Raw genomic sequence first — 55,792 nt, forward strand, 5'->3', positions numbered from 1 at the left:
AATCTGTATCCCAGCCGAAATCAAACGGTGACACCACACCACCACCCACAAAAAGGTGATCGTGTGTCTTGTATCCATCCATCAAACATCAGCCAGAACAACACCAACCCACACAGGGCCAGCAAAAAATTGTTGTTTGGCGATGATCACATCGGCACGCTGTTGAGTTCTCAAAACACCATCACACACCGTCAGGGTTTGAGGTGGAACCCCTCACCCGTCTGGGGTAACTCGTCTATCCTAGCACTTCCTCGGCTTAGCACCAACCTGGCCACTTCGAACTACATCGCTGTAATTCGTTGTGCCTGTAGGCAATCCGAGAGTGTCAGGTGCGGCTCGCGGCGGGCCTTCGGCCCTCCGCTGCTCGCGGCGACTCGGAAGACACTACACGCTTCTCACCCTGGGCACAAACGCGGAGACGTGCCAGGGCGTTCGGTGCGGGAGAGGTGCCTCGAGAGCCCCTCCCCTGCACCGGACGTCGGGTCACCCGGCCCGACGTGCCGCGGCCTGGAACTTGCGGCCGCGCTTGAGGATTGCCACCTCGCCGTGGAGGAAGTCGTCCGCCGTCAGGGCGTACTCGGCGTCGTTCATCTTCACGTTGTTCAGCGAAACCCCGCCGTCACCGATGAGGCGCCGGGCCGCGTTTCGTGAGTCCGCGATGCCGACCGCGACCACGGCGTCCGTCAGGCTGGTGCCCTCGGCGACGTCGGCTCCCGGCAGTTCCTGCGCTGCGTCACGGAGCGTGGACGCGTCAAGCGCCGTCACGTCTCCCTTGCCGAAGAGAGCCTCACTCGCGGCCACGGCGCCGGCCGTCGCAGCCTCGCCGTGGACGAGCGTCGTGACGTCGGCGGCCAACGTCCGCTGCGCCTCACGGCGGAAGGGTGCCTCGGCGACGGCCTTCTCCAGCTCGGCGATCTCCTCCGGCGTCCTGTCGGTCATGAACTTGAGGAGTTTGATGACCTCGGAGTCCTCGACGTTGAGGAAGTACTGGTAGAAGGCGTAGGGGCTCGTCATCGTCGCGTCGAGCCAGATGGCGTTGCCTTCCGACTTGCCGTACTTCTGCCCGCTCGCGTCGGTCAGCAGCGGCGAAGTGAGCACGTGAACGCTCTTGCCCTCGACCGAACGGATGAGGTCAACCCCGGCAATGAGGTTGCCCCACTGGTCCGAACCACCGGTCTGCAAGGTGCAGCCGTACTCGCGGTACAGGTGGAGGTAGTCGAGCGCCTGAAGGATCTGGTAGCTGAACTCCGTGTAGCTGATGCCCTCCTCGGAGTTCAGGCGAGCCGCTACGGCGTCCTTCTTCATCATCGCGTTGACGCGGAAGTACTTGCCGACGTCGCGCAGGAAGTCGAGAGCCGAAATCTGTGAGGTCCAGTCGAGGTTGTTCACCACGCGCGCCGGGTTCTCACCCTCGAAGTCGAGGAAGGGGCGCACCTGCGAGCGGATCTTGTCGACCCACTCCGCCGTCTGGTCCTTCGTCTTGAGCACTCGCTCCGAACTCGGACGGGGGTCGCCGATGAGTCCCGTCGAGCCGCCGACGAGGGCGATCACTCGGTGGCCGGCCCTCTGCAGGCGACGTAGCTGGATGAGCTGAACGAGGTTGCCGAAGTGCAACGACGGGGCAGTCGGGTCGAAACCGCAATACACCGTGATAGGTCCGTTCGCGAGTGCTTCATGCAGCTCGGCTTCAGCGGTGGTCTGTGCCACCGCTCCGCGCCACTGCAGCTCGTCGAGGATGTTGGTCACGATGTGCCTTTCGTCGTCATGGCCGGTGTCTGGCTCCGGCGCCGTTCCAAGGGTGCCCCATCGGGTGCGCCCGCGTCACTTCGGTTGGTGTGGGTTCGTCGCGGCTCGTCGGCGCGCCACGGCGGGCCGGTAGGCGGAGACCGTCGGGTCGTCGGGCAGCCAGAAGCGCCACGGGTACAGCGTGCTGTCGCCGCCGGGGCCGCTCACCCCGACCCGTGGGCCGCTGCGGTATTCGAGCCGGGTACACCCGTCCGGCACGGTGAGTCGCACCTGCGCGTCCCTTCCGGTGACCGGCGTTCCGTTGAGGTCGAGATCAACGCCGAGCGCCTGCCCGAGGTTTCCCGGCCCCCGCGCCAGCAGCCGTGACGGAACGTCGCGCCGATCTCCACCCCGGCGCCGCCGAGCGATCTCCTCCCCCTCGACGACCTCACCGGCGCGCACGAGCACTCCGCCGGATTCTCCGTCGGGGCCACAGACCAGGTTGAAGGCTCGATGGATGCCGTAACTGATGTAGACGTACACGGTGCCGGGAGGTCCGAAGAGCGCCGCGTTGCGCGGCGTGCGTCCACGGAAGCCGTGCGACCCCGGGTCGCGCTCCCCCGCGTACGCCTCCACCTCGCTGATCCGCACACCGACACCGTCGTGGTGCACGACCAGGCCGAGCAGCCGCGGAGCCACCACCTCGGGTGCTGCGGCGAAGAGATCTGGATCGACGGGGTGCACGCCGTCATTGTGCCAACGCTGCCGATGAGTTCCGCCGTCGCGGTCCCGCACCCCTCGGTTCCTGAGGATCGGGGACATTCGTCCCTGCCCTCGAGCCAGGCCCGCGCCGTAGCGTCACGACGGCCGCAACGGGACCGTCTACGGCAACCTGACGACGTCACCCTGGAGGACGCATGCTGCACGCCGACAACGCCGAGATCGTCAAGGCGACTGCCGGACCGGTCATCGAGAACATCACGCAGATCACCAAGGTCTTCTACCCCAAGATGTTCGAGCGCAACCCGGACCTGCTCAACGTGTTCAACCAGGCGAACCAGGCCATCGGCGAGCAGCCGATCGCGCTGGCGTCGAGCATCGTCGCGTATGCCCACCACCTGCTGGGCGACTCCGACATCGACTTCGACCACGTCCTGTCGCGCATCGCGAACAAGCACGTTGCCCTCGCCATCAAGCCCGGTGACTACACCATCGTTGGCCGCAACCTCATGGAGGCCATCGGCGAGGTGCTCGGCGACGCCGTCACGCCCGAGGTGGCACGCGCCTGGGAAGAGGTGTACTGGCTGTTCGCCATGGACCTCGTGAGCGCCGAGGCGAAGCTGTACCAGCAGATCGACCGCACGCCGGACTCCCTCATGCAGGACCACCGCATCACGCGCATCGAGGACGCCGGCGGCAACGCCCGCACGTTCACCCTCGGGCCCGTCGACGGTTCGGCGATTCCCGACTACGTTCCGGGCCAGTACGTCTCCGTCATCGCTCAGCTCGAGGACGACTACCGCCAGCCCCGCCAGTACACGATCTCGGGCGCGCCCGGTGACGCCGCCCTCCAGATCACGGTCAAGAAGGTGGCGGGTGCGAACGGCACCCCCGACGGTGCCGTCTCGGGATATCTGTTCGAGCGCTCCGAGGGCGACATCCTGCCCGTCAGCGCACCGGTGGGCGACATCGAGGTGGCGAAGGGCGACCACACTCGCCCGCTCGTCATGTTCTCCGCCGGCATCGGCATCACGCCGATGGCCTCGATCCTCGACGCCGCCGCTCACGGCCGCACGAACGGTCGTGAACTCGTCCTCGTCCACGCCGACGTCGACGTAGACACCCACCCGCTGCGCGAGCAAGTCGCCCGCACCGCAGCCGACACCGGCGCCACCGCCATCACGTACTACGAGAAGGGCGGCGACGATGCGCGCGAAGGTCTCGTCGCCGTGAACGAGCTCGACCTGCCGGACAACGCCGAGTACTACCTCTGCGGCTCGGTGCCGTTCATGCAGCACGTGCGCTCGGGCCTGCTCGACCGCGGCGTGGACGCGGCCGACATCAGCTACGAGATCTTCGGGCCCGACCTGTGGCTCGATGGCTCGACCTCCAGCCAGGCCTCCCCCGAAGAGCTCGTCGCCGAGGAGCAGCTACTGGCCTGATCGGCGTCAGCCGTCAGCACGCATGACGACAGCGGCACCCGTTCTCGGGTGCCGCTGTCGTCATGAGACGGGGAGAGTGCTCCGGTCAGTGCAGCTCGATGCGCGAGTCGGCGAACTCGCGCAGCTCGCCCGCTCGAGCGGCGGCAGCTTCGAGCTGCTCACCGACTCGCTCCGGGGCGGTGCCGCCCGTGGCGTTGCGCGACGCGAGCGATCCCGGAACGCTGAGGACCTCACGCACGCCCGGGGTGAGGTGCTCGCTGATGTAGGCCAGGTCGTCGTCCGAGAGATCCCACAGCTCGATGTCGCGCTTCTCGCACTCCTGGACGCACGCTCCGGCGACCTCGTGAGCCACACGGAAGGGCACGCCCTCGCGCACGAGCCATTCCGCGATGTCCGTGGCGAGCGAGAAGCCCTGCGGGGCCAGCGACTCGAGGCGCTCCGGGTGGAACGTCAGCGTCGCGGTCATCCCGGCAAAGGCAGGCAGGAGCAGTTCGAGGGTGTCGACGGCGTCGAAGACCGGCTCCTTGTCCTCCTGCAGGTCACGGTTGTAAGCGAGGGGAAGCGCCTTGAGGGTCGTGAGCAGGCCGGCCAGGTCACCGACGAGACGGCCCGCCTTGCCTCGGGCGAGCTCGGCGACGTCGGGGTTCTTCTTCTGCGGCATGATGCTGGAACCGGTCGAGAAGGCGTCGTCGAGGGTGACGAAGCTGAACTCCTTCGTCGCCCAGAGGACGACCTCCTCGGCGATGCGCGAGATGTCGACCGCGGCCATCGCGGAGACGAAGGCGAACTCGGCGACGAAGTCACGCGAGGCGGTGCCGTCGATGCTGTTCTGCGTCGGGCGGCTGAAGCCGAGGTCCTCGGCCACCCGAGCCGGGTCCAGGCCGAGAGACGAGCCCGCGAGCGCCCCCGAGCCGTACGGCGAGGCATCCGCGCGCTTGTCCCAGTCGACGAAGCGCTCGGCGTCGCGCAACAGGGCCCAGGCGTGGGCGAGAAGGTGGTGGCTGAGGAGCACCGGCTGGGCATGCTGCAGGTGAGTGCGGCCAGGCATCGCGACGCCCATGTGGGTTCGGGCCTGAGCCACGAGAGCGTCGACGACGTCGAGCAGCAGCCCCGAGACGACCCGCGCGTGATCACGCAGGTACATGCGGAACAGGGTGGCCACCTGGTCGTTGCGCGAGCGCCCGGCGCGCAGGCGACCGCCCACGTCAGCGCCGGCACGTTCGATGAGGCCGCGCTCGAGCGCGGTGTGAACGTCCTCGTCGTCCTGGGCCGGGACGAAGACGCCCGATTCCACGTCACCGCGTAGCTTGTCGAGGGCCGCAAGCATGGCCCCGAGGTCGTCGGCGGCGAGGAGGCCCGCGCGGTGCAGAACGCGGGCGTGTGCCCGGGATCCGGCGATGTCGTACGGCGCGAGGCGCCAGTCGAAGTGGGTGGACTTGCTCAGGGCCGCGAGTGCGTCGGAGGGGCCGCCGACGAAGCGTCCGCCCCAGAGGCTGAGGCGCGAATCGGCCTGGGTCATGACAAACCTTTCATCGAGGAGTGGCCCGGCTCGAACGGGTCACCGAAGTGCAGGGGTAGCAGGGAAATCTCAGGGTGCTCGCGTGGATTCTCACGCGTCGTCGGCGTGAAGGTCCTCGTCGGCTCCGGCGTCGTCGGTACGCCCGGCGAGGTCGAGGAAGCGCTGCGCCAGAGCTGACGACTCGGCGTCCGCCTGGGCGATGACCAGGATCGTGTCGTCGCCGGCGATGGTGCCGAGCACCTCCTCGAACTCCGCGTGGTCGATCGCCGAGGCGAGGAAGTTCGCAGCGCCCGGAGGCGTGCGCAGCACGACGAGGTTGCCCGAGGACTCGGCCGTGACGAGCAGTTCGCCGGAGAGCCGGCGAAGGCGGTGCACGGCTTCGGTACGAGCGGCGCCGGCACGCGGCGTTCGATCGCCGCCCTCGCCAGGCACGGCGTAGACGAGTGTTCGCCCCTGGCGCACCTTGACCGCGCCCAGCTCGACGAGGTCACGCGACAGCGTCGCCTGGGTGACGTCGACGCCGTCCTCGAGCAGACGTTCGGCGAGATCGGTCTGCGAGCGGATGGGCTCCCGGCCGAGGATCTCGCGGATGCGCTGATGTCGCGCGCCCTTCGTCGGCGCGATCACGAGCGCTCCAGAAGGAAGGCGAGCAGAGCCTTCTGCGCGTGCAGACGGTTCTCCGCTTCGTCCCAGACGACCGACTGCGGCCCGTCGATGACATCGGCGGCGATCTCGTACCCCCGGTATGCGGGCAGGCAGTGCATGACGATGGCATCGGCCTTGGCGTGGGCCATGAGGTCCGCGGTCACGGCGAACGACCGGAACGGGTTCGTCTCGCCCTGGCGTTCGGCCTTCTCGCCCTCCTGCCCCATCGACACCCAGGTGTCGGTGATGACGACGTCCGCATCGCTGACCGCGACCACGGCGTCGGTGGAGGCCGTGGCGCTCCCACCCGTTTGCACCGCGATGCGCTGAGCGTCCTCGAGGATCTGGGGGTTCGGCTGGTAGCTCTCCGGTCCGGCGACGACGATGTTCGCCCCCGCAGTGGCGAAGCCGAGCAGGTAGCTGTGCGCCATGTTGTTGGCTGCGTCGCCGACGTAGGCGACCTTGAGCCCGGCCACGCTTCCCTTGTGCTCCGTGACAGTGAGGAGGTCGGCGAGGATCTGGCACGGGTGGAAGTCGTCGGTGAGCGCGTTGACGACCGGAACTCCCGAGTGCTCGGCCATCTCTGCGAGCGACTTCTGGGCGAACGTCCGCCAGACGATGGCGCTCACCTGGCGGCCCAACACCTTGGCCACGTCGTGGATCGACTCCCGAGTGCCCACCTGGGCGAGGTTGCCGTCGACGATCATCGGGTGGCCGCCGAGTTCGGCGATGCCCACCGAAAAACTGAGCTGGGTGCGCAGCGTCGGCTTGTCGAAGATGACGGCGACGCCGCGGGGCCCCTCGAGCGGGCGGACACAGTGTCGATCGGCCTTGAGGCGTGCGGCAAGGTCGAGCACCTCACGCTGCTCGGCGGGCGACAGGTCGTCGTCGCGCAGGAAGTGGCGGGTCACGATGTCTCCTTCTCTCCTGCTCGGTCGAGCAGGGCCGGCAGGGCGTCCACGAACGTGTCGAGCTCGGCGTCAGAGATGACGAGCGGGGGCGCGAGGCGAACGGCGTTCGGCGTCGGCGCGTTGACGACGAAGCCGGCCTCGCGCGCGGCGACGACGAGCTGCGTCGCCACGGCGTCCCGCAGGAGGACGGCGCGCAGCAGGCCACGGCCGCGTGATCCGGTGACGCGGGCGTCGCCGAGGGCGTCGATGCGAGCGGCGAGGTGCTCTCCCCGTCGTACGACGTGGGTGAGAAGCCCGTCCCCGGCGATCGTGTCGAGCACCGCGAGCGCAGCAGCGCAGGCCAGTGGGTTACCGCCGAACGTCGTGCCGTGCTGGCCCGCCGTGAGGAGGCCGGAGACTTCCGGCCCGAACGTGATGAGCCCGCCGACAGGAACGCCGCCACCGAGGCCCTTGGCCACCGTCACCGCGTCGGGCACGAGCCCCGGCGCGAGCGTCTGGAAACCGAACCACTCGCCGGTGCGCGCGATGCCCGTCTGGACCTCGTCGAGGATGAGCAGCGCACCGGCGTCACGCGTGATGCGGCGCGCCGCCTCGAGGTAGCCCTCACTCGGCACGACGACGCCGGCCTCACCCTGGATCGGCTCGACGAGGACAGCACCCACGGACTCGTCGACAGCGTCACGCAACGCCTCGACGTCGTCGTACGGCACTCGCCGGACGCCGGGCACGAGCGGCTCGAACGGAGCGCGGTAGGCCTCCTTCGACGTGAGCGAGATGGCCCCCATCGTGCGCCCGTGGAAGCCACCCTCGAGAACGACGACGTCGGGGCGACCGGTGCGCCGGGCGAGCTTGAACGCGGCCTCGTTCGCCTCACTGCCGGTGTTGCAGAGGAATACGCGTGATCCCTCCGGCGCTCCGGCGATCTCGAGCAACCGCTCACCGAGGGCCACCTGACCGGGCGTCGTGAACAGGTTCGAGGTGTGGATGAGGCGTGCAGCCTGCTCCTGTACCGCGGCGACGAGCACCGGGTGGCCGTGACCGAGAGAGTTGACGGCGATGCCACCGAGCAGATCGAGGTAACGCCGGCCGTCGGCGTCCGTGACGTAGCAGCCGTCACCCTCGGTGAGGACGAGGCCGGGCTCGCCGAAGACACCCATCATCGCCGTGCCGTACCGCTCGAGGTACGTCTGGCTCTCGTGCTGGGTACTCACCAGCGTCCTCCTGACGTGATCATCGTGCCGATGCCTTCGTCGGTGAAGATCTCGAGAAGGATCGAGTGCGGGCGGGTGCCGTTGACGACGTGTGTGTGCGGCACCCCTCCGCGCACCGCGCGAATGCAGGCCTCGAGCTTGGGCACCATGCCGGTCTCGACGGTCGCGAGCATCGCTTCGGCGTCCTCGGCGGGCAGGGTCGACAGCAGCGACTCCGGGTCGGGCCAGTTGGCGTAGACGCCCTCGACGTCGGTGAGCACGACGAGCTTGTGGGCACCGAGTGCCACGGCCAGCGCGCTCGCTGCCGTGTCGGCGTTGACGTTCAGGACCTGACCTTCGTTGTCGAGGTCGGGAGCCACCGACGAGATGACGGGGATGCGCCCCGAGTGCGTCAGGTCGCGCACGATCTGCGGATCGACCATCTCGACATCGCCGACGAGACCGATGTCGACAGCCTCCCCGTCAACGTACGCCGGCCGACGGCGGGCGCCGAACAGGCGGGCGTCCTCCCCCGACAGCCCGAAGGCCATCGGGCCGTGCTGGTTGATGAGGCCGACGAGTTCACGCGAGACCTGGCCAGTGAGCACCATGCGCACGACCTCCATCGTCTCGGGGGTCGTGACGCGCAGCCCACCGCGGAACTCGCTCTTGAGGCCCATGCGCTCCAGCATTGAGGCGATCTGAGGTCCGCCCCCGTGAACGACCACGGGGCGCAGCCCCGCGTAGCGCAGGAAGGCGATGTCCTCGGCGAAGGCCCTCTTCAGTGCCGGGTCGGTCATCGCGTTGCCGCCGTACTTCACGACGACGAGCGCGTCCTGGTAGCGCTCGAGCCACGGCAGCGCCTCGACGAGGGTGCCCGCCTTGAGTGCCGCAGAAGCGATCGAGCTCAGGTCACGGCGCTCGCCGGCCAGCCCGTGGTCGTGCTCGGAGGTGCTCATGTGCTGTAGGCCGAGTTCTCGTGAACGTAGTCGTGCGTGAGGTCGTTGGTGAAGATCGTGACGGAATGCTCGCCCGCCTTGAGGAAGACCTCGACCTTCACTTCACGGTTCGACAGGTCGACGCCGGATCGGTCGTCGCCGACACCGCCGTCGCGACAGACCATGACACCGTTGATCGCAACGTCGAGCGTGCGAGCGTCGAACGCCGCCTTGGTCGTGCCGACGGCCGCGAGGACGCGCCCCCAGTTGGGGTCTCCCCCGAACACCGCGCACTTGAAGAGGTTGTTCCGGGCGATCGCGCGTGCAACTTCAAGTCCATCGTTAATGTTTGCAGCTCCGTAGACGACGATCTCGATGTCGTGGGCAGCGCCCTCGGCGTCGGTGATGAGCTGCAGCGCAAGATCCTGGCAGACCTCCGTCAGGGTGCTCGTGAACTCCCCCATCTCGGGCGCGACGCCGGAGGCGCCGGACGCCATGAGGAGCACGGTGTCGTTCGTCGACTGACACCCGTCGGAGTCGATGCGGTCGAAGGTGAGGCGCGTAGCCGTGCGCAGGGCCTCGTCAGCCTGCTCCGGCGTGAGGACGGCATCTGTCGTCACGACGACCAGCATCGTGGCCAGTGAAGGTGCGAGCATGCCCGCTCCCTTCGCCATGCCACCGACGACGTACCCCGAGCCGATGCCTTCGCACTCCTTGGCCACGGTGTCGGTCGTCATGATGGCCTCGGCCGCGTCGGCGCCACCGTCGGCGCTCACGGCGCCGGACACCTGCGTCACACCATTCTCGATGCGGTCCATCGGCAGGAGTTCACCGATGAGCCCCGTGGAGCACACCACGACATCGCCCGCACTCACGCCGGCGGCCTCGGCCACGAGTTCGGCCGTGCGGTGAGTGTCGAGGAAGCCCTGGGCGCCCGTGCAGGCATTCGCACCACCCGAGTTGAGGACCACAGCATCGACGCGGCCGTCGGTGACGACCTGGCGTGACCACGTCACGGGGGCCGCCTCAACCCGGTTGCTCGTGAACACCGCGGCACCGACGTGCTCGGGGCCGTCGTTGACCACGAGCGCGAGATCGGGCTTTCCGCTGGGCTTGAGGCCGGCCGTGACACCGGCGGCCCGGAAGCCTGATGCGGCAGTGACGCTCATTCCTTCTCCTTGATGATGTGGCCGGCACGCTTCCACAGCGCGCGGGCGCGGTCGGACTCGAAGGTGGGAACCATGATCCAGTCGGTGTCGAACGTGGAAACGGTGAAAACCGTGAGCTCGGCCTCACCGAGCGGCGTCACGATCGCCGACAGGAGACCGGTGAGGGCGAAGTCGAGCGGACCGTCGACCTCGAAGACGTTGAACGGCCCCTGCTGGCGCACCACCGCGTCACGCGGGATGGCGGACGACAGACACAGCACCGAGGTCTCAGATGCGGTGGCGCTCACCGAGACGAGCGGGGCGTCCGTGAGGGCCCAGTCTGGCACCACCTCGTGCGGCCCGAGGCGCACGTACGACAGTTCCTCGGGGTGGGCGATGAGGGTGAACTGCGCTCCGAAGGCGACCATCAGGGAGCCACCCCCACCGCGGGCAGGCCCGCGGCTTCGTCGAAGCCCAACGCGAGGTTCATCGACTGCACGGCAGCTCCTGCCGTGCCCTTCGTGAGGTTGTCGACGGCGGAGACGACGACGACGCGGCCGGAGCTTGCATCGAGGGCGAACTGAACCGCGACGGCGTTGGACGCAACGACCATCCCCGTCGAGGGCCACGAGCCGTCCGGAAGCAGGTGGACGAACGTCTCGCCGCCGTAGGCCGCCTCAAAGGCCGCGCGAATCGCCGCGGCGTCCACGCCGTCACGCACGCGCGCGGTACACGTGGCCAGGATGCCGCGCGGCATCGGCGCGAGCGTGGGGGTGAACGACAGGGACACGTCGTCCGCTCCCTGCGTGGCGCGGCGGAGGTTCTGCACGATCTCAGGGGTGTGACGGTGGCCGCCGCCGACACCGTACGGGCTCATCGATCCCATGACCTCGGATCCGAGCAGGTGCGGCTTGAGGCCCTTGCCGGCCCCCGAGGTTCCGGAGGAGGCCACGACGACGACGTCATCGTGCTCCACGAGGTCGTGGGCAAACAGGGGCGCGAGGGCGAGCGAGACCGCGGTCGGATAGCAGCCCGGGACGGCAATGCGGCGCTCCCCGGCCAGGTTGTCCCGCTGCTTGGCTGCGGTCCCGAGGGTCAGTTCGGGCATACCGTAGGCCCACGAACCTGCGTACGGGGTGTCGTAGAACGCAGTCCAGTCGTTCTCGTTCTCGAGGCGGAAGTCGGCACCGCAGTCGACGACGAGCACGTCCTCGGCGAGCGCGGCGGCCAAGGCAGCGCTCTGACCGTGGGGAAGTGCGAGGAACACGACGTCGTGTCCTGCGAGGACCTCCGGCGTCGTCTCCTCAAGAACGACATCGGCCAGCGGCATGAGGTGCGGGTGGTGCTCACCCAGTCGCGAACCCGCGGAGCCCCCGGCCGTCAACGCTCCGATCTCGACGTTGGGGTGAGCGAGCAGCAAGCGGAGGAGCTCTCCTCCGGCGTATCCGCTCGCACCGGCGACTGCGACCTGAACCATGTCGTTCAGGCTACACGAATACGCATACTCATGCACAAGAGAGAAAAGTCATGCACCCCCGTGGGCGGGCCACAGGGGTTCATGTCAGGGTCAGGCGCCTCGCAGGCTGGCTCCGACGGCCTTGTCGACCTCACGGACGGCCGCATCGCGGGCGACGTTGACCTCCTCCGTCGTGAGCGTACGCTCCGGCGAGCGGAAGAAGAGCCGGTAGGCGAGCGACTTCTTGCCCTCGCCGACCTGCTCGCCCTCGTAGATGTCGAACAGCGCCAGCGACTCGAGGTTCTCCCCACCGCCGCGGTGCAGTGCGTCCTCGACGACCGCCGCGGTGACGCCGGAATCGACGACGAGCGCGACGTCGGAATGCGCCTGCGGGTACGTGGCGATCGGCTCCGCGACCCCGGTCCTCTCGGCGAACGCCGAGAGGGCGTCGAGGTCGAGTTCGCCGGCCACCACGCGCGGCGGGAGGCCGAGGGTCGTGAGTACCTTCGGGTGAAGCTCACCCGCGTGACCGATGACGCTGGCGTCAGGCAGCATGATCTGGGCACAGCGGCCCGGGTGGAACGGGGCCACGTCGGCCTGCGCCACCTCGAGCTGCACGCCGAGCACGCGACCGATGCCGAGCGCGGTGGCGACGGCGTCGCTCCAGTCGCTCGAGCGGCCTGCACCCCACCAGCCCTTGCGTTCACCGTCACCGGTCATCACCCAGGCGACGTGGCGCGGCTGAGCCGGGACGGCGTCACGGATGGCGGCGAGAACCTCGGGCGTCGGGTGCACTCCGACCCGCTCGGTCGGCGCCGTTCCCGCGGGGCCGGCCACGACGAGACCGAGCTCGAACAGGCCCACGTCCTTGAAGCCGCGCGCGATGTTGCGCTTGAGCGACTCGAGCATCGTCGACAGGACGCTGGTGCGCAGCAACGGCGCCTCGTCCGACAACGGGTTGCTCAGGCGGACGGTGGAGCGTCGCGTGTCATCTGCCCCGTAGCGCAGCTTCGTGTGCAACTCGTCGCTGACGAAGGGCAGCGAGATGATCTCTGAGAGCCCCTGGGCGGCGAGTGCGTTGGCCACAGTGCGGCGGTAGCGCTGCGACGCCGTGAGGCCGCGCCCGGCGACGGGGCGCGCGAGGACCGAGGGGATCTGGTCGTAACCGCGCAGGCGGGCAACCTCCTCGACGAGGTCGGGCCCCGTCGTGAGGTCGGGGCGCCACGACGGCGCCGTGACGTTCCACCGTGCCTCCTCGACTCGCTCGACGACGCAGCCGACCGCGGTGAGAGTCGCCTCCACCTCGTCGTCGGTGTACGAGACGCCGACGAGGCGCGTGGGCTGCTGCGGGTCGAACGCGATCGGCGCGGCCGGCGCGACGGTGTCGAGGTCGGTGACGCCGTCGTCGACGCGGCCGCCGCCGTACTCGACGAGAAGATCGACGGCCAGCTGCGCTGCCGCGGCGGCGATCGCCGGGTCGACACCGCGCTCGAAGCGCTTGGACGCCTCGCTGCTCAGTCGGTGACGACGGGCGCTTCGGGCGATGCTGACCGGGTCGAAGTGCGCGGCCTCGATGAGGATGTCGCTCGTCGTGTCGCTCACCTCGCTCTCGGCGCCGCCCATGACGCCGGCGATGGCGAGCGGACGCTCACCGCCGTCGGTGATGAGGAGGTCCTCGGCGAAGAGCGTGCGCTCCACGTCGTCGAGGGTCGTGATCTTCTCCCCCGCCCGCGCGCGACGCACGACGATTTCCTCACCGAGCGTGGCGAGGTCGAAGGCGTGCAGCGGCTGGCCGAGGCCCAGCATGACGTAGTTCGTGATGTCGACGGGCAGGGAGATCGAGCGCATCCCCGCCTCCGTCACGGCCTGGGACAGCCAGGCCGGCACCGGCGCCGCCGGGTCGACGCCGCGCACGATGCGGGCCACGTAGCGGTCGCACCCGATGTTTACGCGCAGCGGCGCGTCGTCGTCGACCCGCACGGGGTAACCCGAGGCGTTGGCCTCCGGGGCACGCGAGTTGAGTTCGAGCACCGGGTCGGTGAAGCGGGCCCCCGTCGAGTGGCCGTACTCGCGCGCGACGCCACGGATGGAGAAGCAGTAGCCGCGGTCCGGGGTGACGTTGACCTCGACCGTCTCGCGGTCGAGACCCAGCAGCGGCAGGGCGTCCTGGCCGGGCGTGAGGTCGCTCGCCTCGACTCCGAGACGCTGCGGGAGCAGGATGATGCCGTGCGAACCGTCGTCGGGCAGGCCGAGTTCGTCGGCTGCACAGATCATGCCGGCCGAGAGGTGACCGTAGGTCTTGCGGGCGCTGATGGCGAAGCCACCGGGCAGAACGGCACCGGGCAGGACGACGACGACGGTGTCGCCGGCGTCGAAGTTGTGCGCGCCGCACACGATGCCCTGGGGCTCACCGGTTCCGTTGGCGTCGCCGACGTCGACGGAGCACCAGTTGATGACCTTGCCGTTCTTCTGCTCCTCGGGCTCCTTCGTCAGAACGCGCCCGACGACGAGCGGGCCGGTGATGCCGCCGCCGTGGATCGCCTCCTCCTCGAGACCGATCTTGACGAGGTCGGCCGCTACCTGGAGACCTGTTGCTCCGGCCGGGACGTCGACGTACTCACGCAGCCATTCGATGGGAACTCGCATTGCCTCAGACCTCCAAGCCGAACTGGGCGTCGAAGCGCACGTCGCCCTCGATCATCTCGCGCATGTCGGATGCGCCGGTGCGGAACATGAGCGCTCGCTCGACGCCCATGCCGAACGCGAATCCGCTGTACTCGCTCGGGTCGACGCCGCAGGCGCGCAGGACGTTCTCGTTGACCATGCCGCAGCCACCCCACTCGATCCAGCCGGTGCCGCCGCACGTGCGACAGGCCGGGTCTTCCCCGCGGCAGACGAAGCAGCGCAGATCCATCTCGGCGCTCGGCTCGGTGAACGGGAAGTAGTTGGGACGCAGACGCGTCGTGATGCCTTCGCCGAACAGCTGCGTGGCGAGATGGTCGAGCGTTCCCTTGAGGTGGGCCATCGTGATGCCCTTGTCGACGGCGAGGCCCTCGAGCTGGTGGAAGACCGGCAGGTGCGTGGCGTCGAGTTCGTCCGTGCGGTAGGCCTTGCCCGGCGCGACGATGTAGAGCGGCACACCGCGCTCGAGCATCGAGCGAGCCTGGACGGGCGACGTGTGCGTACGCATGACGAGCCCACCGTCGGCCGGGTCGAGGTAGAAGGTGTCCTGCATCTGGCGGGCAGGGTGGTCCTCGTCGAAGTTGAGCGCGTCGAAGACGAACCACTCGGCCTCGACCTCGGGGCCCTCGGCCACCTCCCAGCCCATGCCGACCATGAGGTCGACCATGAGCTGCTGCATCATCTCGACGGGGTGACGGCCACCGACCGGGCGGCGCAACGTCGTCGCTGTCGTGACGTCGACGGCCTCCTCGGTGAGGATGCGCTCGTCGCGCTCTGCCTCGAGCTCGGCCTGACGCTCCTTGATCGCCTGACCCACGCGTCCGCGCGCCTGGCCGACTCGCTTGCCCGCCTCGGCCTTGGCCGTCGGCGGCAGCGCACCGATCTCACGGTTGGCGAGAGCGAGGGGCGACTTGTCGCCGGCGTGGGCGAGGCGTGCGTCCTTCAACTCCTCGAGCGAGTTCGCGGCCGCAATGGCGCTGAGGGCGTCGGTGACGTTCGACTCCACGACCTCGGGGTCCAGTGCGGACACCTCGACCGGGTCGTAGTTGGTGTTGGGGCCAGACATGGGCCCGAGTCTATCGAGTGCGCGCAAGCCGGAATGACGCGCCGTGTCAGTGCTGCGCGCCCGCCGAGGCGTAGAGGCAGACGGTGGCCGCCATGGCCAGGTTGAGCGACTCGGCAGCGCCGTAGATCGGCACGCACACGACGTCGTCGCAGGCCTCGCGGACTTCGGGTTCGAGGCCCCAGGCCTCGTTGCCCATGACCCACGCGTGCGGCGTGGAGAGCTCGACGTCCGGAAGCAGCGTCGTGCCGACACCGTCCGCGGCGTGCAGCGTCAGCCCGGCGTCGCGGCAGCGGGCGAAGATGTCCTCGATGGCGGCACCGCGACAGATCGGCAGGTGCCACAGCGAACCCACGGTCGAGCGCACGACCTTGGGGTTGTAGATGTCGACACTCGAGTCGCTGACGATGACGGCGTCAGCACCCGTCGCGTCGGCGCCGCGGATGACGGTGCCCGCATTACCGGGGTCCCTCACGTTCGTGAGGACCACGACGAACTTCGGCGAACCGGCGAGCACCTCGTCGAGGGTGCGGTCGACGGGTCGCGCGACGGCGATGATCCCCTGCGGCTGCTCGGTGTCGCACATCTCGGCGAGCACCTGGGCAGAGCAGTCGTGGACGAATCGACGCTCGTCAGGCTCCGCGTCGCGCTGCCAGGAAAGCGCCATCTCCCGCAGGTCCGGGTGACGTTCGGTGGCCTCGGCGTCGAGGTAGAGGTCGCGGATCGTCTCGGGCGCGAAACGGATCAGTTCGCGCACGGCCTGGCGTCCCTCGACGAGGAACAGTCCGGCCTTCTCACGCGCAGAACGCCGCCCCAGTGCCCTGACCTGCTTGACCCGATCGGAGCGGGTGTTCGTGATCATGGCGTGGAGCGGCGTTCGATGCGAAAGAGGTGCCTAGGAGAATCAGGCAGCCGGCGTCTGGGCCGGGACGTTCTTCTTGGCGATCTCGACGAGCGCGGCGAAGGCCGGGGCGTCGTTGACGGCCAGCTCGGCGAGCATGCGACGGTCGACCTCGATGCCAGCGGCCTTGAGGCCCTGGATGAAGCGGTTGTACGTCATGCCGTTGAGGCGAGCCGCAGCGTTGATGCGCTGGATCCACAGGCGACGGAAGTCACCCTTCTTGGCGCGACGGTCACGGTAGGCGTAACCGAGGCTGTGCGTCACCTGCTCCTTCGCCTTGCGGTAAAGGCGCGAGCGCTGGCCGCGGTAACCGCTGGCCTGCTCGAGAACGGTACGACGCTTCTTCTGGGCGTTTACTGCCCGCTTCACGCGTGCCACGTGAGTACTCCTTGTTCATGGGCGGCGGCGCCGGGCGCCTGCCGCAAAAGCTGGTTGAGGGAAAAGTTCGGCTTACTTACCGAGAAGCTTCTTGATCTTCTTCTCGTCGGACGGCGCAACGACGACGTCGTTCACGAGGCGACGCGACTGACGCTTGGCACGCTCTTCGAACTTGTGGACGTGGCGGGCGCGCTGGCGCATGACCTTGCCCTTACCGGTGACACGGAAACGCTTCTTGGCACCGCTGTGCGTCTTCATCTTCGGCATAGCCGACTCCTTCGCTCACTCGGCGCGCTCGTGCACGCCGGCTGTCTGACGGCCCGCCACCGGTCTCCCGGCGCGGGGGTCTTCACCCGAGGGTGAAGGACGATTTCAGTTGGCTGCCTCGTCGGCAGCCGGCTCCGCAGCGGGAGCCTCGGTCTCGGCGGCCTGCGTCGCGGGAGCAGCCTTGCTCGCCTTCGCAGCCTCGCGACGACGACGGTCCTCGGCGCGAGCCTCGGCCTTCTTCTTCGTCGGGCCGAGAACCATGACCATGTTGCGGCCGTCCTGCTTCGGCGCGCTCTCGATGAACGCCAGCTCGGCGACGTCCTCGGCGAGCTTCTGGAGCAGTCGGAAACCGAGCTCCGGGCGCGACTGCTCGCGACCGCGGAACATGATGGTGACCTTGACCTTGTCACCGGCCGACAGGAACCGAACGACGTGACCCTTCTTGGTGTCGTAGTCGTGCTGGTCGATCTTCGGTCGAAGCTTGATCTCCTTGATGACCGTGTTGACCTGGTTCTTGCGAGACTCGCGGGCCTTCATGGCGGCTTCGTACTTGAACTTGCCGAAGTCCATGAGCTTGGCGACCGGGGGCTTGGCCTGCGGCGCGACCTCCACGAGATCGAGATCCGCTTCCGCCGCGAGGCGCAGCGCGTCCTCGACTCGGACGATGCCCACCTGCTCACCGTTGGGGCCAACCAACCGGACCTCGGGTACACGGATCCGATCGTTGATGCGTGGCTCAGCGCTGATGGCCGACTCCTTCACTGTTGTGACGATTCGTTCCACCGCCGAGGCGGAGAAACGCGAAAAGGCTTCTTGCCTACGCAAGAAGCCTTCGTCTCAACGTTTCGCACGCTCTCAGGTATTCCCCGAGAACAGGCTCACCGGGGTGAGCCTTGTACGAACCATGACCACGACCCTGCCTCCCGTGGGAGAACCGAGGGTGGAGACCGAAGTCCCTCTTGCGCACCGTTCGTGGTGTGATTTTCGCGGATCGCTCCGGGAGAGCACCACACGTACGGCTGGTAGCACCCAGAGTAACAGTCCGGCGAGCGCCCTCCAAACCCGGCGAAGCGGACCCTCCCCCACTCACGCGGACGCCCGTCGCGCACTGCGGGAGCGCTGCGCCCGCCGTCCACCGACGATGAGCACCCCGGCCACGCAGATGAGGGCTCCGAGCCCGCCCACGGCGGCGAAACCGCCGGCGAAGCCGTGACTGTCGATGGCCCATCCGGCGATCGGTCCGCCCAGCGCGCCGCCCGTCGTGAGGAAGGAGCCGTGCCAGCCCATCGCCTCACCGCGCACCCGCTCCGGAACGACGCGAGCAACGGCGTCGACGGAGGTCGTCATCGTGGGCGCGCAGAACATGCCGGCGAGGAAGGCACCGAGTGCCAGGGTGAGCATGCGCGAGGCGAGTCCGATCGGCACGGTGGCCGCTGCCCACGAGTGCTGTGGCTGCCAGGATGGAGACGCCTGTCCTTCGTCGTCCCACGACGACCTCCTTCTCATGTCGCACCCAATTTTTCTGCTCAGTTGAGCAATAGGGAGCACACATGAGTAAAGTGTGATGTGACGCACAGTGTCAACCCTCATCTCAGGAGGCCTCATGGTCGACGTGAACCTGCCGCTGACTCAGCTGCACATGGTCCAGGCGGCGCGCCGCTATTACCTCGACGACGCCTCCAAGGTGCAGATCGCCGAGGAACTCGGCATCAGCCGGTTCAAGGTGGCTCGCCTGCTCGAGGCCGCTCGCGACAGTGGAGTCGTGCGCATCGAGATCCTGGACCCCGGCGCCGTCAAGGACCAGTTGTCCCAGGACCTACGCGAGCGTTTCGGGCTGCGTCATGCGCTCGTCGTCGACGTCGAGGCCCTCGCCGGCGGCGAGAAGCTGGCTGAACTCGGCCGCGCTGCCGCATCCCTCATGCAACGCGTCGCACAGCCCACGGACGTCATAGGCCTGCCGTGGAGTCGCATGGTGGCGCAGACCGTTCCGTTCTTCGAAGGATTGCCTCCGGTGCCGATCGTCCAGCTGTCGGGAGCCCTCGACCTCCCGGCACACGAGGCCTCCCCCGTTGACGTCGTGCGTGACGCCGCCCGCCTCACCGGCGGCGAGCCACGCGTGTTCTACGCGCCGCTTGTCGCGACGGACGCCGAGGCCGCGCGCGTCATCCGGGCACAGACAGCCGTGGCGGGCACCCTCGACGAGGCACGTCACTGCTCGCTCGCACTCGTCGGCATCGGGGGGTGGAGCGAAGGCGCAAGCACGCTGTACGACCTCGCCACCGAGGACGAGCGAGACGAACTCGAGCGGCTCGAGGTCGTCGGGGAGATCGCCGGATCGCTGTTCAACACCGACGGCGAACCGGTCGAATCGGGGCTGAGCGCACGCCTGGTCAGCATGAGCCCCCGCGATCTGCGGCTCATCACCGAGGTCGTCGCCGTCTCCCACGGAGCGGCTCGAGCGGAGGCGCTGCGCGCCGGGATCAAGGGCGGCTACGTCACGTCGGCCGTCGTCGACACCGAGCTCGCCCGCGCATTGCTCGGCGCACCCGCGGACGCCTCGGCAAGTTCTACCGGCCGGTAGAGGCGTCGACTCCCGCTAACCGGCCCCGGGGGTTTAGGCTCGCACTCGTGGCTAAGCACTTTGATGTCGTCGTCCTCGGCGCCGGTCCCGGTGGGTACGTCGCGGCAATCCGCGCCTCCCAGCTCGGGCTGAGCGTCGCCGTTATCGAGAAGAAGTACTGGGGAGGTGTCTGCCTCAACGTCGGGTGTATCCCGTCGAAGGCCCTTCTGAAGAACGCGGAACTCGCGCACGTGCTCACGCACGAGAAGGACAAGTTCGGCATCACCGGTGATGCCTCGATGGAGTACGGCCCGACGCACAAGCGTTCCCGCCAGGTCTCCGCGGGCATCGTCAAGGGTGTCCACTACCTCATGAAGAAGAACAAGATCACCGAGATCGACGGCTGGGGCACGCTCAAGTCCGACAAGACGGTCTCGGTGGAACTCAACGACGGCGGCAGCGAGGACGTCACCTACGACAACCTCATCATCGCCACGGGCGCCACCGTGCGCACGATGCCGGGCGTCGACCTGAGCGAGAACATCGTCAGCTACGAGGAGCAGATCCTCACCGACGAGCTGCCGAAGTCGATCATCATCGGCGGTTCGGGCGCCATCGGCGTCGAGTTCGCCTACGTCATGAAGAACTTCGGCGTCGACGTCACGATCGTCGAGTTCGCCGACCGCATGGTGCCCACCGAGGACGCCGACGTGTCCAAGGAGCTGCTCAAGCACTACAAGAAGCTCGGCGTCAAGGTCATGACCGGCACGAAGGTCGAGAAGGCCGAGGACACCGGCTCCGGCGTCAAGGTCACTGTCTCCCCCGCGAAGGGTGGCGACAGTCAGGTACTCGAAGCCGACAAGATGCTCTCCGCGTTCGGCTTCAAGCCGCGCACCGAGGGCTACGGCCTCGAAGACCTCGGCGTCGAGCTCACCGACCGTGGTGCCATCGCGATCGACGGCCGCGGCCGCACGAACGTCGAGGGCGTCTACGCCATCGGTGACGTCACCGCCAAGCTCATGCTCGCCCACACGGCCGAGGCGATGGGCATCGTCGCCGCGGAGACGATCGCCGGCGCAGAGACCATGGAGATCAACTTCGACATGATCCCGCGCGCCACGTACTGCCAGCCGCAGGTGGCCTCGTTCGGCTACTCCGAGGCTCAGGCCAAGGAGAAGGGCTACGACGTCAAGACGGCAACGTTCCCCTTCACGGCCAACGGCAAGGCCATGGGCCTCGGCGAGGCCGTCGGCTTCGTCAAGGTGATCGCGGACGCCAAGCACAACGAACTGATCGGCGCCGCGATGATCGGCCCGGACGTCACGGAGCTTCTGCCGGTACTCAACCTGGCTCAGCAGTGGGACCTGACGGCCGACGAGGTGTCGCGCAACATCTTCGCGCACCCGACGCTCGGCGAGGCTGTCAAGGAAGCCGTTCACGGCATCGCGGGGCACATGATCAACCTCTGATCGCGCACCGCGCAGCGCTCCACGGGGCGGCACTCCATGACGGAGTGCCGCCCCGTTCTGCGTCGGCCCTCGGCCGCAGAAGGGCACAGATGGACGCACGGTCAACCGATCTTCACGCCACGGCGGGCGGCGCCACGCCCGCACGAGCGTCAGCAGGTGAATTCCAGGTGAACATCGCACGGTCGAACCTGTCGAATTGCCCGTCATCACGTGAAATTCTCGCGATGGGGGATGGACAAACGCCGTCACGGCCTCAGACTGGGAGACGTGGACCTTTCCCTCATCCTCCTCGGGCTCGTCGTCGTCACGGCCCTTGCCTTCGATTTCACCAACGGCTTCCACGACACCGGTAACGCGATGGCCACGTCCATCGCCACGGGTGCGCTGAAGCCGAAGGTGGCCGTCGCCCTTTCGGGCATCCTCAACCTCGTCGGAGCGTTCCTCTCCGTCGAGGTCGCGCTCACCGTCACGAACGCCGTCATCAAGATCCAGAGCAAGGACGGCTCACCCAAGCCGGAGTTCCTCGCCGATCACGGCCAGGCTTTGTTGCTCATCGTCCTCGCGGGCCTCGTCGGCGGCATCGTCTGGAACCTCCTCACGTGGCTCCTCGGCATCCCGAGCAGCTCGAGCCACGCCCTGTTCGGTGGCCTCATCGGCGCCGCGATCGCCGCCATCGGCTTCGGCGGCGTCAAGTGGGTCGGTGACGGTACGAAGCTCGACGGCGTGGTCGGCAAGGTCATCGCCCCGGCGCTCCTGTCGCCCGTCATCGCCGTCATCGTCGCGGCGATCGGCACGAAGTTGATCTACGCCATCACGAAGAAGGTTCAGCACAAGGAGGCAGAGCGCGGCTTCCGCTGGGGCCAGATCTTCAGCGCCTCGCTCGTCTCCCTGGCACACGGCACGAACGACGCCCAGAAGACGATGGGTGTCATCACCCTCGCCCTCATCGGCTACGGCTCCTGGACCGACACCGAGTCGGTCCCGTTCTGGGTCAAGCTGTCCTGTGCCCTGGCCATCGCGCTCGGCACCTACCTCGGTGGCTGGCGCATCATCCGCACCCTCGGCAAGGGTCTCGTCGAGATCGAGTCCCCCCAGGGCATGGCTGCCGAGTCTTCGAGTTCGGCCGTCATCCTCGTCTCGAGCCACATGGGCTTCGCGCTCTCCACGACGCACGTCGCCACCGGTTCCATCCTCGGTACCGGCATCGGCAAGCGCGGCGCCGAGGTGCGCTGGAGCGTGGCCGTTCGCATGGTCGCCGCCTGGCTCATCACGCTCCCGTCGGCCGCGCTCGTGGGTGCGCTCATGTGGTACGTCGGTGACCTCATCGGCGGCGTCGCCGGTGGCATCGTCATCTTCGCCATCCTGTGCGCCGCCTCGCTCTACATGTGGATGCGCTCGCGCAAGGCTCCGGTCGACCACAACAACGTCAACGACTCCTGGGAGCCCGAGGAGATCGCTGCGACGCACATCCCGCCGGTCGTCGACGAGACGAACTCGGACAAGCCCTCCACGTCCAAGGCAGGTACCCGATGAAGACGCTCTCCCTCGCGTTCAACAGTGCGTGGCACGTCCTGGCCGTCGGCATCGTGCTCGGCGCCGGCGTCCCCGCGCTCTTCGCCTTCGGAATCCGCGGCCTCGCGGCTTCGTCGGGCCAGATGACCGACGACTCCACGCGTCGTGCGTGGGGAAAGCCGGTCGCTGCGGTGTGCTTCCTTCTCGTGTGTGCTGCCATCGCGCTCGGTCTGACGATCATCGTCAGCTCCGGCTTCGACATGAAGGTCTCCTTCGAGCACATCTACCCGACGCTGGTCGAGAAGAAGTAAGAACGACGTGAACCCCGCACTCGAGCGCATCGTGGGGTGGCTGCGCCACAGCTACCCTGCCGGCGTTCCCGAGCGAGACTTTCAGCCGTTGCTCGCCCTCATGCGCCGCCGCCTCAGCGAGGACGAGGTCCACGAGCTCGGTGATCGTCTCGTGGCCGACGGACTCGTTCCGGCTGACCGCATCGATGTCGGCGTCGGCATCACGAAGGTGACGCAGGATCTGCCGGCACCCGATGAGATCGACCGGGTCGTCCACCACTTGGAAGCCTACGGCTTTCCCGTCAACGACGACTGGCGCTGAGGGGCCCGCCCTTCACGACATGACAGTGGGGCTGCACAACCGATCGGTTGTGCAGCCCCACTCTCGTGTGGTGGCGCGGCTGTTTCAGACCTCGAGCTCCTCAGCCGTGAACGCGAACGCGAGCCCTTCGATCCTGGCTCGGGTTTCACCGTCGCCGGCCAGGCGCTCCCCCACGCGGGTTGCGAGAGCCTGCAGCTCTTCCTGGGCCAGACCGGGAGTCAGCTGCAGACGCAGTCGAAGAACGCCCTCCCCGGCGTCCTCGAGCCGGCGGCCGAGAACCGCGTTCCCCTCGGGCACGAGCGCCGCATCGACGGCTTTGGCCACGAACGGGTCCTCGTGAGCGGGTAGCCACGCCTGCTGCTGCGCGAGCGCCCACAGCATGCTCGCGCGTACCACGACGCGGTGCGACGAGGCCATGTCGAGCAGGAGTACCTCACACTGCTCCGATATGGCTGCCTGAGCGGCGAACGCGGCGCGCACCGGTGAGGGCCGCGCTTTCGGGTCCCAGCGCGCGAGGTCTTCGAGGCTGGAGAAGACCGGGAGCCCCTTCGTTCCGTCCGGCGCGGTGAGCGTCACGACGGCCATGTCGGTGGACTTCTCCACCGCAAGGGTCCCGGATTCGTCGACCTCGGTGGGCGCGGCGACGATCGGCACGAGCAGACGCGACTCGGCCAGTGCGGCCACCCAGTCGCTCTCGTTCCCGCTCTCCAATGCTGCGACCAGGGCAGGGTCTGCGGCGCCGGTGTCGTCGTCGAAGCCGGTGCTCGTCACCTGGCGGCCGGTGAACGGAATGCCGGCGGTGTCGGCCGACTCCCCCGCAGGGTCGATGTTCGGGTTGTGTGCGCCGCTCATCACTCGGGGCGGCCGGCGGCGTCGAGCGCGTCGGCGAGCGTGATGGTGCCCTTGTAGAGCGCGGAACCGATGATGGCGCCTTCGACGCCGGAGGGCACGAGCTCGCGCAGTGCGCGCACGTCGTCGAGCGTCGTGACGCCGCCGGAGGCGACCACCGGACGGTCCGTGCGGGCGCAGACCTCGGACAGGAGCTGCGTGTTCGGGCCGGCGAGCATGCCGTCCTTCGCGACGTCGGTGACGACGTAGCGGGCACAGCCCTCGCTGTCGAGACGCGCCAGCGTCTCCCACAGGTCACCGCCCTCGCGGGTCCAACCGCGCGCCGCAAGCGTCGTACCGCGCACGTCGAGACCGACGGCGATGCGGTCGCCGTGTTCGGCGATGGCGGCAGCCGTCCACTCGGGGTTCTCGAGGGCAGCCGTGCCGAGGTTCACGCGGCGACAGCCCGTGGCGAGCGCTGCCTCGAGCGACTCCGCGTCGCGGATGCCGCCGCTCATCTCCACCTTGATGTCGAGCTCACCGACGATGCGCGCGAGGAGTTCACGGTTCGTCCCGCGTCCGAACGCAGCGTCGAGGTCGACGAGGTGGAGCCACTCGGCACCGGCCCCCTGCCAAGCCTTTGCAGCGGCGATCGGGTCACCGAACTGGCCGCCGGTGCCGGAGACGCCCTGGACGAGCTGGACGGCCTGGCCCTCCGAGACGTCGACGGCGGGCAGGAGTTCGAGGCGGGGGCTGGTCGACATGACGAACCTTTCGGTCGATTACAGGCTGCGAAGCCAGTTGGTCAGCAGGTGAGCGCCGGCGTCGCCGGACTTCTCGGGGTGGAACTGAGTCGCGGCGAGAACCCCGTCTTCGATGGCGGCCACGAAGCGTTCGCCGTGCGCGGCGTAGGTCGCCTCTCGGCCCTCGCCGAGCTGAGCCGAGGCAGCGAAGGAGTGGACGAAGTAGAAGCGCTCCCCCTCGATGCCCGCGAAGAGCGTCGTCGTGACCGGCGGCTCGACGCGCGACCATCCCATGTGCGGGACGACGGGGGCCGCGAGACGCTCGACCTGACCGGGCCATCGCCCGAGGCCGGGCTGCGGGGACGTGGAGGGTTCGCTCGAGCCGTCGAACATCACCTGCATGCCGACACAGACGCCGAGCACCGGCGCACCGGCCGCGAGACGATCGTCAATGAGTCGGCGCCCGCCGGCCGCCTCCAAACCCGCCATGCAGGCGTGGAAGTTGCCCACACCGGGCACGAACAGGCCGTCGGCTGCCGCGACGAGCTTCGGGTCGGCCGTCAGTTCGACGTTCGCTCCGATCCGTTCGAGCATGCGCACGGCAGAGCGGATGTTGCCGCTGCCGTAGTCGAGGACGACGACGCGCTTCATGACTTCTCCCCCGCGTTGACGCGGCCTTCGATCTCGGCGCGCTCCTCGCGCTCGTCCGTGACGTGCTTGTCGAAGCGGCGAACGGCCTTCGCGGTGGGCTCGACGAGGACGGCGTCGATCTTCGCCGTTCGCGCGAGGCCGAGCAGGTGCCCGGCGTTCACGCCAAGCGCAGCCATGATGCCGCGCAGAAGGTCGGCCGGTGCTGCGTCCGGCTGGGCCAGCACACGCCCGAGCGCTTCGGGGTGGGCGTCGTGACCGGCCGAGAGCAGGTCGCCGAGGGAGGCCTGCGGCAAGGCTGCCCGCACGGGGCCGATGCCCTGCTGCACGACAAACCACCGCGGCAGTGAACGCCACGCGCGCGGCTGGACGACGGTGATGGCCTGCTTCTCGGTGGGGATGAAGGCGAGCGACGGACGCAGCGCCATCGGCACCGGGCGCGCCGCGATCATCTGCGCAGGGTCGTCGTACGGAGCCTGTGCGTGTCCAGGTCCGGCCGGGACGACAGCGCACCACGGCCCGTCGATGTCGATGACGTAGGCAGGAACCGTGCCTCGCTCGACCCACGAGGTGACGCGCGAGACCTCACCGCGCACGACGACGACGGCGTCGACGGCTGCGGTGAAGCCGGTGTTCTGGGCGACCTTGGGCATCAGATCACAGAGCGCCCTTCGCGCTCGGGATGCCCTGAACGCGCGGATCCTTGGCGACGGCCGCACGCAGTGCACGGGCGATGGCCTTGAACTGGGCCTCGACGATGTGGTGAGGGTCGCGCCCGGAGATGACGTTGACGTGCAGCGCGATGCCCGCGTTGTAACCGAGCGACTCGATGACGTGCTGCGTGAGCGAACCGATGTAGTTGCCACCGATGACGGCGTAAATCTGCCCCTCGGGCTCACCGGTGTGCACGACGTAGGGGCGCCCCGCGACGTCGACGACGGCCTGGACGAGCGCCTCGTCCAGCGGCACCATGGCGTCGCCGAACCGGGAGATGCCCGCCTTGTCGCCGAGCGCTTCGCGCAGGGCCTGACCCAACACGATGGCGGTGTCCTCCACCGTGTGGTGTGCGTCGACGTCGAGGTCGCCCGTGGCGCGGATACGCAGATCGATGAGGCTGTGCTTGCTCAGCGAGTCGAGCATGTGGTCGTAGAAGCGCACACCTGTGCGTACGTCGGACGTGCCGGTGCCGTCGAGGTCGAGCCACAGGCGGATGCTCGCCTCCTTCGTCGTGCGCTCGATGAAGGCGGTGCGGTGGTCTGCGGGGACCTCGGGTACGTCGAACCCGTCGGCGGTCACGTTCTGGTCGTTCATGTCATCCCTTGTGGGTCGGAGCGAGGTCGGTGAGGGCGGCGAGCACCGCGTCGGTCTCGCGCGGCGTGCCGGCCGTGATGCGCAGGTGATGGGAGATGCCGACGTCACGCACGAGGATGCCGCGATCGAGCAGCGCCTGCCAGGTCTGCTTCTCGTCGGCGAAGCCGCCCACGAGGACGAAGTTGGCGTCGCTCGGCGTGGGGGTGAAACCCAGCTCGGTGCACGTCGCCACGATGCGGTCGCGTTCGTGCTTGATCGCGTCCACCATGCCCAGCATCTCGTCGGCGTGGTCGAGCGCGGCGAGCGCGACGGCCTGCGTCACCGACGACAGGTGGTAGGGCAGGCGCACGAGACGCATCGCGTCGCAGAACTCCTGCGAGGCGGCGAGGTAGCCGACGCGGGCGCCGGCGAACGCGAAGGCCTTGCTCATCGTGCGGCTGACGACGAGGCGCGGGCGGCCGTCGAGGAGCTCGACAGCGCTGGCCGTTCCGGGGCGCGCGAACTCGACGTAGGCCTCGTCGACGATGACAACGGCGTGGTCGGTGGCATCGTAGATCGCCTCGACGACGTCGTTCGTCACGGCGGTGCCCGTCGGGTTGTTCGGCGTGCAGACGAACACGACGTTCGGCTGGTGCTCACGCACCTGCTCGACGGCGAGGTCGGCGTCGAGGTCGTAGACACCCTCGTGGCGATCGCGCAGACCGTCGATCCACGTCGTTCCCGCGCCTCGGCTGATGATGGGGTGCATCGAGTAGCTCGGCGTGAAACCGAGCGCCGTGCGCCCCGGGCCCCCGAAGGCCTGCACGATGTGGCTGAGCACCTCGTTGGAGCCGTTCGCGGCCCAGATCTGCTCGATCGGAAGGCGAACACCGGTGACGCGTGCCAGGTACTCGGCGAGGGCGGCACGCAGCTCGGTGAACTCGCGGTCCGGGTAGCGGTTGAGCCCGCCGGCGGCCTTCTCGACGCGCTCGACGATGCTCGCGACAACGCTCTCGGGTACGTCGTAGGACGACTCGTTCGTGTTGAGCGCGACGGGCACGTCGAGCTGCGGAGCGCCGTACGGGCTCTGCCCCTGCAGTTCGGGGCGCAGCAGCGATTCGAGGGACTGCTCGCTCATGCGCGCCCTTCCTCGTCCTGCTCGAAGCGCGCCGTGACGGCCTCGCCGTGGGCCGGAAGGTCCTCGGCGTTCGCCAGGGTGACGACGACGTCGGCGACCTCGGCGAGGGCGTCACGCGAGTACTCGACGATGTGGACGCCCTTGAGGAACGACTGCACCGACAGACCGCTCGAGTGGCAGGCACAGCCGCCCGTGGGCAGCACGTGGTTGGAGCCGGCGGCGTAGTCGCCGAGGCTAACCGGCGAGTAGGTGCCGACGAAGATGGCACCGGCGTTGCGCACCCGCATCGCGTCCTCGCGGCTGTTCGCCGTGTGGATCTCGAGGTGCTCAGCGCCGTAGGCGTCGACGACGCGCAGACCGGCTGTCACGTCGTCGACGAGGACGATGGCCGACTGCGGACCGCCGAGGGCCGTGGTCACGCGCTCGGTGTGCTTCGTCGCGGCGACGCGGCGCTCGAGAGCAGCCTCGACGTCACTCGCCAGACGCTCGGAGTCGGTGACGAGAACCGACGCAGCGAGGTTGTCGTGTTCGGCCTGGCTGATGAGGTCGGCGGCCACGTGGTCGGCGTCGGCCGTGTCGTCGGCGAGGACGGCGATCTCGGTGGGGCCGGCCTCGGCGTCGATGCCGATGAGCCCCTTGAGCAGACGCTTGGCAGCCGCGACGTAGATGTTGCCCGGACCGGTGACGAGGTTGACGGGCTCACACACGGTGGCGCCGTCCTTCTCGCGCGCGCCGTAGGCGAACATCGCGACGGCCTGCGCACCACCGACGGCGTAGACCTCGTCGACGCCGAGCAACGAGCACGCGGCGAGGATGGTGGGGTGCGGGTAGCCGACGAAGTCGCCCGTGTTGTGCTCCTGGGGCGGGCTCGCAACGGCGATGGAACCGACGTTCGCCACCTGCGCGGGCACGACGTTCATGACGACGGAACTCGGGTAGACCGCCAGTCCGCCGGGCACGTAGAGGCCCACCCGCTCGACCGGGATCCAGCGTTCTGTGACGGTGCCGCCCTCGGAGACGGTCGTCGTGACGTCGGTTCGGGCCTGGTCGGCGTGGACGATGCGCACGCGGCGAATCGCCTCGACGAGGGCGCCACGCACCGCCGGGTCGAGCTGTTCCTCGGCGGCCTTCAGGACCTCCGCGGGTACGCGAAGGTGCGTGGGACGCACACGGTCGAAGCGCTCCCCCAGCTCCCGCAGGGCGTCGGCGCCGTCATGGCGCACCTGCTCACAGATCGGTCGCACCACCTCGAGTGCGGCCTCGATGTCGAACTGGGCGCGCGGCAGCGCATCACGCAGGCCACGAGCGTCCAGGGCGCTGAGCGCTGAACCACGAAGATCACGGCGAGAAATCACCCGTCCAGTCTAGGCGGGCGGCGAAAGTGCCCTCGCGCACGTCTCACGTGCCAGAAACTCAGCGGCGGAAGCTCGGGCCCCGCCTGGTCTCCTCGGACTCGCCGTAGAAGACACGATCGACGACGAGGCGCGCACGGCGTGCGAGCTTGCGGTACTCCTCACCGAGTTCACGCCCGTCCCCGCGCGGCATGCCGAGGAGCGTGGCGATGCCCTCGCTGTCACGCAGGTCCGAAGGCAACGACTCGACGGGGCGACCCCGCCACAGCACCGACGCATTGCGCACGCGCGAGGCCATGATCCACGCCTCGGCGAGCACCTCGGCGTCGTGCTCGTCGAGCAGGTCGAGTTCGGCCAGCGCCCGGAGGGTGGAGACGGTGCTCGTCCCGCGCAGTTCCTCGTGGTCGTGGGCGTGCTCGAGCTGGTAGAGCTGCACGCACCATTCGACGTCGGAGAGTCCGCCGCGGCCCAGCTTGAAGTGGGTGCGAGGGTCGGCTCCACGCGGGATGCGCTCGGCCTCCATGCGCGCCTTGAGCGTCCGGATCTGACGGATGGACTTCTCCGAGATACCGCCGTCGGGCCAGCGAAGCGGATCGATGAGGGCCTCGAAGTCACGCCCGAGGGAGGGATCACCGACGACGAAGGCGGCCCGCAGCAGCGCCTGCGCCTCCCAACCCTCCGACCAGCGTTCGTAGTAGCTCGCGTACGAATCGATGGAGCGCACGAGCGGCCCGCTCTTGCCTTCAGGGCGCAGGTCGGCGTCGATCTCGAGCTTCGGGTCCGAGCCGGGCAGATGCACGAGGCGACGCAACTGCGTGACGACGGCGAGCGCCTGGTCCTGGGCAGCCGAGGCGTCAGTTCCCTCGCGCGGGCGGTGGACGAAGATGACGTCGGCGTCCGAGCTGTAGCCGAGTTCGCCTCCGCCGTAACGGCCCATCCCGATGACGGCGATGTCGGTGATCTGTTCCTTCTCGCCGCCGAGCACTTCCCGCCAGGCGAGGTCGAGGCCGACCTGGAGCGTGGCGGACATGATGTCGGTGAGTGCGCCCGAGACGCCGTCGAGGTCGATCTCGTGGAGCACGTCGGCGATGGCCACGCGAGTGAGTTCGTTGCGGCGCACCGAGCGCGCCGCGAGCATCGCCTTCTCGACGTCCTGCTGGCGGCTGACGACGGACGCCATCGTCGAGGCGATCGCCGTCCGTGAGCGCGGCACGCGGCGCGAGGACTCCGCGAACAGTTTGACGCTCTCGGGTGCGCGTTCGAGAAGGTCGGCCACGTAGCGCGAGCGCGAGAGCACCTCGGCGAACAGTTCGGCGGTGCTGCCCTCGCGCAACGTGTTGAGGTACCAGTGCGACGTGCCCAGCTCGTCACTGATGCGCCGGTAGGCCAGAAGTCCCGCGTCGGGAGTCGGGCCGTCGGCGAGCCACTGCAGAATGACCGGCATGAGGGTGCGCTGGATCTGCGCGCGACGCGTGAGGCCCGCTGTGAGCGCTTCGAGGTGACGCAGAGCGCCCGCCGGATCCGCGTACCCGAGCGCCGAGAGGCGGTCGCGAGCGCCTTCGTCGGACAGGCGCGCATCGTCGTCGTCCAGGCGCGCGACGGCCGAGAGAAGTGGCCGGTAGAAGAGCTTCTCGTGCAGGCGGCGCACGGAACGCGACAGATCGCGCCAGTGGCGCGTCACCGATTCGGCGGGGTCGCTCGTGAAGCCCACCGCGCGACCGAGACGACGCAGGTCGGCGTCGTTCGTCGGCATGAGGTGCGTGCGGCGCATCTTGCTCAGCTGGATGCGGTGTTCGAGCACGCGCAACTGGCGATAGGACGTGTCGAGCGCCGAGGCATCCGTGCGCCCGACATAGCCCCACGAACTCAAGGTCATGAGAGCGTCGAGCGTCGAGCGTGCGCGCACCCGATCGTCGGTGCGTCCGTGCACGAGCTGGAGCAGCTGCACGGAGAACTCGATGTCGCGCAGACCACCCTGGCCGAGCTTGATCTGTCGCTCCTGCTCGTGCGAGGGGACGTGCGCCTCGACGCGTCGACGCATCGCCTGGGCGTCCTCGACGAAGTTCTCCCGCTTGCTCGCCTGCCACACCATCGGGCGGATGAGCTCGGTGTACGCCTCGCCGAGGGCCACGTCGCCCGCGACAGGCCGTGCTTTGAGCAGCGCCTGGAACTCCCAGCCCTTGGCCCAGCGGTCGTAGTACGCCTTGTGGCTCTCGAGGGTGCGCACGAGCGGACCCTGCTTGCCTTCGGGGCGCAGTGCCGCGTCGACCTGCCACAGCGAACCCTCACCGGTGCTTGCGGAACAGGCGCGCATCATCTCGGTGGCGAGTTCGGTGGCCACCCGCAGTGCCACGTCCTCGTCAGCACCCTCGGCTGGTTCGGCGACGAAGACAACGTCGACGTCGGAGATGTAGTTGAGCTCGCGACCGCCGGTCTTGCCCATGCCGATGACGGCCAGACGCGCCTGATCGGCCCCGTCGATCCTCGTCGTGGCGATGTGCAGACCCGCCTCGAGGGCAGCGCCCGCAAGGTCCGCGAGCGAGGCCGCCGTGGCCGGCAGGACGTTGACCGCGATCTCGGTGACGTCGAGCGCCGCGATCTGCACGAGCTGACGGCGGTAGGCGACGCGCAGGGCGTCGTAGGCCGTGACCTTCTCGTCCCGACCGTCGATCTCCGCGATGAGCAGACGGGCCAGCGTGTCCTGATCCCGCCGCTGTGCGGCGACGACGTCACGCCACTGGTCGGGCTTGGCGACGAGGTGGTCACCCAGCGCGCTCGACGCACCCATGACGCCGAGAAGGCGTGCGCGGGCCTCGGTGTCACTCAACGCGTCGGCGAGCGCCTCACGCTCACCGTCGTCGAGGACCTCCCGCAGGCGAGCCAGGAGGAGCAACGCCTGATCCGGGTCGGCCACCGCCGTGACCGTGGCCAACAGCGAGACCTGATCGAGCAGGTCCGACACCTCCGCGGCGAGGCTCTGGGCGCGCGTCGTGTCGAGGAATCCGGCGCGCCGCCAGGGCGACGAGCCTGCTCGGGCGGCGTTGGCGTTCACAGCCGACGCAGGTCCTGCTTGATCTCGAACTCCGTGACCTGGTCGCGGTAGGCGGCCCACTCGGCGCGCTTGTTGCGCAGCACGAAGTCGAAGACGTGTTCACCGAGCACCTCGGCGACGAAGTCGCTCTCCTCCATCGTGCGGATCGCTTCGTCGAGCGAGGCCGGCAGAGGCTCGATGCCCATGGCGCGGCGCTCACGCTCGGTGAGGTTCCACACGTCGTCCTCGGCCTCGGGCGGCAGGTCGAGCTCGTCCTCGATGCCCTTGAGCCCGGCGCCGAGGAGAACCGAGTACGCGAGGTAGGGGTTGGCTGCGGCGTCGAGCGAACGCACCTCGACGCGGGTGCTCTGCCCCTTCGACGGCTTGTACATGGGCACGCGCACCATGGCGCTGCGGTTGTTGTGCCCCCAGCAGATGTGCGCGGGCGCCTCGGCGCCGCCCCACAGGCGCTTGTAGCTGTTGACGTACTGGTTCGTGATGGCGGTGAACTCCGGCGCGTAGCGCAGCAGTCCCGCGATGAAGTGACGGCCGGTGCGCGAGAGCTGGTAGGGCGCTCCCGGCTCGTGGAAGGCGTTCGTGTCTCCCTCGAAGAGCGAGAGGTGGGTGTGCATGCCGCTACCGGGCTCCCCCGCCATCGGCTTGGCCATGAAGCTCGCGAAGTAGCCCTGTTCGAGAGCGACCTCCTTGACGACGGCCTTGAACGTCTGGATGTTATCGGCCATCGAGAGGGCGTCGGCGTAGCGCAGGTCGATCTCGTTCTGGCCGGGCCCGCCCTCGTGGTGGCTGAACTCGACGGAGATGCCCATGTTCTCGAGCATCGTGATGGCCGCGCGACGGAAGTCGTGCGCCGTGCCGTGCGGCACGTGGTCGAAGAAGCCCGCCGAGTCGACCGGCACCGGACGACCGCGACGCAGTTCTTTCTCGAAGAGATAGAACTCGATCTCGGGGTGGGTGTAGAAGGTGAAGCCGAGGTCACCGGCCTTCGTCAGCGCTCGGCGCAGGACGTCACGCGGATCGGCCAGGCTCGGGCTGCCGTTCGGCAGGAGGATGTCGGCGAACATCCGGGCCGTACCGGGGTTCTCACCGCGCCACGGGAGCACCTGGAACGTCGAGGCGTCGGGGCGAAGGAGCATGTCGGCCTCGTAGACGCGGGCGAACCCGTCGATCGAGGAGCCGTCGAAGCCGATGCCCTCGGAGAACGCGCCTTCCAGTTCAGCGGGCGCGACGGCCACCGACTTGAGGGTGCCGAGCACATCCGTGAACCACAGACGGACGAATCGGATGTCACGTTCTTCGATCGTGCGCAGCACGAACTCCTGCTGTCGGTTCATGGAACTCATCCTGCCTCACTCGGCCCGCGAACGCGGAGCGGCCCCGGGGAGACTCCCCGGGGCCGCTCACATGCCGGACTCAGTTCACTTGGAGTACTTCACGTGGATGTTCATCCGATCGCGCGTCTCTCCCGAAACCGTCAGCGTGACACCGCTGCCCGCCGTCAGGGTCGAACCCGTCGGGTTGGTGGCGTCGTAGTAGTTCGTCGCCTTGCGGTCGTCGAACGTGGCCACGCCCGGTGCCGAACGCCAGGTGGTGGGCGCGTCGTTGCGGTGCAGCGTGAGCGACGGCGTCTTCTGACGCGAGAACGGCGCGTCCCACGGCTGCAGCTTGTTCGAGACGTTCGTACCGTCGGACCACTTCATCGCCTTGGCGTGACTGTCGACCGGGAGGACGAGGCCATGGCCGGGGTGCGTGGAGACGTTGTTGTCCTCGTACTCGTTGTCGACGTACCAGACGAGCATGCCCGTCTGGAACGCGAAGTGCTCGACGAGGTTCGGCTGCGTCGTGAGGAACCCGAAGTTGTACGGCCCCGTCTTGAGGTAGCGGTCGTAGCCGTTGTACTGACGGTTCTCCGCCATGTAGTAGTGGCTCTTCTTCTCGCTCGTCGAACCACTCGTGCGCGAGAAGCCCTTGGCAACCCAGCCGTTGTCGCCGGACTCGACGTCGTCCGACAGCAGCGTGGCGCCGTCGGCGACCACCTTGATGTCGTCGAGGAACGGGCCGGCCATGTGGACGCCGCCGTCGGTCTGGTAGCGGAAACGGAAGTCGATCTTCTTACCCGCGTAAGCCGACAGGTCGAAGGAGAGCTGCGACCAGTTCTTGTTCTCACCGGTCACCTCCTTGCCGACCTGCGTCCACGTCGAGCCGCCGTCGGTGCTGACCTCGCCGTAGAGGAAGTCGTAGCCCTCCTCGATCTCGTACCAGGCACCGGTGGTGAGGGTGGCCGACTTCTTGCCCGTGAGGTCGATCGAGCGGGTCAACGTCGAGTTGAGGTTGTCGGCGCTGCCGCCCCACCACTCGCTCTTGCCGGACTGCGGCGTGTTGTACGTCGTCGTGATCGTCTTGTCGGGAAGGCCGACGACGACCGCCTGCGGAAGCTTGGCCGAGTCACGATCACTCGGGCCGACAGCGACCTTCTGGCTCTTGCCGTACGGGACGCTCGTCGCGTCGAGCCAGCCGAGCTGCAGCTTCTCCCACGGGCCCATGTAGCCGGGGCGGGAGCCGATGTCGGTCTTGCCGTCGCCCAGCCACGAACCGGCGCTCATGAGCGACCAGTAGGAGACGTCGTTCTGCGCGCGGTTGGTCGTGTCGTAGAGGTCCGGCAGGCCCAGGTCGTGGCCGAACTCGTGGGTGAACACGCCGAGGCCACCGTTCTCCGGCTCGGTGGTGTAGTCACCGATCCACAGCCCCGTGTTACCCAGGGGCACACCGCCGAGCTTGTTCTCCGCGGGGCCGGTCTTGCCTGCGTTGTTCGAGTAGGCGTACCAGCGGTGCGACCAGATGGCGTCCTCGCCCTGTGCGCCGCCGCCTGCCTCCTCGCCCTCACCGGCGTGGATGGCCTGGAAGTGGTCGATGTAGCCGTCCGGCTCGTCGAAGTTGCCGTCGCCGTCGTAGTCGTAGCGGTCCCACTTGTCGTAGTCGGCGAGGTAGGCCTTGATCTGGGCGTCGGTCTTGCCGGCCTTCTTCTGCGCCTCGACCCACGCCGTGGCACTGTCGCGGATGAACGACCAGGAGCCTTCAGCCTCGCTCGTGCCATCACCCTCGACCGGGTTGTGGCCGTAGCGCGCCTCGTTGAAGGGCACCTTGACCCAGTCGCTCACGTCACCCTTGACCGCGAAACGGCCGTTGGACTGCTTGGCGTAGAAGTCCTTGAAGGACTCGCCCACGCCGAACATCATGTCGAGGTAGTGGGAGCGGTTGAAATCGGCCTTCCACAGCGTCGTGTTGTCGTCCGTGGCACCGCCGTCGAGCTTCTCGTCCGGCTGTGCGATCTGGTTGTGCAGCGGGCCGGCGGCGCCACCCGCGGCAGGCTTCGTCTGGTCACCGAACTCGACGAGGAAGCTCAGGATGCTGGCCTCACGGTTGACGTCGTACTGGACGTAGCGCTCCTTCTTACCCTTCTGGCCCTTGCCCTTGCCGTGTTCGTTGCCCTTGAGGGCGATGACGCGCTTGCCGTTGACCGTCTTCGTCGTCGCCTCGCCCTTGAGCAACGCGTCGACGGCGGCCTTGCGCAGTTCGTTCTGCTGCTCGGCGAGCGGGTTCGGCCGGTTGTCCGATCGGGCCTGCCGCTGGTTCCCCTCACCCTGCGGCGGCGATTCGGCCGAGACGGCGCTCGGGGCCACGATAAGCCCGAAGGCAGTCATGGTGCCGATGACTGTGGATGCGATACGTCGCTGTGTCATGTGTTCTCCATGGTGTTCCACACGAGGCTGCACCCGACGCGCAGCCACCCAGAAGCTACCCAGGTTTCACTCAGATACCCATGACCGGCGCCACAACGGTTTGATAACGCTACGAATGCGGATTGCGTTCTGCCGCAGGCAAGCTGGACGTCCAAATGCGTCCATTTTCATCGCAAATAGCGTCCGGCAACGGACCAATTTTTCGAACCTGACGCGAATGGCGTCCCACCACCAGCTCGCATGGCAGACCGACGCGCCGCGCGTCAATGACTACCCTTGACCCATGAGTGAAGAGGCAGCCCCCTACCGCGCGTCGGAACGCAAACGTGTGCGCACGGTGACCCTGCAGCAGATGAAGGAGCGCGGCGAGCGCTTCACGATGCTGACGTCCTACGACATGTACACCGCCGAGATCTTCGACGAAGCGGGCATCGAGACCCTCCTCATCGGCGACTCGGCCGGAAACAACGTCTACGGCTACGAGACGACGCTGCCCATCACGCTCGACGAGATGATCCCGCTCGTGCGCGCCGTCGCCGGCGCCGCCAAGCATGCCCTCGTCGTCGCCGACCTGCCGTTCGGCAGCTACCAGGAATCGCCTGCCCAGGCCTTCGCGAGCGCCGCTCGCCTCATGAAGGAGGGACGCGCGCACGCGGTCAAGCTCGAGGGCGGCGCCCACATGGCCCCCACCGTCGAGCACCTGGCGAAGAACGGTATTCCGGTCGTGGCGCACATCGGATTCACTCCGCAAAGCGAGCACGCTCTCGGCGGTTACCGCGTGCAGGGTCGCGGTGACGCTGCCGCACGACTCGTAGAGGAAGCCAAGACCCTCGAGCGGGCGGGCGCGTTCTGCGTCCTCATGGAGATGGTGCCCGCCCCGGCGGCCAAAGCCGTGACGGAGGCGCTTCGGGTCCCGACGATCGGCATCGGCGCGGGCCCGGACTGCGACGGGCAGGTGCTCGTGTGGCAGGACTTCGCCGGTTTGCGCGACGGTCGCTACCCGCGCTTTGCCAAGAAGTTCGCCGATGTCCGCACCGTTTTGCTCGACGCCGCTCGCGCCTACCATGAGGACGTCTCCTCGGGTGCTTTTCCCGCCACTGAGCACAGTTTCGAGAACTGAATTCCGCACCACGGCGCCACTCACCTCGTGAGGTGAGTGGCGCCGTGTTCTGCCACTGCGTGTCGCGTCCCCGACCTACCGGCCGTCACGAACCGCGGGTCGCGCTCTCGGTGTCGTCCTGCGGCCGGCCGTGCGGCCCCCACCCTTCGCGCACGAGGCGCGCCGGCCAGTACGCAAGTACCCCCGCAGCCGCCAAGCCGAGAAGTGCGTTGACGGCCACCGCCGGCGCCAGGCCCACGAGGGCCGTCACACCCGAGAGCGTGAGCGGTCCGAGCGTGTTGCCGGTGTCGCTCAGTTGGCGCCAGATGCCGAGGAACGCCGCGCGCCCGACATCCGGTGAGAAGTCGGCCCCCAGCGTCATGACGAGGCCCGAGCCGATTCCGTTGCCGAACCCGAGGACGCAGCTGACCGCGAGCACTGTCGCGGCCGTGTGGGTGAACGGCATGACAGCAAGTGCCGCGGCCATGAGCAGCATCGACGGCACGGCCACCGCACGCCGTCCGCGTAGGTCCATGACGCGTCCGGCCGGATAGAACACGAGCATGTCGATGCCGGCCGAGATGGCGTAGACGAGGCTCGTCGTCTGCTCGTCGAGGCCGACGTGCGCCGACCACAGCGGGATGACGACCTGGCGCGAGCCACGCACCGCCTGCACGAGCAGGACCCCGAGCCCGACCGTTGCGAAAACCGGCAGGTGGGTGCGCAGCACGTCTCGCGGCGTGACGCGCGCCGGAGTGGCGCCGCCGGCATCAAGAGCACCGGGTAGGTCCTCCATGCGGGTGGCACACCATCCCGCGAGGAGGAGGCAGGCGATGGCCAGAATCCACGCGGCCGGCACCCCGAAAATGCCGATGAGCGCGGCTCCGATGAGGGGGCCGATGAAGAAGCCGATGCGCATGACGCCGCCGAGGAGCGACAGGGCTCGCGCGCGGTGGGTGATCGGTACGGCTTCGGTGAGGTACTTCTGGCGTGCGAGGAGAAAGACCGCCGATGCCATGCCGATGACGAAGACGCCGGCGATGAGGCTCACGAGACTCGGCAGCATGGCGAGGACGCATCCGAGGGCCGCCACCAGACCGGCGAACACGAGGGCTCGGCGCTCCCCGAAGCGATCGGTGAGCCCGGAAGCGGGGATGTTCGACACGAAGGAGCCCAGCCCGAAGAGCATCGCGATGAAGGCTGCGAGCGCCACGCCCGCTCCCCTGCTCGTGGCTTCGGCCGGAATGATCGGCAGCAGTGCCCCCTCGGCCGCTCCGAACAACAGCGACGGGCCGTAGGCGGGTACAGCAAGGCGGCGCAGATCGAATCCGAGTTCCGCGCTCATCTCGCCTCCTCCCGCAAAGCGCCGACGACCCGTCGAGCATCGTACTTCGATGACCTATCTATCCCGCGTGCACCCTCGCCCACGCGCAACGGCACCCACCGGACGCGGTGGGTGCCGTTGCGGTTCGCGATGGGGCGGGTCAGTTGTCGCCCTCGAACTCGCGGTCTTCCTCGTCCCACTTCTCACTCTTGGCGTGGGCCGTGTCGAGAGCGTTGCGAGCCTCCGCCTCGGTGGCGTACGGGCCGAGCAGGTAGGACTTCGAGTTCGTCTCGCCGCCCTGCTCAACGGAGTTCGTGTCGACGTTGTACCAGTAGGCCATGCGGCTCACCTCCACTGGCGCGTGCGCGCCTCGTTGGCTCGTCGAGTCGCGTGTGACCCGACCTCTAGACTCACCCTATGACGAGTACGCGCGCGAAGATCACCCCTGGACACATCGGCCCGAAGCGCTCCGTCCCCTCATCCATCGCGCGCCCCGAGTACGTCGGGCGCAGCGAGGCCCGCGAAGGTCACGAGCGTTACGTCAAGGACGCGGAGACGATCGAGCGCATCCGCGTGGCCGGACGCATCGCCGCCGGCGCCATGGAGGAGGCCGGCAAGGCCGTCGCCCCCGGTGTCACGACCGACGAACTCGACCGCATCGCCCACGAGTACATGTGCGATCACGGCGCCTACCCCTCGACCCTCGACTACCTCGGATTCCCCAAGTCGTTGTGCACGAGCGTCAACGAGGTCATCTGCCACGGCATCCCCGACTCCACGGTTCTGGAGGACGGAGATCTCGTGAAGCTCGACGTCACGGCCTACAAGGACGGCGTACACGGCGACAACTGCGCCACCTACCTCTGCGGCGACGTCGACGAGGAATCACGGCTGCTCGCCGAGCGGACGAAGGAAGCCATGATGCGCGGCATCAAGGCCGCCAAGCCGGGACGCCAGGTCAACGTCATCGGCCGCGTCATCGAGCAGTACGCCAAGCGCTTCGGGTACGGCGTCGTGCGCGACTACACCGGCCACGGCATCGGCACCGAGTTCCACAACGGGCTCATCATTCCGCACTACGACGCGGCACCTCACCACGACGACGTCATCGAGGTGGGCATGGTGTTCACCGTCGAGCCGATGCTCAACCTGGGCTCCGGCGACGCCGCAGCAGTGTGGAGCGACGGGTGGACCGTCGTGAGCCGTGACGGCTCCCGCTCCGCACAGTTCGAGAACACCGTCGTCATCACCGAGGACGGCTACGAGATCCTCACGAGCACCGAGGCCTGACGCTCGTTCCCGACGGCGCGCGGGTTGCAGCGTCCCGGTGAACCGGCACTAGTCTGACCGGAATACTTCATCGACCCCCGCGAGCCCGCACCGGGCCGCGACGAGGAGAGAGCATGACGAAGAAGTCCTACCCCCTGGGCATCGACGTGGGCGGTACCGGCATCAAAGGCGCTCCCGTCGACCTCGACACGGGCGAGTTCGTCGCCGACCGCCTCCGGATCGACACCCCCGAAGGCGCTACGCCCGGTGCCGTCGCGGATGTCATCGCCGAGATCGTCGAGCACTTCTCCGACCTCGTCGGTGACGAACCGATCGGGGTGACGATCCCGGGCGTCGTCCAGCACGGCGTCGTGCGCACGGCGGCGAACATCGACCCGGCGTGGATCGACACGAACGCCGAGGAGCTCATCGCGGCGCGCCTCGGCCGCCGCGTCACCGTCGTCAACGACGCGGATGCCGCGGGTTACGCGGAGATCCACTACGGCGCCGCCAAGGATCGTGACGGGCTCGTCGTCGTGACGACGCTCGGCACCGGCATCGGTTCGGCCGTCATCAACGACGGGCAGTTGGTGCCCAACTCCGAGTTCGGTCACCTCGAGATCGACGGCAAGGACGCCGAGAAGAAGGCGGCGCACTCGGCGAAGGAGCGCGAGGAGCTCAGCTACGAGAAGTGGGCCAAGCGCCTCACGAAGTACTACACGACGCTCGAGAACCTCCTGTGGCCCGACCTCCTCGTCGTCGGTGGCGGGGTGTCGAAGAAGGCGGACAAGTTCTTGCCCCTGCTCGAGATCCGCACGGAGATCGTGCCCGCGAGGCTGCAGAACGCCGCGGGCATCGTCGGCGCCGCGCGTCTCGCGCACGAGGCGCACACCAACTGACCGCTGCGCCCTCGCGGGCGTGACATGACAGAAGGCCGGATTCCCGATCATCTCGGGATTCCGGCCTTCTCGTCCGTTCGGCGTGCGTGGCCGGGGTGCGGCCCGCATCGATGACGTCACCTCGTGAGTTCTGCCACCGTGCCCGCTTCGACTGCCGGGGTGGTGGCCCGCGAAGCTCGTTGAGAAGTACTCAACACCACACCGCGCAGGGTGCGCAACAACCCCATTCTTGATTGATCATTCTGTTCAAAGCGTACGGGTATGCTCTGCTCATACCGCCCATCATGATCAGGAAGATGCCCATGGAACCGGCCAAGGACGTTCGCGAGCAGCACCCCGACGTCCAGTTCGACGACACCGACCGCGCACTGTTGCTCGCTCTGGACGAGGATCCCCGGATGACGACGATGGCCCTCGCGCAGCGGTGCGGACTGGCCCGCGGCACGGTGCACGCGCGTCTCGAACGCTTCCGCGAGGCCGGCGTCCTGCGCCTCAACAGCGCCCGCGTCGATCCCGCCAGGCTCGGGCGTCCGCTCAGCGCCATGGTTGCTGTCGAGCTCGACCAGCACGACATCGACGGTGCGATCGCCGCCCTCTCCCGGGTACCCGAGGTGCTCGAGTGCTTCGCGCCCGCAGGCGAGACCGACCTCCTCGTGCGCGTTGTCGCACGCGACCCGGACGACCTCTACCGGGTGAGTGAGGATGTGCGCCTGTGTCCGGGTGTCACTCGGACCCGCACGAGCGTGTACCTGCGTCGAGTCATCCCCTACCGCGTCGGGCCGTTGCTGCGCGAGGGCCTGCCGAAGAACAGGGTTCCGAAGAAGAGTTGAACCGGGCCGACGGGTGTCGGCAGAGGCACTGTCGGCCTAGTCTCAAGGAAGCAGGTTGTGTCGAAACCGACCGAGAGGACACGACGATGACCGACCCGAAGAAGAAGCTCAGCGCCGCCGAGGTCCGTGAGACTGCCCCGGCCGGCTGGGCGCAGATCATGGGTTCCCTCAAGGCGCGCTACGCGACGAAGGACTTCGCCACGGGCCTCGCCCTCGTCGATCGCATCGGTGCGTCCGCGGAGGAGATGGATCACCACCCCGACATCACGCTCACGTACACCGATGTCGTGGTGTCGCTCGTCAGCCACGACGTCGGCGGGCTCACGAGTCGCGATCTGGCTCTGGCGAAGACCGTCGGCGACCACGCACGCGATCTCGGCGTCGAGGCTGACGTCGCGGGTCTCACCCAGCCCGACCTTGGTTTGGACACGCGCCGTCACGATGACCTCGGCCCGTTCTACGCGGCGCTGCTCGGCTCGTCACTGAAGAACGGCGAGCCGGTGGACTCCACAGGTCAGGTTCCGACGGTGTGGTGGCAGAACCCGGACGAGGACGAGGGCGGCCCCCAGCTTCCGCCGTCCGAGGTCGAGCAGCGCTGGCACATCGACGTATGGGTCGCGGCCGACGCTGCGGAACAGCGTCTCGCGGCCGTCCTCGACGCCGGCGGGCGCCTCGTCAGCGATGCCGCGGCACCTGCGTACTGGGTCGTCGAGGACGCCGACGGCAACCGTCACTGCATCTGTACGCCCGAGGGCCGCTGACTCGACTCAGTCGAGCTTCGTCCACGCACCCTCAGAACGCTTGGCCTTGGCCTCCGAGGCCTTCGCCCGCGCGCCCGACGCGGCTGCGACGAGGGCGGCCTTGGGGTCGCTCTTGAGATTGGCGACCGTTTTCTTCGCGGCGGGAACGCCGCGCTTGAGGGTCGAGCGGACCACCGGAAGCGCCGTCGCGAAGACGGGGAAGAGCGGCGAGAGAGCCTTGTCGTAGGTGCCGACGAGCATGTCCTCGTGCTTGGCGAACTGACGCTTGAAGTCGGAGATACCGTCGTTGAGCAGCCCGTTGAAGTCGTAGCGCTCGACGCCCTGTTCCTTGACGTGCTTCATCGCCCAGAACTTGAGGCCGTAGTTGAGGCGCAGCTTCATACCGCGCGGGTTGACGCCGCCGTAGAGCTCGAACGCCGTCTTGCCCGAGACAACGAGCCAGACGAAGGCGACAACCTCGTCACCCTCCCAGGCCGCGATGAGCTGCGAAGCCGGCCCCATGAAATCGCGGATCTGCTCGTGGTAGAGGTCGGAGTGGACGGCGAAGTTGGCGCGCTTCGCGGTCTCCTTGTTGATGGCCAGCACCTGGTCGAGGTCGGACTGCTCGGTGACGAGGCCGAAGCGCACGTTCTCGGCCTTGAACGACTTGCGCACGTTCTGGCGGGTGGAGCTCGACAGCTCCTTCATGATGGTGTCCTCGTCGCGCGTCACGTCCACGATGAGAGTGCGCGGGATGAGCCCCGTGTTCTCGCTGCGCTTGTAGCCCGCAGCTTCGACATCGGCCAGCCAGTCCGAGGACGGTGCCGCAATCCTCTCGGCGAGGTCTTCGTCCGAAACGCCCTTCTCCAGCGGGGAGAAGGGGGCCTCCCAATCGGGTTCGATCGTGATGCCGATCGGCCCGTGGGTGCGCTTGACGTAGTCGGCGAGTGCCTCGACGACGCGGCCACGGTCGGCCTCTTGGGCCTGCGGGCCACGCGGGACGTACGCGAGTGACTTGAACGGCTGGGGCAGCGTGCGAAGCAGCACCTGCGCGGAGCCGACGATCCGTGCGCCGTCACGCACGACGACCCGGTCGGCACTCCACTCGTACTGCGACTTCAACTCGCCCCATCCCCACAGCTGCAGGGGGTGTCCGCCGGAGGAGTTGACGAGATCGTCCCACTCGTCGCGGTCGTGGCAGGGGGTCACCGTGAGCGTCATGTGAGTCAGGCTATCGGCTCACGGCGACCCCCTCGAAACGTCCACGCCGGGCGGCCGCTCCGTTCAGGAGAGCGCGGCGCTCTCTCCCTCGGGAACCTCGATGACATCGACGCCACCGTCGAGACCGTAGTCGCGCACGTGCCCCAGGTAGATGCCGCGTGCTCGGTCCGCCGCCACCTTGTCGTGGATCGGAATGACGTGCTTCGGCTCGACGGCTCGCACGAACGCAATCGTCTCGCGCACGGCGGACCACGGCGCCACCAGGGGAAGACAGAGATAGTCGACGTTCTCGGGGCGCCCCTCGAGGGAGTCGCCGGGGTGGAACAGGCGCGGCTCCCCGTCGCCGCTCGCCACGATGCCGACATTGCTGATCCGCTCGATGTACGGGTGGATCTCGGCGTGCGTCGCACCGACGCCTTCGAAACGCGCGCCCTTGACGGAGAAGGTCTCCCCCGCCTTCGTCGCCGTGACGTCGAGGCCTTTGTCGCGCAGCTGCTCGGCGGTCTGTGGGTCGGCGAACCACGCGGCGTCGGGGTTGGCCTCGCGCAGGGCGTCGAGGCGGTCGGGGTCGAGGTGATCCGGGTGTTGGTGCGTCACGACGATCGCGTCGAGGCCCGCAACGTCGTCGAAGGAGCTGAACGTGCCCGGGTCGAACAGGACGGTCGCGTCGGCGACGGAGAGTTCGATGCAGGAATGTCCGTGGTGCGTGAGCTTCATGCCCCTCACGGTAGGCACACACGCCGCGGTGTGGGAAGGAGGGCTCGACCTTCGCGCGAAGCGGATGCCGATTCGCCTGGACCCCAACGTCTCCAGGGTGTTGTCGGTGGCTGCGGATAGGCTGACGGACGTGGACTTCATCACCGATCAGCCCCCGTACGACCTCACGTACAACGACGTCTTCATGGTGCCGTCGCGCTCGCACGTGACGAGCCGCCTCGACGTCGACCTCACGACGCCCGACGGCGTGGGCACCACGATCCCGCTCGTCGTGGCCAACATGACCGCGATCTCCGGCCGACGCATGGCGGAGACGATCGCGCGCCGCGGCGGCATCGCCGTCCTTCCCCAGGACATTCCGATCGCCGCCGTCCAGGAAACGATCCGGGACGTCAAGGCGAGCCACACGGTCTACGAGACGCCGGTGACGATCGCCCCCACCGCTCCGGTCTCCGACGTCCTCGCCCTGCTCGGCAAGCGTGCTCACCGCATGGCTGTCGTCGTCGACGACGAGAACACGCCGCTCGGCCTCGTGAGCGAGAAGCACTGCCTCGAGGTCGACCGGTTCTCCGTCATCGCCGACGTCATGTCGAAGGACATCACGGTCGTCGAGGCGGGCGGCGACCTGCAGGACACATTCGATCTGCTCGAACGCGAACACCGCGATCTCGCGGTCGTCGTGGAGAACGACGCGCTCGTCGGTGTGCTCACCAAACGGGGCATTCTGCGTTCGACGATCTACTCCCCGGCTCTCGACCCACAGGGGCGCCTCGCCATCGGTGTGGCCATCGGCATCAACGGTGACGTCGAGACGAAGGCCCGCACGATGCTGGAGTCCCACGCCGACGTGCTCGTCGTGGACACCGCGCACGGTCACCAGGAGAAGATGATCGAGGCGCTCGGCACGGTGCGTCGCGTGCGTGACGAGTTCGAGGCCGCGAACGGGCGTCGCGTACCGATCGCGGCGGGCAACGTCGTGACGGCTGACGGCGCGCGTGACCTCGTCGAGGCAGGCGCCGACATCATCAAGGTGGGCGTCGGGCCGGGCGCCATGTGCACGACGCGCATGATGACCGGCGTGGGCCGTCCCCAGTTCTCCGCGGTGCTCGAGTGCGCCGCAGCAGCCCGTGAACTCGGCGCTCACGTGTGGGCCGACGGCGGCGTGAAGTACCCGCGTGACGTCGCGCTCGCGCTGGCCGCCGGCGGCGCGTCCGTCATGATCGGTTCCTGGTTCGCCGGCACTTGGGAGTCTCCCGGCGACCTCAACCGGGACGCCGACGGGCGCCTCTACAAGGAGTCGTTCGGCATGGCCTCGGCCCGTGCGGTGCGCAACCGCACGTCCGCCCAGGGTGCGTTCGACCGTGCTCGTTCGGCCCTGTTCGAGGAGGGCATCTCGAGCTCGCGTATGTACCTCGACGATCAGCGACCCGGAGTCGAGGATCTTCTCGACTCGATCATCGCGGGCGTGCGCAGTTCGTTCACGTACGCGGGCGCCAAGAACATCGAGGAGTTCCGCGCGAAGGCTCGCATCGGTGTTCAGAGCGCGTCCGGCTACGACGAGGGGCGCCCGCGTCACACGAGCTGGTGACCTGGCCCTGACGCTGTGCTGCCCCCACCCGAGACGATTCGGGCGGGGGCAGCTGTTGTTCAACTCGCCGAGCGAACCTACTGACGCTGTCTGACCCGGTGCTCACCCGGCAGGAGCCTTGCTCTCCGCGCTGCTCGGCACCTCGAAGGTCCGCATGCTGCGGATGAAGAGAGGTACGACGGACGCGACGAGCAGGAAGCACGCTCCCACGGCGATGACCGGACGAGCTCCGTAGGCTGCCGCCAGGGGCGCCGCCAGCATCGAGCCGAGCGGCAGCGCGACGAAGGACATGAGGATGTCCCACGAGTGCACGCGGCCTTGGAGCTCACCCGGCACGGCATGCTGGATCGCCGTTTCCCAGTGCACGTCGTAGAACAGCAGTCCCGCGTAGCCGATGGCAGCGAGTACCGCGATAGGCCATACCGAGTGGAACACCGCGAAACTGAACGCCCACAGCGGCATGAGGATGAGCGGTGCCCAGCCGGTGAACAGCGGACGTTTGAGATGAATGCGCGCCCCGAGCGCAGCGCCGAGAAAACCGCCGAGCCCCTCGGCAGCAGCGACGATGCCGACGGCGTGTGCGCCCCCGAGTTCCGACGCGACGAGCAGCGGGGCGAGCACGAGCACCGCGCCGTTGCCGATGTGGTAGAAACCCGCGGCCAACAGGCCCCAGAGCAGCCAAGAGCGCGAGCGCACGGCGCGCCAGCCCGCCACGAGCTGCGCTGTGAACGCCTCGGATCCTTCCGTCCGCACGATGTCGACCGGGCGCGCCCAGGCCAGCACCGCGGAGAGGGAGACCACGAACGTCACAGCGTTGAGGGTGAACCCGAAGGCCGGCCCGGCGAATCCCACGGCCGCGCCGCCTGTCACGGGTCCGAGCATGAGCATGAGCTGACGCAGGCTGGTCAGCGTGCCGTTCGTGCGTTGACGCTGATCGGCGGGAATGACGGCTCGTCGCCACGTCATGAAGGCTGGCCCGAAGAAGGCGCCCGCCGCTGCACTGACGAAGGCGCACACGATGACGAGCGGCGTCGACCAGGCGCCGAAAGCAAAGGCCGCGGCGAGCACCGCCGCCGAGATGGCCCTCACGACGTCGGTGAGAGCCATGATGAGCCGCGGCTGCACCCGGTCGGCCCACACTCCGCCGAAGAGCGTGAACACCAAGCGTGCGACGGTGGTGGCCGTGATGGCGGCGGCCATCTGGCCCGCACTTCCGTGGGCGAGGACGATGGCTACCGGCAACGCGACCACCTGGAAGGCGTCGCCCAGCCAGCTCGCCACCTGGCCGGCCAACACGCCCTGCGTCCGTCTCTCCACCCACGAAGTGTGCCGCATGCGCGCCGACCAGGCGGTTCTGCAAGGAAGTCACCGACAGTTCGACAGTGCGCTGCGGGGAGATGGTGGGATGAGCCGGCCTGTAAGCCGGGTTGTGCCGGACCTGTTTTGGTCGATTGTTGCCGCTGATTGCTTATCGCTGTTTGGTGCGTCGTTCCGGGCTAGTTGAGCCACTCCCCTAGTTGGCGGTTACTGCCGACTTCGGGGTGTTGTCAGACCTTTTGCGGACTATTTGCGGACAGCGAACCGCCCCCCGTAGAAGCAGATGAAGACCGGGGGGCGGTTCACGGCGAGAGGCAAAGCTCAACCAAAGCCCTCGCCGTCGTGTCACGGAGGTTGGCGACGACTACCCCGTGACGCGTTCTAGGAGCACCTCGTGATGGTGGAGCCGTCCGCCGATGCTGTGCGGCTCGGGCTCACCAACGACCTTGTACTCGAGGCCGGAGACGAGGACGGTGCTGGTGGCAGTGAACGCAATGCGACGCGGGTAGAACAGCCTGAAACGGGTGATGACCATATCCCGCGCGCCGTTGTCCGTCTCAGCGCCAGACAGGGGCCGCAGCTCGCCCCGGAACGCCACCGTCTTCGGCGGAGACACGATCTCGTTGCCGAAGTCGTCATACTCGCCCGATGGGCCACCGGGGACCTTCGTCGTGACCTTCGTGTGGAAGATCATCGGATGCGCCGCCGGTAACGGTTGAGCACGAACAGTTCGGCCAGGGTCCATCCCTGAAACCCGTCCGTCTGCACGCCGCCGACCGTGACGCGCAACTGCTCCGGGTTCGCGACGAGACGGGCCGTGGCCGTCGTGATGACGGCTGCGATCTCGTCGTTCGGAACCGCCCCGGTGAACCCTGCGTCTCGCGTGTAAGCGCGGGCCATTGCGGTAACGATCGTGACGGACTGCCCGGCCAGGGCAACGAACTGTTCGTCGTCGCCCTGGCCGAGGAAGTCGGCTACGTCCTGGCCGGTGACCATCAGGCCGGCGTGATGCCCGTGAGCGTGACGATCGCGGCCGGGTTCAGCGGCGCCGCGTCGTAGCGGGCAACAACACGGATCGCCTGCTGGTCGAAGTCGGCGTAACGCTCGGTGAGGATCTTCACGCTCGGCGCGACGTCGCGGGCAACGGCGATCTGCGAGAAGTCGACGAGCGCAGCACGGCCCGTGGACGACGAGCCGCCCGTGTCCGGCACGCGACCGGAGACGACGACGGGGGCACCGAACAGGCGGAACACGCCGTCCTGCGTCGGGTCCGGGGTGAGCATGTAGCGGCCGTCGCCGTCCTTGAGCTTGCGGAGGGTGACGAACTCGCGCGGCGTCATGACCCACTTGAGCGCGGCCATGTTCACGTTCGCGCTGAGCGCCTTGCCCCAGGCGTCGAGCAGCGCGTCGAGGGTGATCTTGCCGCCTACGGCTACGTTCTGCACGCCGCTGTAGGCGAACAGACCCTTGGGGGTCGTCACGCCGTCACCGCTGGCCGAGAGGAACTGCGTGTCGAGCTTCGAGGCGACGTCGGTGACGAGGCGGTCGCGCAGCGTCGCGTCGAGGGAGACGACGGACTGACGGGCGAGCTCGTTCGAGTAGCGCGTGATGACCTTGACCGACTTCATCGTCGAGGGGAGCAGCTGGATCTCGTCGAAGTCGACGTCCTTCTCGGTGATCTGCTCGTTCTCCCCGATCCAGTCGGGCGAGACGGGGCCGCCGAGCTTGGGGATGCGAACGGGCGACGCCGAGTCGAAGATGCGCGGGCCGGCAGCGAGGAAGATCGAAGAAGCCTCGAGGGGCTTCACGAGGATGGTCTGCACCTGCTCGCGGGTCAGCTCGGGGGCGGTGGTGGTGGATTCAGCCATGATGGGGCTCCTGTACGTGAGGATCTGGTTTCGATCACGCTGGACGCCAGGCCCAATAGTGAAGGGGACGAGCGCCAGGCCCGTCCCCTTCACTATCTCACAATATGAGAATCGTTCTCAACTCTCCTGGCGACGGATCGTGATGCACGCGTCGGTGTTCATCGCGAACACTTCCTTGCCGTCCTTGTAGAAGACGGTGCGAGCCTTCTCCTCTTGGTACATGTCCGCCTCAATTTCGTACGCCTGGTTCATCTGCTTCAGGTTCTCGTTGATGATGAACTTCGCCATCGGATTTCCTTTCATCGTGCGTTCTGCCGGAGGATCCCGGCGAGGCTGACGCTATCGGCAGGAGCCGTCGCACCCTGCCCGATTGAGCCAACCGGGCGACGTGAAGCAAGGTGCGGCTTGCGGGCGAGGAGAGCATCGACGGCCGCGTTCAGCGCGTCCTCGTCCTCGAGGTGGGCATCGTCGAACGGGAGGTCGGACGGGTCCGCCAGGCGCCCCGTAGCAGCCACAAGAGCAGTGTGCAGCCGTGCGGCCAGGTCGTCGGCGCGCTTCGCCTTCACGCGGGCGTCCGCGTTCTCCTTCCGCAGCTTCTCGACGTACTCGCGGGGGAACGTCTCGTCGCCGGAGGGATCATCTGATCCCTCGCCCTCGGCGCGCTCGTCCTCAAGGGCGTCAGTAGTAGTGACACCCTCAGGGGCGGTCTCAGGTGTCGCATCTGCGACACGTTCGATGTCGCGCTCGGCGGCCTCGGTCATCTGGTCGTCGGTCATGCTGTCTCCTTCTCGGTTGGTATCTGGCTGCAGGTGCAGCCCTTGTGGGTCGGCATCGGATGATCGGCGGGCCACACCTGGCCGTCACGCGCCCACCATGTACAGAGTTCGCACCCGGAGCCGGACACCGAACGCACCCACCCAGTGACGTGCGGCGACCTCTTGACTCCCTCACTGAACGCCGTAGATGCCGCGCCGAGCGGTTCAGCCCGTGCGAGGCGTTGCACCCGCTCGAGGGTGACGTCAGGGACGGCGAGGATCGTTCGTGCCGCCTTGTGCAGCCGGTCAGCATCCCCCGCGTCAGGGACGAGCCCCAACGTCGCCACCGGGACGCCCATCTGCTGCATGAGCGTCGCCGCGAGAGACAGGTCGGCCAGGGCGACGGCCCTCGAGTTCGCGCCGGCGATGAACGCGGCCAACAGGTCGACGGCTTCCTCGGTGGAGATCAGCTCCTCCTGCCACGACGCGAAGATCGCAGCGACCTGCTCGGCCGCCTGCTCACCCAGCGAACGAATCTGCTCGCGGTACGTCACGACGCGGCCAACTTCCCAAGATCGACCGCAGCCGCGTCGAGAGCGTCACCACGACGAGCGGAACGCACCCGCTCCACCTGCTCCGGCGAAAAGCCGAGCGTGTCGGCCAGGACGACCGACAACGGCACACCGACGCCTACGAGCTTCGCGGCCGCGTCCGCTGCCTGAGCGGGCGTGCGAGTCTCCGGGTTCGCCCACATCGGCTCAACGTCCAGCGTGCGAGGGTCCACACCATCACGGACGGCGAGCATGAGACGAGCAACCGCTGCCCACGCCGTACCGAACGTGCGGTGCAGCGCGTACGCGCGAGCAACGAGGGAAGCCTCAGCGGAACGGATCGCGTCCGCCGACGCCGGCTGATCACCGTGCAATCCCAGGTAGTGCGGCGGAAGGCCCGTGAGAGCGCCGATCTGCTGCGTGATGAGCGCCGCAGCGTCGGCGTACCCATCGAGGCGAGCGGCGTCGAACTGCCCGAACTTCGTGTCTGCTGCCTCCGACTGCCACACGTCATCGAGAGCGGCGCTGAACGGCTTCACCGGGTTGCCGTCCTCGTCCTCGACAACCTCGAGGCCCGTCGCCCAACGGCGGGGGCGAGCGTAGAACTCCGACGTCACGAGCATGTCAAGGTTGATCTTGTTCAGCGCGTCCGCCAGGTCGAGGATGTCGGCCATCTCCGACACGCCGTCAACGTCGAGCAGACGACCACGGTTCACGACCGGGACGACCGGGACGACGCCGAGCGGGTTCGGGATCCTCTCAGTGACCGTCCAGCCCGTCGAAGGCATCGCAGCCGCGTCAACCATCGTGCCGGGATGCTCGAGCACCGTGATCGCGTCCCGCTCATACAGGACCGCCCGCGCCGTGCTGCCGTCGATCCACCGCTTGAGCGCAGCCGTCACTTCACGCGACGCCGGGTCGCGCATCACAGCCACCTGCAACGGACTCTCGACCGTCACAACCGGAGCGCCGGCGGAGTCGGCCCACACGATGACGAACGAACGGCCGTAGGCGAGAGCGTCGACGTGAGCCTGCGCCGATGCTTCCTCCATCCCGCAGCGACGCCACACGTTCCATAGGTCCGTGTCGGGTTCAGCGTCCAGACCGCCCGCACGGAAACCGGTGAGGTCCAGACGTTCCGCCAGGGCCGTGAGGGCGAGGCGGGGGAAGTTCACAGACACGCGCCGCAGACGGTCGCCCAGCGCCTCACGCGACTCGGAGGACAGGAACGCGGCGGGCTGCTGCCCATTCCAGTAGGCGTCGAGTTCGGCGAGCTTCGGGACGGTCGAGTCCAGCTTCTCGTTCAAGGTCTTGATCATGGTGTCGTTCATCGGAAACTAACTGCCCTTCGTTTGGTCGGCTTGTTGGTGTGGAAAGACGCACGGTCGAACGCGATGATCGCGCCGACAGCGGCGTCGATCTTGCGGGGGCTACCCTTCTTGTCCTTGCTCACGAGGTCACCCATCGGTGTTCGCTTAGCGATGCAGTGCGCGACGTGCGCCGCCAGATCCTTGTTGCCGTCGTGCGTGACGGTCTGCTCCTGCGTCGCCGCGTAGAGCCGGTCGGTCGCAGGGGCCATACGGTTCGCGGCTGCCGTGTTCCACATCAGCACCCGCTTCTCACCGTGACGCGCTGCCCACGCCTCGATCTCGGAGTTCCAACCCCAAGGGTCAGCGGCCAGCTCGAGAACTTCGTACTTCTGGAACGCGACGTCGACGGCGTTGCTCACGTCCGAACGCGGGACACGCCAGCGCGGGTCGCCGGGGTTCTCCCACAGCCCCTCGACGAACAGGTGCGGGTCATCGCCGACCGTGCAACCAATGAGCGCCGTCGAGTCACCCGACGCGGAACCATCGAACGCGAGGACCACGCGAGCCTTCTTCTCCACGCGCCGCTCCGGGTCCGCCAGAGCATCCCAGGTACCGAACGGCAGCCACGACTCCGAACCGCTCACCCACTGGCCGAGACGCAACTGACGGAACACCGGCTCTCGCAGCGTGCGACGAGCAGACGCGAGGCCGTCACGGCTCAGGAAGTCATCGAGAGCCGGGTTAGCCGCAGCCCACGCCGCCTCGTCATCCGTGGCGCACCCATCCGGCGCCTGAAACTCCCGCAGGAAGAACGCCGGGTCATCGCCACGGCGACCGTGCTCGATGAGGCGCCACATCACACAATCGGGGGACGTGGACGGCGTACTGATAGCCAGCGTCAGCGACTCGGGCCGCTTACCCTGCACCGACGTCACGGCCTCCCACACCGCCTCAGACACGACGTGCAGCTCGTCGACGATCAACAGGGACGGATCCCAGCCGTGAAGCGCGCCAGGGTCAGCCGGGAGAGCAATCATCGTTGCGTCATTGTGGGGAACGACGATCTTGTCGCTGAACACCTGCGCCCGCTCGGCAAGCTCAGGGGAGAGTTCGATCATGCGCTTCGCCATACGCAGCGCGATGTTCGCCTGCCGCTGGTCAGAGGCGACGACAAGCACCTCGGCAGACGGCGGGCCGACGAACAACTCGGCCACGGCCAGAGCAGCCGCGAGGGCCGTCTTACCGTTCGCTCGAGGAAGCGACACGAGAGCGGTACGGATGCCCTCAGCGAACGCGCCAGAGACGATCTCACGCTGCCACGGACGGAACCGCATCGGCTCGAGGGCACCGACGCCCTTGGGAGTGACGACGTACTCGTCGACGAACCTGATGCGGCGTTCAGCACGGGCCGTCGTCCAGTCCGAGAAGTCCAGAGGCGCGGCCTCGATGTTGCCCTTCGGCCCTGCCCTCACGCCTCAACACCCCCTAGACGAGAATCGTTCTCAAATAGTGTCTCACATTCTGACTTAACGTAGGCTCCCGCTTGACTTTTGTTCGCCCCTTCCCCCCTGGTTCGTGCTGCGCCGCGTCGGGAGTTGCATGAGCGGCACACCACGGCGACGTCCTCGAGGCGGATAGCGAGGCCGCGTTCCTTTCGCTTCCATGCCTCGGGCGAGTGGTCACAGGTGAGGTCGTCGGTCGCACCGCAGTCGCTGCAGAAGGGCTGTAGGCGGCGCGCTCGGCGGCTGAGGCGATCCCAGGCGGCGTCGTACCCAGCGGCGCGGGAAGGCCGGGAGGCGGACGGGGGCTTGTGCTCGTCGCAGCGGGGGCCGTTCGAGGGCTCGCCACACTCGAGGCATGAGGTCCAGGTCATGCTGCTCTCCTGTTGGCCTTGCAGATGGGGCACACGTTGACGGTGCCGTCGTCGTTGTTGATCCAGCCCATGTCGCATGCGTGTTTCGTCATCATGTTGTTGACCTCCTCGTGCGAGGAGGTGGCGCCGGTCTGCTCGAAGGGCGGCGCGGGCACATATGATGAAGAACTGGGATAGGTACTGGGATGGAGTACGTCTCCCGTACCAGTTGAGTACGTCTCCCGTACCAGCTGGTCCGTCTCCCGTACCAGTGGAGGAGCTGTTGGTACGTCTCCCGTACCAGCGGCTAGTACGTCTGGCGTACCAAGGCGGTGCTCGGGAATGACAAGGCCGTACGTCGTGGGACGCCTCGGCCTGCGCTCGGTCGCCACGAGATAGCCCTTAGTCTCAAGGCCCTTGAGGGCACGGTGCGCGGCGTCCTTCGACAGCTTGGTCCGCTGTCGAAGGCGCTCACCGGTGACCCACGAGACCCGCTTGTCGTGGGCGTGGTCGGCGTAGACGGCGGCGACAAGCACCTCGAGAGGCTTCAAGTCGTCGGCGGTGAAGACCGACTCCATCCACTTCGACCGCCACCACAGTCCCGGACCGGAGCCCGGGACCGTGGCCTTGATGCTCGGCATCAGGCGGCGACCGCCTCGCCATGAGTGCCGACCCAGACTCGAGACAGGGATCCGCGTCGCTGCGCCCGACGGCTGTTGAGCACTCCGACGCTGACGATGACGCCCTCGCGCTGCGCCTGGAGAAACAGATTTCCCCAGCGGGCCGGCTTGTCCGGTTCACCGAGCCCGTCCTGTCGCAGGTCGTCCGCGGTGAAGGGCAGACCGGACGCGGCACGCGCCGCTAGGATGATCTCAGCGTCCCGTTGCCAGTTAGTCTCGTGCATGGCATTGCCTCCCAGGTGATTGCCACTCAGGTCGTCGTCGTGTTCCCGCACGGCGGCGACCGTCTTCGTCTTCAGGGGTTCAGTCACAGGCCACCTGCTCCCGGCTGACGGCGTTCTCGCGGTAACGCTGCATCGCACCTGTCAGTTGCTCGACGAGGCGTTCGGTCTCGGAGAACGTGAGGTTGAACGTCCGGCTGTCGTCCTGCTCGACGTAGAACGAGAACTCCGGGTCGTCGGCGATCGCGATCAGATCGTGAACCTTGAGGTTGGCGCCCTTGCCCTCGTACGTCGTCCAGCTGTGGCGAGCCTCCATCGCGTCCACCGAGTTCTGCAGCTGCTCGATCAGTGCCTTCGCCGCGTCGAGGCTCAACTCCTCCTCGACGCACCGCCCCTGCAGCGGGTGCGTGTCGTCGGTGAGCGTGAGGAACACGACCGGCGCTTCCTCGCCGTACTCGGAGGCCGGGTTCGCCTGCAGGTTGTAGCTCGCGTTGCCCTGGATCCACTCGGTCATCGGATCTTCTCCTCGACCGTGCCGGCGATGACGTTCGCGCCGAGAACCGCGGCACCGAACTTCGTCATCGTCTCGAGGTCGAAGACGTCAAACGTCTCGACGCAGATGTGAACGCCCGGCTCGTCCTCGACGCGGTAGACCTCGATCTTCCAGTCCTTCGTGCGCTCGAGGTGGATCGAGATCGTGCGCAGGTCATCCTCGGGGTCGTGGGACGGCCACTCCTTGGTGCTCATGGTGCTTCCTTTCGTTGGTGCCGCGTCAGGCGGCGGTGTTGGCTTCGGCTTCGGCGAACTTGTCGTCGAGGTACTTCTCGATCTGGCTTCGCTTCCAGACGAGGCGGCCGGCGATCTTCGTCGACGGCGGCAGTTCCTTCGTGTAGACGAGCCAGCGAACCGCTGACTCGTTGATACCGAGCATCTCGGCGACGTCCGGGACTCGGACGAGCGAGGAGGGCGATGGATCCATGGGGACTCCCTAGAACTTTGAACACACTGGCGTGTTCAGTAACGAACACGCCCACCTAAACACGCGGGCGTGTTGTCCGTCAAGTACAAGTCGTGAGAACCTTGCGGGGTGCTGACGAAGACTGCCGACGATTGGTTCGCCGAAAACATGCGAGCGCGACGGGAAGCCATTGGCCTAAGTCAGGCTGGACTCGCCCGTCTGATGACGTACGAGGGCCACGAGGGCATCCACCAGACCACCATCGCCCGCATGGAAAGGGGCGAGCGAGTGGTCCGCTTAAGCGAGGCCGAAACAATCGCTGTCCTCCTGAACACCAACCTGCAAACCCTCCTGTTGCCTCGCGTCTCAGTTCTCTCGCAGGTCGAAGACCGACTAGGCGAGTTGGGGATACGCCACAAGCAACTAAGGGACCAGACGGTCGACTACGAGGTCGCCCGAGCGCAGCTCAAGCTTGCAGTCCAAGCCGTTCAGCAAGTTCTGGACGGAGGAGGGGGACTATCAGAGGAAGATCGCGACGAACTCTTCAGCGCGTACAGTCGCGAATATCTAGGTTCGCGCCTAGACCGAGCGCGAGATTGGCTCGAGCAAGGCGCGGTCGATGTTGTTCAGGCGGAGATGGTGTTCGCCAACGCGGCCGCAGCTGAGG

58 protein-coding genes (1 of these 58 cut by a window edge) are annotated in these 55,792 nt (G+C 67.8%); 13 read left to right on the top strand and 45 right to left on the bottom strand.

What is annotated here, in order from left to right:
- Nucleotides 1–483: 483 nt before the first annotated feature.
- Both tyrS and K9D12_RS09200 read right to left on the bottom strand, forming a co-directional pair.
- Nucleotides 484–1,746: a tyrosine--tRNA ligase gene (gene tyrS, locus K9D12_RS09195; protein ID WP_223060068.1), complete on the bottom strand. Its 1,263-nt coding sequence runs from the start codon at nucleotides 1,744–1,746 to the stop codon at nucleotides 484–486.
- A 75-nt stretch (nucleotides 1,747–1,821) separates the two neighbouring features.
- Nucleotides 1,822–2,469, bottom strand: coding sequence for a DNA-3-methyladenine glycosylase (locus K9D12_RS09200; protein WP_240730195.1), 648 nt, complete (start codon nucleotides 2,467–2,469; stop codon nucleotides 1,822–1,824).
- 173 nt (nucleotides 2,470–2,642) lie between these two features.
- Between K9D12_RS09200 and K9D12_RS09205 the strand changes: the two genes are divergently transcribed.
- Complete coding sequence (locus tag K9D12_RS09205) at nucleotides 2,643–3,887, top strand: globin domain-containing protein (protein WP_223060070.1); 1,245 nt, start codon at nucleotides 2,643–2,645, stop codon at nucleotides 3,885–3,887.
- 85 nt (nucleotides 3,888–3,972) lie between these two features.
- Here the strand turns inward: K9D12_RS09205 and argH are convergent, their stop codons facing one another.
- The 15 genes from argH to K9D12_RS09280 form a co-directional block, all read right to left on the bottom strand.
- Nucleotides 3,973–5,406 carry an argininosuccinate lyase gene (gene argH, locus K9D12_RS09210; RefSeq protein ID WP_129665458.1) on the bottom strand — a complete coding sequence of 478 codons (1,434 nt, stop codon included), beginning with the start codon at nucleotides 5,404–5,406 and terminating at the stop codon, nucleotides 3,973–3,975.
- Nucleotides 5,407–5,496: 90 nt separating this feature from the next.
- On the bottom strand, nucleotides 5,497–6,033 hold the full coding sequence (locus K9D12_RS09215; protein ID WP_129665456.1) for an arginine repressor: 537 nt from the start codon (nucleotides 6,031–6,033) through the stop codon (nucleotides 5,497–5,499).
- Nucleotides 6,030–6,962 carry an ornithine carbamoyltransferase gene (gene argF / locus K9D12_RS09220; protein ID WP_129665454.1) on the bottom strand — a complete coding sequence of 311 codons (933 nt, stop codon included), beginning with the start codon at nucleotides 6,960–6,962 and terminating at the stop codon, nucleotides 6,030–6,032. The genes K9D12_RS09215 and argF overlap by 4 nt, the downstream gene beginning before the upstream one ends.
- On the bottom strand, nucleotides 6,959–8,173 hold the full coding sequence (locus K9D12_RS09225; RefSeq protein ID WP_370633487.1) for an acetylornithine transaminase: 1,215 nt from the start codon (nucleotides 8,171–8,173) through the stop codon (nucleotides 6,959–6,961). Before K9D12_RS09225 ends, argF begins: the two co-directional genes overlap by 4 nt.
- Nucleotides 8,170–9,111, bottom strand: coding sequence for an acetylglutamate kinase (gene argB / locus K9D12_RS09230; protein WP_047312131.1), 942 nt, complete (start codon nucleotides 9,109–9,111; stop codon nucleotides 8,170–8,172). Before argB ends, K9D12_RS09225 begins: the two co-directional genes overlap by 4 nt.
- Entirely contained in the window at nucleotides 9,108–10,259 is a 1,152-nt protein-coding gene (gene argJ / locus K9D12_RS09235; RefSeq protein WP_129665452.1) for a bifunctional glutamate N-acetyltransferase/amino-acid acetyltransferase ArgJ, read from the bottom strand. The genes argB and argJ overlap by 4 nt, the downstream gene beginning before the upstream one ends.
- Nucleotides 10,256–10,666, bottom strand: a complete 411-nt coding sequence (locus tag K9D12_RS09240) for an ACT domain-containing protein (protein WP_118912585.1) — start codon at nucleotides 10,664–10,666, stop codon at nucleotides 10,256–10,258. The genes argJ and K9D12_RS09240 overlap by 4 nt, the downstream gene beginning before the upstream one ends.
- The gene (argC, locus tag K9D12_RS09245) at nucleotides 10,666–11,715 is read right to left on the bottom strand and encodes an N-acetyl-gamma-glutamyl-phosphate reductase (protein ID WP_129665450.1); all 1,050 of its coding nucleotides are present in this window, start codon (nucleotides 11,713–11,715) and stop codon (nucleotides 10,666–10,668) included. Before argC ends, K9D12_RS09240 begins: the two co-directional genes overlap by 1 nt.
- Nucleotides 11,716–11,805: 90 nt before the next feature.
- Entirely contained in the window at nucleotides 11,806–14,340 is a 2,535-nt protein-coding gene (gene pheT / locus K9D12_RS09250; protein WP_129665448.1) for a phenylalanine--tRNA ligase subunit beta, read from the bottom strand.
- Between the two features lie 4 nt (nucleotides 14,341–14,344).
- Nucleotides 14,345–15,442 carry a phenylalanine--tRNA ligase subunit alpha gene (gene pheS / locus K9D12_RS09255; protein ID WP_047312126.1) on the bottom strand — a complete coding sequence of 366 codons (1,098 nt, stop codon included), beginning with the start codon at nucleotides 15,440–15,442 and terminating at the stop codon, nucleotides 14,345–14,347.
- A gap of 46 nt (nucleotides 15,443–15,488) precedes the next feature.
- Nucleotides 15,489–16,301: an RNA methyltransferase gene (locus K9D12_RS09260; RefSeq protein WP_129665446.1), complete on the bottom strand. Its 813-nt coding sequence runs from the start codon at nucleotides 16,299–16,301 to the stop codon at nucleotides 15,489–15,491.
- A gap of 42 nt (nucleotides 16,302–16,343) precedes the next feature.
- Nucleotides 16,344–16,718 (bottom strand): 50S ribosomal protein L20, encoded by a 375-nt coding sequence (gene rplT, locus K9D12_RS09265; RefSeq protein ID WP_047312124.1) that lies wholly within the window; start codon nucleotides 16,716–16,718, stop codon nucleotides 16,344–16,346.
- Nucleotides 16,719–16,790: 72 nt separating this feature from the next.
- Complete coding sequence (rpmI, locus tag K9D12_RS09270; protein ID WP_047312123.1) at nucleotides 16,791–16,985, bottom strand: 50S ribosomal protein L35; 195 nt, start codon at nucleotides 16,983–16,985, stop codon at nucleotides 16,791–16,793.
- 105 nt (nucleotides 16,986–17,090) lie between these two features.
- Nucleotides 17,091–17,747 carry a translation initiation factor IF-3 gene (gene infC, locus K9D12_RS09275; protein ID WP_047312122.1) on the bottom strand — a complete coding sequence of 219 codons (657 nt, stop codon included), beginning with the start codon at nucleotides 17,745–17,747 and terminating at the stop codon, nucleotides 17,091–17,093.
- 324 nt (nucleotides 17,748–18,071) lie between these two features.
- Nucleotides 18,072–18,590, bottom strand: coding sequence for an MFS transporter (locus K9D12_RS09280; protein WP_223060071.1), 519 nt, complete (start codon nucleotides 18,588–18,590; stop codon nucleotides 18,072–18,074).
- Here K9D12_RS09280 and K9D12_RS09285 point away from each other — a divergent pair.
- The 5 genes from K9D12_RS09285 to K9D12_RS09305 all read left to right on the top strand — a co-directional run bounded on the left by K9D12_RS09285 (nucleotide 18,589) and on the right by K9D12_RS09305 (nucleotide 23,138).
- Nucleotides 18,589–19,566 (top strand): sugar-binding transcriptional regulator, encoded by a 978-nt coding sequence (locus K9D12_RS09285; protein ID WP_129665442.1) that lies wholly within the window; start codon nucleotides 18,589–18,591, stop codon nucleotides 19,564–19,566. The genes K9D12_RS09280 and K9D12_RS09285 overlap by 2 nt on opposite strands.
- Before the next feature lie 47 nt (nucleotides 19,567–19,613).
- Nucleotides 19,614–21,014, top strand: a complete 1,401-nt coding sequence (lpdA, locus tag K9D12_RS09290; protein WP_129665440.1) for a dihydrolipoyl dehydrogenase — start codon at nucleotides 19,614–19,616, stop codon at nucleotides 21,012–21,014.
- 267 nt (nucleotides 21,015–21,281) lie between these two features.
- Nucleotides 21,282–22,547, top strand: a complete 1,266-nt coding sequence (locus tag K9D12_RS09295) for an inorganic phosphate transporter (protein WP_047312118.1) — start codon at nucleotides 21,282–21,284, stop codon at nucleotides 22,545–22,547.
- A complete protein-coding gene (locus tag K9D12_RS09300) occupies nucleotides 22,544–22,837 on the top strand; it encodes a hypothetical protein (RefSeq protein ID WP_129665438.1) in 294 nt (97 codons plus the stop codon). Before K9D12_RS09295 ends, K9D12_RS09300 begins: the two co-directional genes overlap by 4 nt.
- A gap of 7 nt (nucleotides 22,838–22,844) precedes the next feature.
- Nucleotides 22,845–23,138 (top strand): DUF3349 domain-containing protein, encoded by a 294-nt coding sequence (locus K9D12_RS09305; RefSeq protein WP_047312116.1) that lies wholly within the window; start codon nucleotides 22,845–22,847, stop codon nucleotides 23,136–23,138.
- 84 nt (nucleotides 23,139–23,222) lie between these two features.
- Here the strand turns inward: K9D12_RS09305 and K9D12_RS09310 are convergent, their stop codons facing one another.
- The 10 genes from K9D12_RS09310 to K9D12_RS09355 all read right to left on the bottom strand — a co-directional run bounded on the left by K9D12_RS09310 (nucleotide 23,223) and on the right by K9D12_RS09355 (nucleotide 35,926).
- Entirely contained in the window at nucleotides 23,223–23,990 is a 768-nt protein-coding gene (locus tag K9D12_RS09310) for an SseB family protein (protein ID WP_129665436.1), read from the bottom strand.
- Nucleotides 23,990–24,730, bottom strand: coding sequence for a bifunctional 1-(5-phosphoribosyl)-5-((5-phosphoribosylamino)methylideneamino)imidazole-4-carboxamide isomerase/phosphoribosylanthranilate isomerase PriA (priA, locus tag K9D12_RS09315; protein WP_129665434.1), 741 nt, complete (start codon nucleotides 24,728–24,730; stop codon nucleotides 23,990–23,992). The genes K9D12_RS09310 and priA overlap by 1 nt, the downstream gene beginning before the upstream one ends.
- A gap of 18 nt (nucleotides 24,731–24,748) precedes the next feature.
- The gene (hisH, locus tag K9D12_RS09320) at nucleotides 24,749–25,360 is read right to left on the bottom strand and encodes an imidazole glycerol phosphate synthase subunit HisH (protein WP_047312113.1); all 612 of its coding nucleotides are present in this window, start codon (nucleotides 25,358–25,360) and stop codon (nucleotides 24,749–24,751) included.
- On the bottom strand, nucleotides 25,357–26,010 hold the full coding sequence (locus K9D12_RS09325) for a hypothetical protein (RefSeq protein WP_129665432.1): 654 nt from the start codon (nucleotides 26,008–26,010) through the stop codon (nucleotides 25,357–25,359). Before K9D12_RS09325 ends, hisH begins: the two co-directional genes overlap by 4 nt.
- A gap of 4 nt (nucleotides 26,011–26,014) precedes the next feature.
- Nucleotides 26,015–26,668, bottom strand: coding sequence for an imidazoleglycerol-phosphate dehydratase HisB (gene hisB / locus K9D12_RS09330; RefSeq protein WP_047312111.1), 654 nt, complete (start codon nucleotides 26,666–26,668; stop codon nucleotides 26,015–26,017).
- Nucleotide 26,669: 1 nt separating this feature from the next.
- On the bottom strand, nucleotides 26,670–27,785 hold the full coding sequence (locus K9D12_RS09335) for a histidinol-phosphate transaminase (RefSeq protein ID WP_223060072.1): 1,116 nt from the start codon (nucleotides 27,783–27,785) through the stop codon (nucleotides 26,670–26,672).
- Nucleotides 27,782–29,140: a histidinol dehydrogenase gene (gene hisD, locus K9D12_RS09340; protein WP_223060073.1), complete on the bottom strand. Its 1,359-nt coding sequence runs from the start codon at nucleotides 29,138–29,140 to the stop codon at nucleotides 27,782–27,784. Before hisD ends, K9D12_RS09335 begins: the two co-directional genes overlap by 4 nt.
- A gap of 58 nt (nucleotides 29,141–29,198) precedes the next feature.
- A complete protein-coding gene (locus tag K9D12_RS09345; protein WP_223060074.1) occupies nucleotides 29,199–32,189 on the bottom strand; it encodes a bifunctional [glutamine synthetase] adenylyltransferase/[glutamine synthetase]-adenylyl-L-tyrosine phosphorylase in 2,991 nt (996 codons plus the stop codon).
- Complete coding sequence (gene glnA / locus K9D12_RS09350; protein WP_193643191.1) at nucleotides 32,186–33,520, bottom strand: type I glutamate--ammonia ligase; 1,335 nt, start codon at nucleotides 33,518–33,520, stop codon at nucleotides 32,186–32,188. The genes K9D12_RS09345 and glnA overlap by 4 nt, the downstream gene beginning before the upstream one ends.
- An 84-nt stretch (nucleotides 33,521–33,604) precedes the next feature.
- Complete coding sequence (locus K9D12_RS09355) at nucleotides 33,605–35,926, bottom strand: immune inhibitor A domain-containing protein (protein ID WP_223060075.1); 2,322 nt, start codon at nucleotides 35,924–35,926, stop codon at nucleotides 33,605–33,607.
- A 283-nt stretch (nucleotides 35,927–36,209) separates the two neighbouring features.
- On the opposite strand from K9D12_RS09355, the gene panB reads away from it, so the two are divergent.
- Nucleotides 36,210–37,046, top strand: coding sequence for a 3-methyl-2-oxobutanoate hydroxymethyltransferase (gene panB / locus K9D12_RS09360; protein ID WP_193643189.1), 837 nt, complete (start codon nucleotides 36,210–36,212; stop codon nucleotides 37,044–37,046).
- 85 nt (nucleotides 37,047–37,131) lie between these two features.
- On the opposite strand, the gene K9D12_RS09365 is transcribed toward panB, so the two are convergent.
- Nucleotides 37,132–38,370, bottom strand: coding sequence for an MFS transporter (locus tag K9D12_RS09365; protein ID WP_223060076.1), 1,239 nt, complete (start codon nucleotides 38,368–38,370; stop codon nucleotides 37,132–37,134).
- A gap of 139 nt (nucleotides 38,371–38,509) precedes the next feature.
- Nucleotides 38,510–38,689 (bottom strand): methionine aminopeptidase, encoded by a 180-nt coding sequence (locus K9D12_RS09370; RefSeq protein WP_129665416.1) that lies wholly within the window; start codon nucleotides 38,687–38,689, stop codon nucleotides 38,510–38,512.
- A 77-nt stretch (nucleotides 38,690–38,766) separates the two neighbouring features.
- Between K9D12_RS09370 and map the strand changes: the two genes are divergently transcribed.
- The 4 genes from map (at nucleotide 38,767) to K9D12_RS09390 (ending at nucleotide 42,108) form a co-directional block, all read left to right on the top strand.
- Entirely contained in the window at nucleotides 38,767–39,639 is an 873-nt protein-coding gene (map, locus tag K9D12_RS09375; RefSeq protein WP_223060077.1) for a type I methionyl aminopeptidase, read from the top strand.
- 113 nt (nucleotides 39,640–39,752) lie between these two features.
- Entirely contained in the window at nucleotides 39,753–40,517 is a 765-nt protein-coding gene (gene ppgK / locus K9D12_RS09380) for a polyphosphate--glucose phosphotransferase (protein ID WP_129665412.1), read from the top strand.
- 296 nt (nucleotides 40,518–40,813) lie between these two features.
- The gene (locus tag K9D12_RS09385) at nucleotides 40,814–41,347 is read left to right on the top strand and encodes an Lrp/AsnC family transcriptional regulator (RefSeq protein ID WP_370633488.1); all 534 of its coding nucleotides are present in this window, start codon (nucleotides 40,814–40,816) and stop codon (nucleotides 41,345–41,347) included.
- 86 nt (nucleotides 41,348–41,433) lie between these two features.
- Nucleotides 41,434–42,108, top strand: coding sequence for a 4a-hydroxytetrahydrobiopterin dehydratase (locus tag K9D12_RS09390; protein ID WP_047312101.1), 675 nt, complete (start codon nucleotides 41,434–41,436; stop codon nucleotides 42,106–42,108).
- Nucleotides 42,109–42,114: 6 nt separating this feature from the next.
- Here K9D12_RS09390 and K9D12_RS09395 read toward each other — a convergent pair whose 3' ends face one another.
- Nucleotides 42,115–43,308: a peptidoglycan bridge formation glycyltransferase FemA/FemB family protein gene (locus tag K9D12_RS09395; protein ID WP_223060078.1), complete on the bottom strand. Its 1,194-nt coding sequence runs from the start codon at nucleotides 43,306–43,308 to the stop codon at nucleotides 42,115–42,117.
- A 63-nt stretch (nucleotides 43,309–43,371) separates the two neighbouring features.
- Nucleotides 43,372–44,025 carry an MBL fold metallo-hydrolase gene (locus tag K9D12_RS09400; RefSeq protein WP_223060079.1) on the bottom strand — a complete coding sequence of 218 codons (654 nt, stop codon included), beginning with the start codon at nucleotides 44,023–44,025 and terminating at the stop codon, nucleotides 43,372–43,374.
- A 130-nt stretch (nucleotides 44,026–44,155) separates the two neighbouring features.
- Here K9D12_RS09400 and K9D12_RS09405 point away from each other — a divergent pair, with 130 nt between their 5' ends.
- Nucleotides 44,156–45,613 (top strand): GuaB1 family IMP dehydrogenase-related protein, encoded by a 1,458-nt coding sequence (locus tag K9D12_RS09405; RefSeq protein ID WP_187034751.1) that lies wholly within the window; start codon nucleotides 44,156–44,158, stop codon nucleotides 45,611–45,613.
- Nucleotides 45,614–45,715: 102 nt separating this feature from the next.
- On the opposite strand, the gene K9D12_RS09410 is transcribed toward K9D12_RS09405, so the two are convergent.
- The 14 genes from K9D12_RS09410 to K9D12_RS09475 all read right to left on the bottom strand — a co-directional run bounded on the left by K9D12_RS09410 (nucleotide 45,716) and on the right by K9D12_RS09475 (nucleotide 55,146).
- Nucleotides 45,716–46,930: an MFS transporter gene (locus K9D12_RS09410; RefSeq protein WP_223060080.1), complete on the bottom strand. Its 1,215-nt coding sequence runs from the start codon at nucleotides 46,928–46,930 to the stop codon at nucleotides 45,716–45,718.
- Nucleotides 46,931–47,294: 364 nt separating this feature from the next.
- Nucleotides 47,295–47,624, bottom strand: coding sequence for a hypothetical protein (locus tag K9D12_RS09415; RefSeq protein WP_223060081.1), 330 nt, complete (start codon nucleotides 47,622–47,624; stop codon nucleotides 47,295–47,297).
- A complete protein-coding gene (locus tag K9D12_RS09420; RefSeq protein WP_223060082.1) occupies nucleotides 47,621–47,926 on the bottom strand; it encodes a hypothetical protein in 306 nt (101 codons plus the stop codon). Before K9D12_RS09420 ends, K9D12_RS09415 begins: the two co-directional genes overlap by 4 nt.
- Nucleotides 47,926–48,798 (bottom strand): phage major capsid protein, encoded by an 873-nt coding sequence (locus K9D12_RS09425; protein WP_223060083.1) that lies wholly within the window; start codon nucleotides 48,796–48,798, stop codon nucleotides 47,926–47,928. The genes K9D12_RS09420 and K9D12_RS09425 overlap by 1 nt, the downstream gene beginning before the upstream one ends.
- A 117-nt stretch (nucleotides 48,799–48,915) precedes the next feature.
- The gene (locus tag K9D12_RS09430) at nucleotides 48,916–49,086 is read right to left on the bottom strand and encodes a hypothetical protein (protein ID WP_223060084.1); all 171 of its coding nucleotides are present in this window, start codon (nucleotides 49,084–49,086) and stop codon (nucleotides 48,916–48,918) included.
- 11 nt (nucleotides 49,087–49,097) lie between these two features.
- The gene (locus K9D12_RS09435) at nucleotides 49,098–49,574 is read right to left on the bottom strand and encodes a hypothetical protein (protein ID WP_223060085.1); all 477 of its coding nucleotides are present in this window, start codon (nucleotides 49,572–49,574) and stop codon (nucleotides 49,098–49,100) included.
- A complete protein-coding gene (locus K9D12_RS09440) occupies nucleotides 49,571–50,107 on the bottom strand; it encodes a hypothetical protein (protein WP_223060086.1) in 537 nt (178 codons plus the stop codon). Before K9D12_RS09440 ends, K9D12_RS09435 begins: the two co-directional genes overlap by 4 nt.
- Nucleotides 50,104–51,423 (bottom strand): phage portal protein, encoded by a 1,320-nt coding sequence (locus K9D12_RS09445; RefSeq protein ID WP_223060087.1) that lies wholly within the window; start codon nucleotides 51,421–51,423, stop codon nucleotides 50,104–50,106. The genes K9D12_RS09440 and K9D12_RS09445 overlap by 4 nt, the downstream gene beginning before the upstream one ends.
- Nucleotides 51,424–51,431: 8 nt before the next feature.
- On the bottom strand, nucleotides 51,432–52,886 hold the full coding sequence (locus K9D12_RS09450; protein ID WP_223060088.1) for a terminase large subunit domain-containing protein: 1,455 nt from the start codon (nucleotides 52,884–52,886) through the stop codon (nucleotides 51,432–51,434).
- A 397-nt stretch (nucleotides 52,887–53,283) separates the two neighbouring features.
- On the bottom strand, nucleotides 53,284–53,907 hold the full coding sequence (locus tag K9D12_RS09455) for a helix-turn-helix domain-containing protein (protein ID WP_223060089.1): 624 nt from the start codon (nucleotides 53,905–53,907) through the stop codon (nucleotides 53,284–53,286).
- Nucleotides 53,907–54,257: a hypothetical protein gene (locus K9D12_RS09460; RefSeq protein WP_223060090.1), complete on the bottom strand. Its 351-nt coding sequence runs from the start codon at nucleotides 54,255–54,257 to the stop codon at nucleotides 53,907–53,909. The genes K9D12_RS09455 and K9D12_RS09460 overlap by 1 nt, the downstream gene beginning before the upstream one ends.
- A complete protein-coding gene (locus K9D12_RS09465; protein ID WP_223060091.1) occupies nucleotides 54,250–54,681 on the bottom strand; it encodes a hypothetical protein in 432 nt (143 codons plus the stop codon). The genes K9D12_RS09460 and K9D12_RS09465 overlap by 8 nt, the downstream gene beginning before the upstream one ends.
- Nucleotides 54,678–54,914 (bottom strand): hypothetical protein, encoded by a 237-nt coding sequence (locus K9D12_RS09470; RefSeq protein ID WP_223060092.1) that lies wholly within the window; start codon nucleotides 54,912–54,914, stop codon nucleotides 54,678–54,680. Before K9D12_RS09470 ends, K9D12_RS09465 begins: the two co-directional genes overlap by 4 nt.
- 25 nt (nucleotides 54,915–54,939) lie before the next feature.
- The gene (locus K9D12_RS09475) at nucleotides 54,940–55,146 is read right to left on the bottom strand and encodes an AlpA family transcriptional regulator (RefSeq protein ID WP_223060093.1); all 207 of its coding nucleotides are present in this window, start codon (nucleotides 55,144–55,146) and stop codon (nucleotides 54,940–54,942) included.
- 108 nt (nucleotides 55,147–55,254) lie between these two features.
- Here K9D12_RS09475 and K9D12_RS09480 point away from each other — a divergent pair, with 108 nt between their 5' ends.
- On the top strand, nucleotides 55,255–55,792 hold the 5' portion of the coding sequence (locus tag K9D12_RS09480; protein ID WP_223060094.1) for a helix-turn-helix transcriptional regulator. The gene runs 74 nt beyond the window's last position; the window shows 538 of its 612 coding nt (coding positions 1–538); it begins with the start codon at nucleotides 55,255–55,257; the stop codon falls past the right edge of the window.

The organism is Dermacoccus sp. Tok2021, from assembly GCF_019895135.1.
GTDB lineage: Bacteria > Actinomycetota > Actinomycetes > Actinomycetales > Dermatophilaceae > Dermacoccus > Dermacoccus abyssi.

Bases quoted from the DNA above. Each gene is read 5' to 3' on its own strand.
- K9D12_RS09335 (WP_223060072.1), bottom strand. From the start codon at position 27,785: ATGAGCGAGCAGTCCCTCGAATCGCTGCTGCGCCCCGAACTGCAGGGG.
- hisH (WP_047312113.1), bottom strand. From the start codon at position 25,360: ATGAAGCGCGTCGTCGTCCTCGACTACGGCAGCGGCAACATCCGCTCT.
- K9D12_RS09465 (WP_223060091.1), bottom strand. From the start codon at position 54,681: ATGACCGAGTGGATCCAGGGCAACGCGAGCTACAACCTGCAGGCGAAC.
- K9D12_RS09260 (WP_129665446.1), bottom strand. From the start codon at position 16,301: ATGATCACGAACACCCGCTCCGATCGGGTCAAGCAGGTCAGGGCACTG.
- K9D12_RS09285 (WP_129665442.1), top strand. From the start codon at position 18,589: ATGGTCGACGTGAACCTGCCGCTGACTCAGCTGCACATGGTCCAGGCG.
- panB (WP_193643189.1), top strand. From the start codon at position 36,210: ATGAGTGAAGAGGCAGCCCCCTACCGCGCGTCGGAACGCAAACGTGTG.
- K9D12_RS09455 (WP_223060089.1), bottom strand. From the start codon at position 53,907: ATGCCGAGCATCAAGGCCACGGTCCCGGGCTCCGGTCCGGGACTGTGG.
- K9D12_RS09400 (WP_223060079.1), bottom strand. From the start codon at position 44,025: ATGAAGCTCACGCACCACGGACATTCCTGCATCGAACTCTCCGTCGCC.
- K9D12_RS09280 (WP_223060071.1), bottom strand. From the start codon at position 18,590: ATGAGGCCTCCTGAGATGAGGGTTGACACTGTGCGTCACATCACACTT.
- K9D12_RS09425 (WP_223060083.1), bottom strand. From the start codon at position 48,798: ATGGCTGAATCCACCACCACCGCCCCCGAGCTGACCCGCGAGCAGGTG.
- ppgK (WP_129665412.1), top strand. From the start codon at position 39,753: ATGACGAAGAAGTCCTACCCCCTGGGCATCGACGTGGGCGGTACCGGC.
- K9D12_RS09390 (WP_047312101.1), top strand. From the start codon at position 41,434: ATGACCGACCCGAAGAAGAAGCTCAGCGCCGCCGAGGTCCGTGAGACT.
- priA (WP_129665434.1), bottom strand. From the start codon at position 24,730: ATGTCGACCAGCCCCCGCCTCGAACTCCTGCCCGCCGTCGACGTCTCG.
- K9D12_RS09205 (WP_223060070.1), top strand. From the start codon at position 2,643: ATGCTGCACGCCGACAACGCCGAGATCGTCAAGGCGACTGCCGGACCG.
- K9D12_RS09445 (WP_223060087.1), bottom strand. From the start codon at position 51,423: ATGATCAAGACCTTGAACGAGAAGCTGGACTCGACCGTCCCGAAGCTC.
- rpmI (WP_047312123.1), bottom strand. From the start codon at position 16,985: ATGCCGAAGATGAAGACGCACAGCGGTGCCAAGAAGCGTTTCCGTGTC.
- glnA (WP_193643191.1), bottom strand. From the start codon at position 33,520: ATGAACCGACAGCAGGAGTTCGTGCTGCGCACGATCGAAGAACGTGAC.
- pheT (WP_129665448.1), bottom strand. From the start codon at position 14,340: ATGCGAGTTCCCATCGAATGGCTGCGTGAGTACGTCGACGTCCCGGCC.
- pheS (WP_047312126.1), bottom strand. From the start codon at position 15,442: ATGTCTGGCCCCAACACCAACTACGACCCGGTCGAGGTGTCCGCACTG.
- argC (WP_129665450.1), bottom strand. From the start codon at position 11,715: ATGGTTCAGGTCGCAGTCGCCGGTGCGAGCGGATACGCCGGAGGAGAG.
- K9D12_RS09355 (WP_223060075.1), bottom strand. From the start codon at position 35,926: ATGACACAGCGACGTATCGCATCCACAGTCATCGGCACCATGACTGCC.
- K9D12_RS09415 (WP_223060081.1), bottom strand. From the start codon at position 47,624: ATGATCTTCCACACGAAGGTCACGACGAAGGTCCCCGGTGGCCCATCG.
- argH (WP_129665458.1), bottom strand. From the start codon at position 5,406: ATGACCCAGGCCGATTCGCGCCTCAGCCTCTGGGGCGGACGCTTCGTC.
- K9D12_RS09475 (WP_223060093.1), bottom strand. From the start codon at position 55,146: ATGGATCCATCGCCCTCCTCGCTCGTCCGAGTCCCGGACGTCGCCGAG.
- K9D12_RS09370 (WP_129665416.1), bottom strand. From the start codon at position 38,689: ATGGCCTACTGGTACAACGTCGACACGAACTCCGTTGAGCAGGGCGGC.
- K9D12_RS09470 (WP_223060092.1), bottom strand. From the start codon at position 54,914: ATGAGCACCAAGGAGTGGCCGTCCCACGACCCCGAGGATGACCTGCGC.
- K9D12_RS09395 (WP_223060078.1), bottom strand. From the start codon at position 43,308: ATGACGCTCACGGTGACCCCCTGCCACGACCGCGACGAGTGGGACGAT.
- K9D12_RS09325 (WP_129665432.1), bottom strand. From the start codon at position 26,010: ATGCCCAAGGTCGCCCAGAACACCGGCTTCACCGCAGCCGTCGACGCC.
- K9D12_RS09300 (WP_129665438.1), top strand. From the start codon at position 22,544: ATGAAGACGCTCTCCCTCGCGTTCAACAGTGCGTGGCACGTCCTGGCC.
- K9D12_RS09310 (WP_129665436.1), bottom strand. From the start codon at position 23,990: ATGAGCGGCGCACACAACCCGAACATCGACCCTGCGGGGGAGTCGGCC.
- argB (WP_047312131.1), bottom strand. From the start codon at position 9,111: ATGAGCACCTCCGAGCACGACCACGGGCTGGCCGGCGAGCGCCGTGAC.
- K9D12_RS09435 (WP_223060085.1), bottom strand. From the start codon at position 49,574: ATGACCGACGACCAGATGACCGAGGCCGCCGAGCGCGACATCGAACGT.
- hisB (WP_047312111.1), bottom strand. From the start codon at position 26,668: ATGAACGACCAGAACGTGACCGCCGACGGGTTCGACGTACCCGAGGTC.
- argJ (WP_129665452.1), bottom strand. From the start codon at position 10,259: ATGAGCGTCACTGCCGCATCAGGCTTCCGGGCCGCCGGTGTCACGGCC.
- K9D12_RS09385 (WP_370633488.1), top strand. From the start codon at position 40,814: ATGCCCATGGAACCGGCCAAGGACGTTCGCGAGCAGCACCCCGACGTC.
- K9D12_RS09240 (WP_118912585.1), bottom strand. From the start codon at position 10,666: ATGGTCGCCTTCGGAGCGCAGTTCACCCTCATCGCCCACCCCGAGGAA.
- K9D12_RS09365 (WP_223060076.1), bottom strand. From the start codon at position 38,370: ATGAGCGCGGAACTCGGATTCGATCTGCGCCGCCTTGCTGTACCCGCC.
- K9D12_RS09430 (WP_223060084.1), bottom strand. From the start codon at position 49,086: ATGGCGAAGTTCATCATCAACGAGAACCTGAAGCAGATGAACCAGGCG.
- K9D12_RS09420 (WP_223060082.1), bottom strand. From the start codon at position 47,926: ATGGTCACCGGCCAGGACGTAGCCGACTTCCTCGGCCAGGGCGACGAC.
- map (WP_223060077.1), top strand. From the start codon at position 38,767: ATGACGAGTACGCGCGCGAAGATCACCCCTGGACACATCGGCCCGAAG.